The organism is Mastigocoleus testarum BC008, from assembly GCF_001456025.1.
In the GTDB taxonomy this organism is placed as follows: domain Bacteria; phylum Cyanobacteriota; class Cyanobacteriia; order Cyanobacteriales; family Nostocaceae; genus Mastigocoleus; species Mastigocoleus testarum.
On record NZ_LMTZ01000164.1, the window covers coordinates 1 to 50,035 of the forward strand.

Annotated in this window: 33 protein-coding genes and 2 pseudogenes; 14 read left to right on the forward strand and 21 right to left on the reverse strand. The window is 35.9% G+C overall.

The features are described from left to right. Positions 1-234: 234 nt before the first annotated feature. A complete protein-coding gene (gene dapB, locus BC008_RS44055) occupies positions 235-1,065 on the forward strand; it encodes a 4-hydroxy-tetrahydrodipicolinate reductase (protein ID WP_027845977.1) in 831 nt (276 codons plus the stop codon). 18 nt (positions 1,066-1,083) lie between these two features. Then, positions 1,084-1,767, forward strand: a pseudogene (locus BC008_RS44060) (phosphate ABC transporter permease); the annotation flags it as partial. Between the two features lie 629 nt (positions 1,768-2,396). Here BC008_RS44060 and BC008_RS44065 read toward each other — a convergent pair. The 4 genes from BC008_RS44065 to BC008_RS44080 all read right to left on the reverse strand — a co-directional run bounded on the left by BC008_RS44065 (position 2,397) and on the right by BC008_RS44080 (position 5,274). Then, positions 2,397-3,014, reverse strand: a complete 618-nt coding sequence (locus BC008_RS44065) for a precorrin-8X methylmutase (RefSeq protein WP_027845978.1) — start codon at positions 3,012-3,014, stop codon at positions 2,397-2,399. A 274-nt stretch (positions 3,015-3,288) separates the two neighbouring features. Beyond that, positions 3,289-4,110, reverse strand: a complete 822-nt coding sequence (locus tag BC008_RS44070) for a TPM domain-containing protein (protein ID WP_027845979.1) — start codon at positions 4,108-4,110, stop codon at positions 3,289-3,291. Between the two features lie 247 nt (positions 4,111-4,357). After that, positions 4,358-4,879: a DUF948 domain-containing protein gene (locus BC008_RS44075; RefSeq protein WP_027845980.1), complete on the reverse strand. Its 522-nt coding sequence runs from the start codon at positions 4,877-4,879 to the stop codon at positions 4,358-4,360. Between the two features lie 14 nt (positions 4,880-4,893). Next, positions 4,894-5,274, reverse strand: a complete 381-nt coding sequence (locus tag BC008_RS44080; protein WP_027845981.1) for a YtxH domain-containing protein — start codon at positions 5,272-5,274, stop codon at positions 4,894-4,896. Between the two features lie 372 nt (positions 5,275-5,646). On the opposite strand from BC008_RS44080, the gene argS reads away from it, so the two are divergent. Then, positions 5,647-7,404, forward strand: coding sequence for an arginine--tRNA ligase (gene argS / locus BC008_RS44085; protein ID WP_027845982.1), 1,758 nt, complete (start codon positions 5,647-5,649; stop codon positions 7,402-7,404). Positions 7,405-8,177: 773 nt separating this feature from the next. On the opposite strand, the gene dusB is transcribed toward argS, so the two are convergent. After that, positions 8,178-9,233, reverse strand: coding sequence for a tRNA dihydrouridine synthase DusB (dusB, locus tag BC008_RS44090; RefSeq protein ID WP_027847076.1), 1,056 nt, complete (start codon positions 9,231-9,233; stop codon positions 8,178-8,180). Between dusB and BC008_RS51020 the strand changes: the two genes are divergently transcribed. Together BC008_RS51020 and BC008_RS44095 are read left to right on the forward strand one after the other, a co-directional pair. Beyond that, positions 9,163-9,327 carry a hypothetical protein gene (locus BC008_RS51020; RefSeq protein WP_201026228.1) on the forward strand — a complete coding sequence of 55 codons (165 nt, stop codon included), beginning with the start codon at positions 9,163-9,165 and terminating at the stop codon, positions 9,325-9,327. The genes dusB and BC008_RS51020 overlap by 71 nt on opposite strands. Positions 9,328-9,466: 139 nt before the next feature. After that, complete coding sequence (locus BC008_RS44095) at positions 9,467-9,721, forward strand: hypothetical protein (RefSeq protein WP_027843168.1); 255 nt, start codon at positions 9,467-9,469, stop codon at positions 9,719-9,721. A gap of 250 nt (positions 9,722-9,971) precedes the next feature. On the opposite strand, the gene BC008_RS44100 is transcribed toward BC008_RS44095, so the two are convergent. Both BC008_RS44100 and BC008_RS44105 read right to left on the reverse strand, forming a co-directional pair. Next, positions 9,972-10,886, reverse strand: coding sequence for a hypothetical protein (locus tag BC008_RS44100; protein ID WP_027843169.1), 915 nt, complete (start codon positions 10,884-10,886; stop codon positions 9,972-9,974). 826 nt (positions 10,887-11,712) lie between these two features. Continuing rightward, entirely contained in the window at positions 11,713-12,657 is a 945-nt protein-coding gene (locus BC008_RS44105; RefSeq protein WP_027843170.1) for an isopenicillin N synthase family dioxygenase, read from the reverse strand. 664 nt (positions 12,658-13,321) lie between these two features. Here BC008_RS44105 and BC008_RS44110 point away from each other — a divergent pair. Next, positions 13,322-14,830 carry an AAA-like domain-containing protein gene (locus BC008_RS44110; protein ID WP_235596011.1) on the forward strand — a complete coding sequence of 503 codons (1,509 nt, stop codon included), beginning with the start codon at positions 13,322-13,324 and terminating at the stop codon, positions 14,828-14,830. Between the two features lie 232 nt (positions 14,831-15,062). Here the strand turns inward: BC008_RS44110 and BC008_RS44115 are convergent, their stop codons facing one another. The 4 genes from BC008_RS44115 to BC008_RS44130 all read right to left on the reverse strand — a co-directional run bounded on the left by BC008_RS44115 (position 15,063) and on the right by BC008_RS44130 (position 21,883). After that, complete coding sequence (locus BC008_RS44115; RefSeq protein ID WP_027843171.1) at positions 15,063-16,565, reverse strand: AAA family ATPase; 1,503 nt, start codon at positions 16,563-16,565, stop codon at positions 15,063-15,065. Positions 16,566-17,230: 665 nt separating this feature from the next. After that, positions 17,231-18,733, reverse strand: coding sequence for an HlyD family efflux transporter periplasmic adaptor subunit (locus BC008_RS44120; protein ID WP_027843172.1), 1,503 nt, complete (start codon positions 18,731-18,733; stop codon positions 17,231-17,233). Positions 18,734-18,783: 50 nt separating this feature from the next. Next, on the reverse strand, positions 18,784-20,982 hold the full coding sequence (locus BC008_RS44125) for a peptidase domain-containing ABC transporter (RefSeq protein WP_027843173.1): 2,199 nt from the start codon (positions 20,980-20,982) through the stop codon (positions 18,784-18,786). A gap of 514 nt (positions 20,983-21,496) precedes the next feature. Beyond that, complete coding sequence (locus BC008_RS44130) at positions 21,497-21,883, reverse strand: hypothetical protein (protein ID WP_027843174.1); 387 nt, start codon at positions 21,881-21,883, stop codon at positions 21,497-21,499. 1,180 nt (positions 21,884-23,063) lie between these two features. Here BC008_RS44130 and BC008_RS44135 point away from each other — a divergent pair. The 6 genes from BC008_RS44135 to BC008_RS44155 all read left to right on the forward strand — a co-directional run bounded on the left by BC008_RS44135 (position 23,064) and on the right by BC008_RS44155 (position 32,167). Further along, positions 23,064-25,394 (forward strand): CHASE2 domain-containing protein, encoded by a 2,331-nt coding sequence (locus BC008_RS44135; RefSeq protein WP_027843175.1) that lies wholly within the window; start codon positions 23,064-23,066, stop codon positions 25,392-25,394. 162 nt (positions 25,395-25,556) lie between these two features. Next, on the forward strand, positions 25,557-25,709 hold the full coding sequence (locus BC008_RS50140) for a hypothetical protein (protein WP_161938218.1): 153 nt from the start codon (positions 25,557-25,559) through the stop codon (positions 25,707-25,709). 558 nt (positions 25,710-26,267) lie between these two features. After that, complete coding sequence (locus BC008_RS44140) at positions 26,268-26,873, forward strand: helix-turn-helix domain-containing protein (RefSeq protein WP_036265314.1); 606 nt, start codon at positions 26,268-26,270, stop codon at positions 26,871-26,873. 4 nt (positions 26,874-26,877) lie between these two features. After that, positions 26,878-29,613 carry a peptidase domain-containing ABC transporter gene (locus BC008_RS44145; RefSeq protein WP_027843176.1) on the forward strand — a complete coding sequence of 912 codons (2,736 nt, stop codon included), beginning with the start codon at positions 26,878-26,880 and terminating at the stop codon, positions 29,611-29,613. Between the two features lie 128 nt (positions 29,614-29,741). Next, on the forward strand, positions 29,742-31,286 hold the full coding sequence (locus BC008_RS44150; RefSeq protein ID WP_027843177.1) for an HlyD family efflux transporter periplasmic adaptor subunit: 1,545 nt from the start codon (positions 29,742-29,744) through the stop codon (positions 31,284-31,286). A gap of 98 nt (positions 31,287-31,384) precedes the next feature. Then, positions 31,385-32,167, forward strand: coding sequence for a peptidylprolyl isomerase (locus BC008_RS44155; protein WP_058184646.1), 783 nt, complete (start codon positions 31,385-31,387; stop codon positions 32,165-32,167). A 40-nt stretch (positions 32,168-32,207) separates the two neighbouring features. Here BC008_RS44155 and BC008_RS44160 read toward each other — a convergent pair whose 3' ends face one another. From BC008_RS44160 to BC008_RS44175, 7 genes are all read right to left on the reverse strand, one after another. Next, entirely contained in the window at positions 32,208-33,266 is a 1,059-nt protein-coding gene (locus tag BC008_RS44160) for a T3SS effector HopA1 family protein (protein ID WP_027843178.1), read from the reverse strand. 35 nt (positions 33,267-33,301) lie between these two features. Further along, positions 33,302-34,411 (reverse strand): phosphotransferase family protein, encoded by a 1,110-nt coding sequence (locus BC008_RS44165; protein ID WP_058184603.1) that lies wholly within the window; start codon positions 34,409-34,411, stop codon positions 33,302-33,304. A 225-nt stretch (positions 34,412-34,636) separates the two neighbouring features. Next, on the reverse strand, positions 34,637-34,810 hold the full coding sequence (locus BC008_RS51025) for a hypothetical protein (RefSeq protein WP_201026226.1): 174 nt from the start codon (positions 34,808-34,810) through the stop codon (positions 34,637-34,639). A 145-nt stretch (positions 34,811-34,955) separates the two neighbouring features. Then, entirely contained in the window at positions 34,956-35,129 is a 174-nt protein-coding gene (locus BC008_RS51030) for a hypothetical protein (protein WP_201026226.1), read from the reverse strand. 145 nt (positions 35,130-35,274) lie between these two features. After that, entirely contained in the window at positions 35,275-35,448 is a 174-nt protein-coding gene (locus BC008_RS51035; protein ID WP_201026226.1) for a hypothetical protein, read from the reverse strand. 412 nt (positions 35,449-35,860) lie between these two features. Next, positions 35,861-37,009, reverse strand: a complete 1,149-nt coding sequence (locus BC008_RS44170) for a T3SS effector HopA1 family protein (RefSeq protein WP_027845719.1) — start codon at positions 37,007-37,009, stop codon at positions 35,861-35,863. 23 nt (positions 37,010-37,032) lie between these two features. Then, on the reverse strand, positions 37,033-38,193 hold the full coding sequence (locus tag BC008_RS44175) for a phosphotransferase family protein (RefSeq protein ID WP_027845720.1): 1,161 nt from the start codon (positions 38,191-38,193) through the stop codon (positions 37,033-37,035). Positions 38,194-39,240: 1,047 nt separating this feature from the next. Between BC008_RS44175 and BC008_RS44180 the strand changes: the two genes are divergently transcribed. Then, a complete protein-coding gene (locus tag BC008_RS44180) occupies positions 39,241-40,650 on the forward strand; it encodes a serine/threonine-protein kinase (RefSeq protein WP_027845721.1) in 1,410 nt (469 codons plus the stop codon). A 218-nt stretch (positions 40,651-40,868) separates the two neighbouring features. Continuing rightward, on the forward strand, positions 40,869-41,675 hold the full coding sequence (locus BC008_RS44185; protein ID WP_036267494.1) for a DUF928 domain-containing protein: 807 nt from the start codon (positions 40,869-40,871) through the stop codon (positions 41,673-41,675). Positions 41,676-41,808: 133 nt separating this feature from the next. On the opposite strand, the gene BC008_RS44190 is transcribed toward BC008_RS44185, so the two are convergent. The 3 genes and pseudogenes from BC008_RS44190 to BC008_RS50145 form a co-directional block, all read right to left on the reverse strand. Continuing rightward, positions 41,809-44,526 carry a CHAT domain-containing protein gene (locus BC008_RS44190; protein ID WP_027845722.1) on the reverse strand — a complete coding sequence of 906 codons (2,718 nt, stop codon included), beginning with the start codon at positions 44,524-44,526 and terminating at the stop codon, positions 41,809-41,811. Between the two features lie 20 nt (positions 44,527-44,546). Next, on the reverse strand, positions 44,547-47,318 hold the full coding sequence (locus BC008_RS44195; protein WP_058184814.1) for a two-partner secretion domain-containing protein: 2,772 nt from the start codon (positions 47,316-47,318) through the stop codon (positions 44,547-44,549). A 163-nt stretch (positions 47,319-47,481) separates the two neighbouring features. After that, positions 47,482-50,035 (reverse strand): annotated as a pseudogene (locus tag BC008_RS50145) (S-layer family protein); the annotation flags it as partial.

The window sequence follows — 50,035 nt, forward strand, 5'->3', positions numbered from 1 at the left end:
TCTGACTTCTGACTTCTGACTCCTGCTCGCTGTAAGCGCGGTCTGTCCTGACTTCTGACTCCTGACTTCTGACTTCTGACTCCTGACTTCTGACTTCTGACTCCTGACTCCTGACTTCTGACTCCTGACTTCTGACTCCTGACTTCTGACTTCTGTCTTCTGACAATTCTGCTATATATATTTGTCAATAGGTCTAAAATGCCTAATGGTAAGCGAAAAAGTTGACTAATAATTATGACAAGTAAAACTCCGATTCCTGTTGTTGTGATTGGTGCTGCAGGCAAAATGGGTCTTGAGGTGGTTAAAGCTGTAGCACAAGCCGAAGATATGAATTTGGTTGGTGCGATTGATAGGAACCCCGAACATCAAGATAAAGATATTGGAGAACTAGCAGGCTTGAGCGAACCTTTAGAAGTACCTGTTACCAATCAAATGGAATCGATGCTGGCTTTTGCATGCCAAGAAAAGGAGCCAGGTGTAATGGTAGACTTTACTCATCCTGATTCGGTTTATGATAATGTTCGCAGCGCGATCGCCTATGGTATTCGTCCTGTTATTGGTACAACTGGCTTAAGCACAACACAAATTCAAGAATTAGCAGATTTTGCGGAAAAAGCCAGTACTGGATGTCTGATTATTCCTAATTTTTCCATTGGCATGGTTCTACTGCAACAAGCTGCTGTTGCCGCTTCCCAGTATTTTGACCATGTAGAAATAATTGAATTGCATCATAATCAGAAAGCAGATGCTCCCAGTGGTACAGCAATTGAAACAGCCCAAAAGTTAGGGGAAATGGGTAAAACTTTTAATCCTGCAATTGTTGAAGAAACGGAAAAGCTAACTGGTGCAAGGGGAAGTCAAGCCGAGGAAGGCATTAGAATTCATAGCGTACGCTTACCAGGACTCATTGCCCATCAAGAAGTAATTTTTGGTGCTCCTGGTCAAATTTATACTTTACGTCATGACACCAGCGATCGAGCTTGCTATATGCCGGGAGTATTACTAGCAATTCGTAAGGTGCTTCAGCTAAAGTCGTTAGTATATGGATTAGAAAAGATACTTTAGAATCAGTACTTAGCCAAAATGTTAGTCCCCCTGACTCGCGAAAAATTCCATCAACTCATACCTCTAATTGCTACTGGTCCCCAGTATAAATATTACTGGGGTAAATTTCCTGATTTTTTGCAGCGATTATTAATATCAGTTGTTGCTGCTGCCATAGTTTTATTACTTAAAGTAGTTTTACAGCTTGACTTTGGACCAATTGTATTTTTTCTGGGTTTAGTGGGCGCACTGTATTGGTTGTGGGGACCAGTTTTGTGGGCTAGTCTACAGAATTCTAAATGCCGACGGTATAAATATGTCGGCTTTTTTCGAGGTCGGGTGTTGGATTATTGGATAACCGAACAGTTAATTGGCACGCAAGAAACTGTTAATAATAGGGGCGATTTAGTAATTGTTGAAAATCGAGAAAAAACAATTAACTTGGAAATTGGTGACCAAAGCGGCTTTATTGCGGAATTCAGTGCTCCGTTACGCGTTACTCATAAAATTATTAATACTGGTCAAATTGCGGAAATGTTAGTTTTTTCCAATCGCCCCGATCTGAGCCGGATTGATGAAATTAGCGATGTTTATATACCCAGTCGCGAAATTTGGGTGAGTGACTATCCGTGGATCAGGAGAGATTTTTTTACTGGAGTTAGTCGTCGTATTGGTAAAGAAGGAAGAAGAAATAACAGAAGACCGAATTATAAATATTCAGATGACAGATATTCAGAAGACAGATATTCAGAAGACAGATATTCTGATGAAAGGTATTCTGATGAAAGGTATCCTGATGAAAGATATCCTGACGATAGGTATTTAGACGATAGATATTCTTCTAATGATAGATACTTAGAAGATCGCTACCCTGATGAGAGAAATTCAGATGACCGCTACTCAGATGACAAATACAGAGAACCTCGCCGTCGTCGCCCAGCTAGGGATTATGATGATGATTGGTAATTGGTAATTGGTAATTGGTAATTGGTAATCGGTAATTGGTAATTAATTATTTGTTTTTTATATTTTTTTGGTCCATTCCCCAATCTCCCCAGTCGCCAGAGGCATGACTATAGCTGCGCTACCTACGGAGGAGCCGTCACCTGCGGATCTGCCGACGCCGTGAGACGCGCCAGAGGCGTTAGTACGCATCCTACGGATGAACAGCTTGCTGCGTCAAAACACCGCAGATGCCCCTCAAGCTCTATGCCGCTATGAGCGCGCTTACACGTTAGCATTAGCGAAAGCGAAACGTGACGTTAGTCAGAGGCTTTGCCGACGCCGTAGACTCTAGCGGTGCGTTAGCACGGGCGGCGGGCGGCACACAGTGCTATCCCAAGCCCTCTCCATCACCCATTTTTCCCATAAGCTTGCCAAGCTAAATCTACAAGTCCATCAACGATTGCTGCAGCAACAACAGCATTACCTTTGTCACTTTCAAGAGTAATGTGAGGAATCACAGAATTTTTCAAACTTTCTTTTGCTGCTGCTAAATTCAAAAATCCAGCAGGAGTAGCAATCACCAAAGCAGGTTTAATTTCTTCCGCTTCAATTAAATCAATAATGGTGTTGAGGGCTGTTTGAGCTTGACCGATAACAAAAATTCCTTCTAAATGTCGTTTGGCTAAGTTTTCCATTCCCCAAGCTGCAACAGTTTTAGATTTTTGAGGTCTGGTAAAGGTTTCCACACCACAATAAACCGGATTAGCAAAGGTTTCTTGAATCGTCTGGGAAATTCCTACCCGTACCATTGGAGAATCTACAACAATTGCAGTACGTGCGGCTAAAGCTGCAGCTCCTGCGTGCAAAGCATGTTCGGAAAAGCGAATTAAAGATTTATACTCAAAGTCAGCTGTGGCGTAAATCACTCTTCGCACAATCTCATATTCTGCAGGGGAAAAAACATGAGCGCCGATTTCGCGGTCAATTATTGTCAAACTTTGAGCATCACTTGAATGCCATTCCATCGCCTATATGTACCAATTACTCATTTTGATTGAAATTCAATCATATCCGCAGGATTCCAAAAGCCCACCATATTTTTAAGTTTTCTAGTTAAATTTTTTAGCTCAATCCGATTGAATTTGATGTAGAGACGTAGCATGCTACGTCTTCGTTAAAATCTCCTAATTTTAATAATGTAATGTACAGGGCTTTTCGTTAATTAATAACCCTTATACCTGTTCCCTGATTTATATTTGATTTTGATCGGAAACGATTGTAATTGTCTCCTGTTTTCTATTAATTATTTTCCGTACCAGGAGATTGGTTGAAAATCGGAGATAAGTAAGCAACTAAAACGCCAATAAGAAAACCAGAAATATTACGAACTACTGGTAACCAGTCATTTGTTCGGGTAACCACCGGACCAATACCGAAAGCAACAAATAATATCCCCCACAAAGGAGAAAATATCAAAGCCCATTGCCAAGCAAAAACTTGTCCTTCTTTACGGGGTTGAGCAGCAAAACCACATATAACTCCACCAATTACCGAGCTAATCAATGTTAATATCCACTGTTCTCTTGGTAGCCCCGGTACTACATTACAACCCCCTTGACTCAAACAATTCTCAACTGTTCTTACAGCTGTGAGAACTGCTTGGTCTTCCCCTTCTTCACGGACAAAGTATAAATTTCCAAAGCGGGTTTGTAATTCAATCCAAAAAGTACGTGGTAATAATTCATATACTGCATCGCCAACGCTAAAACTTAAAATGTTACCACCACGTGCATCAGAAACAAAAAGAATACTTCTATCATCCAAACCCCAAAAATTAATTACTGCCCTACCAGGAGTACGATCGTATTGGGTTAATACCCGTAATTTCCAACCCGTATCGGCTTCAAATTTTTCTAATTCTTGGACTAAATTATTTTCTTGAACGCTATTAAGAGTTTTTGCTAAGTCTACGACTGGAGTGGGATTATCGGGTAATAATTCGGGATTATCATAGGCATATGCACCCTCTGACTGGGTAATCCATACCGAAGCGGCTATAAATATTACTGCTACAAATTTGAAAGTTTGCTGAAAAATTCGCTGCCAAAAACAGTGCTGCATGATTTTTTATACAGATGCCAATACTAGAAGTAAAGAAGGTTTTTTTATGAAAATACGAAAAAAGTAATTCTTCTTTACAGTTTGTTACTTGAATCTAATTTATTTTACCCGAGTACAGTATCGCCTTTGTTCCTTAATTTATTTTGTCAGATAGAGGAACAAAGGCGATGAATACTGATATTCGGTTTTACAGACAGGCTTAAAATCTAGATTAATTTTAATCTAATTGCACAATTGTCAGGAAACCTTAACGTGAAACATCCTTATGATTGTCTTTAATACGGTATGTCTGATCTGTTTCACGGTTATCTTGCCTAATTGTTTCTCTTTCGCGTTCGCGCTCGCGTAACTTGAGCATATGGAGTGATGATGGTGGCATACGTTCGCTCATTCGTCGAGGAGATCTGTAGCGTGTAAAACTTTTAAATGCAGTTTTGACACCAACGAAAAAGCTACGAGTGCTAATTTGAACCGTTTGAGCTTGTTTCCTGGCACCATCAATACTTCGATCTACTTGTCGGATAATACGATCTGCACTCTTGACACCTTCACTGACATCGTCAGCTAAATCATTGATTTCCAAGTTAGTCATGCGAATCGCATCGAGAGTCGGTGGTAGTTCTCTGGAAAGAGTGTCGAATAGTTTTTCTGCGCTTCTAGCTGCTCGTGCAAGTTCTTGCAACGCTGGCATAGCCGCAACCAAAACAGCTATCAAACTGGTAGCGACTAAAATAAGGGATAGTGCGAGCCAAAATAAAGGTTCAATCACGCTTATATTATTTATCAGCTATCCATCCTGTGTCCAAGTGAATTTGTTTCCTCTCCAACTGTAGAAGAAGAAACGGTCTGTTTCTCTAAAATATCTTGTTCTGTCAATATTTGACTTTCTCGTTGGCTAGCATCAATACCAGCTGCAATCGCAAGGCGTAATCTATCCAAAGTATCATCCCAGTTAGAACGAGCGTTGTGGGAAAATTTATCTGCCTGAAGCTGCACGCTAGTAGATAGATCTTCTGCTATTTCCGGTAAGGCATTGGCAGATTTTTTCAATAGTTTGCGTGTTTCCCGTCCCGTACGGGGAGCAGTTAGTAATCCAGCCAAGGTACCAATAGCAGTTCCCAGCATTAAACCGCCAATAAATACTCCAGAACGGTTTTTTGACATATTACATCGACCTCCTTCCACCCATTTTATTAGGGTTATCCAGCTTTATAAGAACCACGAAATATTACGTACCATTATAAACGTGAAAATTTAACTGCTCTCATCTTTTCTTGGTAATTGGTCATCGGTAATTGGTCATCGGTAATTATTAATAGCACTGCGTGCCGCCGCAAGCGGCATATGGTAATTGGTCATTGCTTGGGCTTATTAAACTTGAGTGTTATTCCACCACCTTCCTTGTATTTGGGTGTGTTACTGAAAAATAAGTAACGTGTGGATGTGATGTTTTCAAGATAAAATAATCGAGCCTTTTATCATGAAGTATATTCAAAGTTTCCTTATACTGTCTCCTGAAGCGATAATTTTTTATATATGAACGCTACACAAGAACAACTTAAAATTAAATTTCAACAGGCTTTAGCTGCGGCTTTTGGTGAGGATTATGCCGAAGCCGATCCAATCTTAGTTCCTGCATCAAATCCTAAGTTTGGTGACTATCAAGCCAATATATCTTTACCATTAGCAAAAAAGTTAAAGCAACAGCCAAGGGCGATCGCACAACAAATAGTCGAAAATTTAGATGTGTTGGATATTTGTGAACCCCCAGAGATTGCTGGACCGGGTTTTATTAATATTAGATTGAAAACGGTATACCTGGAAGCTCAATTACACTCGATTCAAACTGACCGCAGATTGGGAGTACCAGAAACAAACAATCCTCAACGGGTGGTTGTCGATTTTTCTAGCCCCAATATTGCAAAAGAAATGCATGTTGGGCACTTACGTTCGACAATTATTGGAGACTCCATCGCCCGAATTTTGGAATTTAGGGGACATGATGTCCTACGGTTAAATCATGTTGGTGATTGGGGTACCCAGTTTGGGATGCTAATTACCTATCTGCGGGAAGCTTATCCTGATGCTTTGACAACTGCAAATGCTTTAGATATTGGCGACTTGGTTACTTTTTATAAAAAAGCTAAACAACGGTTTGATGAAGATGAAGTATTTCAAGAAACAGCACGTCAAGAAGTTGTCAGATTGCAAGCAGGTGCAGAAGATACCATCCATGCTTGGAAATTATTATGCGAGCAGTCCCGACGAGAGTTTCAAATTATTTACGATCTATTAGATATAAATATCAAAGAAAGGGGTGAATCTTTTTATAATCCCTTCCTCGCTGGAGTTATCACAGACCTAGCCGAATCGGGTTTACTGGTGGAAGACCAAGGAGCAAAGGTTGTTTTCTTGGAAGGTTTTACCAATAGAGAAGGTCAACCTTTACCTTTAATTGTTCAAAAAACTAATGGCGGTTACAACTACGCGACGACAGATTTAGCAGCTTTACGCTATCGAATTGAAGAAGATAAAGCTACCCGTTTAATTTATGTTACAGACTCTGGACAAGCAAATCATTTTGCTGGAGTCTTTCAAGTTGCACGTCGTGCTGGTTGGATTCCCAAAGAAGTAGAACTAGTCCATGTTCCTTTTGGTTTGGTATTGGGTGAAGATGGCAAAAAATTCAAAACTCGTTCCGGCGATACTGTAAGATTACGGGATTTATTAGATGAAGCTGTTGTTCGTTTTCGCAATACTTTAGAAGAGAAAATTAAGGAAGAAGGTAGGCAAGAAACAGAAGAATTTAAAGCAAATGTCGCCGGTGTTGCAGGTATAAGTGCAGTAAAATACGCTGACCTCAGTCAAAACCGCACCAGCAATTATATTTTCAGTTACGATAAAATGCTTTCCGATAAAGGTAATACAGCACCTTACATGCTTTATGCCTATGCCAGAATTAAAAGTATTGGTCGTAAAGGTAACATTGATTTTGAAAAATTGGGAAGCGAACAGAAAATTCAGTTACGAGAAGAAGCAGAATTAGCTTTAGCCAAGCATGTTTTGCAATTAAGTGAAGCGATCGCGGATGTAGAAAAAGATTTATTTCCCAATCGTTTGTGTGAATATCTATATCAACTTAGCGATAAATTCAATAAGTTTTATGAACAGTGCCCGGTATTAAAAGTTGAAGAACCACAGAGAACGTCACGTTTAGCTTTGTGTGACTTGACAGCGAGGACATTGTATTTGGGTTTGTCTTTGTTGGGTATTCGGGTCGTAGACAGAATGTAGCGCTAATTATCTCCAATAATATGACTGCGATTCTACGTGCAGCACAAGAATGCTTATGGTACAAAACAAAAAATCCTAAGCCAAAAGCCCAGTCATAAGACCGGGCTTTGATTTTGGGATATATTCCCGATGGCTATTTATAGAGGTCATTTATAATTGTTTTGTTCTGAATATGACTACAAACTGGTTCAGAACGATTTCGGAAAATTACTTCTAACATTTCTAATTTGCCCAAATCAAAAGCCCAGTCACAAGACCGGGCTTTGATTTTGGGGTATATCCCCATGGTTACTTATAGAAGTCATTTATAATCGTTTTGTTCTGAATATGACTACAAACTGGTTCAGATAGATTTCGGAAAATTACTTCTAACATTTCTAATTTTCTCAAATCAAAAGCCCAGTCATAAGACCAGGCTTTGATTTTGGGGTATATCCCCATGGTTACTTATAGGAGTCATTTATAATCGTTTTGTTCTGAATATGACTACAAACTGGTTCAGATCGATTTCGGAAAATTACTTCTAACATTTCTAATTTTCTCAAATTAAAAGCCCAGTCATAAGACTAGGCTTTAATTTTGGGGTATATCCCCATGGTTACTTATAGGAGTCATTTATAGTCGTTTTGTTCTGAACATAACTACCAACTCCTTTGGAATGATTTCGGAAAATTAGGTTTATTTCTTATAAATAATTTTCTCAGCTTTATTCTCAATCTCCAAAATCCTGAATCACCGGGTATTTTCAGAACCTCATGTAATAAAATACAATTTCACACCACGACACATTCAGCTTGCATTTCTGCTCCAGATTCCTCATAACGTGCTAAATCTTCGATCGCTTGATCAATAAGATCTAAACCTTGCTGTACAGTTTCAACTACACTTAGTTTTCCACGCAAATCCGCAGCATTGAGAAAACCTTTTGCATACCAAGTCATATGTTTGCGCGCCTGACGTACGCCGCGATCGCCTTTATATTCGTACAAAGCTTGTAAATGTTCTCGAGCACATTCAAGGCGTTGAATTGGTGTAGGTGGTGCTAATTTTTCGCCAGTTTTGAGAAAATAATCAATTTCACCTACCAAAAAGGGATAACCTAAGGTTCCACGAGAACACATCACCCCGTCAGCACCAGTTTCCTCCAAACATTTTACTGCTGCTTCCACAGAAAAAATATCGCCGTTACCAATTACTGGAATCTCAAGTATTTCCTTAACACGAGCAATCCATTCCCAACGAGCATTCCCGTTATAACCTTGGGAGCGGGTACGTCCATGTACCGTAATCATTTTTGCTCCTGCATCTTGCATCCGTTTGGCAAAATCGAGAATATTTATTTCTTTATCATTCCAACCAATACGGGTTTTAACTGTTACTGGAACTTCTACAGCCTTAACTACTTCCCGTACAATAGCTTCAGCGACTTCTGGCTGTCTAAGCAGAGAAGAACCACCACCATTCTTAGTGATTTTGTTAACCGGGCAACCCATATTAATATCAACTGTATCGGCACCCTCATCAACTGCTTTCACTGCTGCTTCCGCCAAAAAATCTGGACGACAATCAAACAGTTGGATACTAATTGGTCTTTCTCCTGGATCCACCTCCATAATTTTGGGTAATTCTTTAACGTAATGTAAGCCCGTAGCGTTCACCATTTCGGTGTACATCATGGATTGTGGCGCATAGCGACGTACCAAACGGCGAAACACCAAATCAGTTACACCTGATAAAGGCGATTGCAAAACTCGACTTTTGACTTCAAATGAGTCAATTTTTAAAGGTTGGGAAAGTCTAGCTTTTAATTCGGGAGATAGGGCTAACATACGAAGAATGAAAATTAGAATTCAGGAGTCAGGAGTCAGGAGTCAGGAGTCAGGAGTCAGGAGTCAGGAGTCAGGAGTCAGGAGTCAGGAGTAATAAGTAATAAGTAATAAGTAATAAGTAATAAGTAATAAGTAAGGAGTAAGAATAAAGTTGGGAGGTGTGACTTTTATATTTTAGAAGTTCCTACGGATTAGTAAAGTCTAATCTTAAAACTAAAATTGAACGGATTCAGATGACTGTCCGCGTGAGTCAGGCTATTAGCCAAGCAGGAGCTTGGATTACTGACTTTCATTTGTACTCGGATATCTTGATTTACATCAACTCTGAGATACAAACTACTAATTTGGATAGATTTGCTGAAACTCTTCAAGGAAAAGGCTTGAATTTGAGTCAAAATAGCATAGGTCAGCTCATTCTCGCTGGTGATAAAACACTGAAAGAGAAGAAGCTAATAGGGACATTGCAAATTATATTTTTACATGACTAACCCGATCTGCCCTCAGAAATACCTGCGGCTCCGGGATAATAGCCATACTCATTACTGATTGATGTCTTTTTTGAAATTTGCTTTGAGCAGACATTTTATTCCTTGAAGTTTTTTTAATTTTCCTCCCAGGAAACTTTATCCGCATCTAAAAACAAATTTTCACTTATTGAATTAGTTTTGAAGACAGAAACACTCGCGTATATCTCTGTCTCTTAATGGTTTATACAAGAGCAGAAACTTCGATGCTTAACTATGAAGAAGACTTATTCTGAGCTTTCTTTCTTGCTCTCATCGCCACAACAAGTAATCCTGCAAATAAAACAGATCCTAAAACGTTTTCTGGTTCAGGAACTTCGACATTAGATTTTGTATTTTTGAAAGCTAATAAAGTAATATTGCTATCTTTCTTGAACGATCTGCTCACAGAACCTTCCACAGAAGAACTTTTATATGCTTCGCTTCCATTTCCACCATCAATTGGACCAAAACTAGAAAGACCAGAATTGCTATTAAAAGTAATATTGCCACTACTGGTATTATTAATAAAATTATTTTGACCTGTAGCGTCAATGCTTGCTGCCAACATAAATGAATCTAGTACATTATTCTGACCAATCTGGGTTGGATCGAATTGCGGTGAGTTGAGGAAGTTTAACCGTTGATCTGCAGAGGTACCGGTTGTATCCAAGAGATAGAAGGAAATATCTCCAGCAGCGCTAGCATACTCAACTCCTGGTTGATCTACAGAAGCATTTAAATCTAAGAAAGCAGTAAAGTTAAAAGATAAAGTGTCGTTACGACTGACGTCAAAATTAGCAAAGTATCTCGGTGATGTTGTCGCTGAAGCTGTATAACTAGGACCATTACCAAATACCAAACTTTCCGCGACATTAGATACATTTAAAGGAGAAGGTTCGGCAATGGTACTAGAAAAGTTATCAAAGTCTGCTACACTATCATCCGTTCTGGATTCAGCGAAACCATCAGCATCATTTACAGCTTCCAGTGCTGATGTTTCTTGTTGACTGAAATCTGTAAAAAATAGTTCCCCATAGGAACCAGCTAAAGTTGCGGCTAAACCAGGAGCACTTGCTAGCACCCAAGTAGTCACGAATGGGGTTACTCGTAAAGCAATTCTTTTGACTAAGACTGAATATGACTTCATCTAAAACCTCTGTGATGATGTTACCAATAACTTGGTTAAGTAGTTTTTATTTAAAAGGACTTATGTAAGACCTTTCCCTGGATAAGTTTGAAGAGAATAAAATCTTTCCACTTAAACATTTATCTACAATATTTAGGAAATATAGAAAATATTCAGATTAAAAGAGGTTAATATTCTACTCCAGCTTTTTTAAGTCTTTAATTTGATTTAGTAGTCGATATTAAGCCACTATAAATTTTTCATAAACTTACAAACTCATTTAAATAAATTTTCTTTATTAACTACAAAGAACAAATTTCCTGATTGAAGTATTCACAAAATGAAAAATTCTACATGTAGTTTTGTCCTAAATACTAGTAAGAAAACAATTGCCGTTAATTATAAGATTTCACTGGTAATAGAAATAAATTGAGAAAAACTTCAAAAATATTCTCCTCACAAAAATATATTTTTATACTAGCTTAAGCCATCAAAAAGCTATAAAATAGCTTGTTTGCGAACATCCGAAAAGAAATGCATCAGTTATTCAGAGTCGATTACACATAACTTTATTAAGCACCCTAGAGGAGGAAAATAACAGTGAATTTATTTATCTCCTTGGTTAAATATCTACCTCAGTCAAAATACTAAAACATTAACATTAAAGTATGTATGAATTTTTGATGAATTTATTGAAGTTAATGCTTTATTTACCAGACTGAATTAATATGTATCAAGTAATTTGTTGAAAATCAAATAAATATTTTGTTTTGCAAACATAAGTCAATAAATAATATTGAATGCTAATTTTGTATAGATTTATTCTTAAAACGGAGCAGAAGCGCAGTTAATATGTTGCTCGCAAACGACTTAACAGGTAATCTCCAGCAAGAATGGGGGGATATATGGGAGGATGCTCTTTTTTACAGCTTTCCAAACAAGTAACTGTTGTATCGTCGTTGGGATGACAGAAAAAAGCCAAAGAGTACCGTGATTGCGTTACTCTGTTGTCGTCAGGGATTATGACTCGATGCTTTGTGGAGCAAAATACATGATTTGTCCAACGTTGGATTAAATCTCCTGTATTGACTATAACTGTATTGGGGATGCTTGGAGCACAAATCCATTTACCGAAATCACCATTAGAACCAGAAGAACTAGTTTTGACTTCCAAACCACCAAGGGAATCTTGAAACAATAAGGTAATGCTTCCATAGTCTGAATGTTCGCCAGCACGTATTTGTCCAATTTGTGGTTTTTGTTCCAAGGGTGGATAGTGCAGAAGTCTGAGGGTATGCTTGCGATTACTATGGTTGTCAACAAAAAAGTTTTCCGGCAATTCTAGGGCTAATGCTAAAGCTTGCAGAACTTTGTTTGCAAGTTGGTTACAAGCTTCATAGAAATTAAGAATGTAACCATTGTGGATTGGAGTATTTTGTGATTCGGGAATAGAAGATTCATTTACCCGATTCCTGCTCTCAACAAGGTTAAAAGCTTCTTTTAGATCTCCGGGTCTATTTGGGTTAAGGCGCTCTCGTTCAATACCAACATAACCTTGATTACTAAACTCATCACTCCAAGCAAATTGTTGCTTAGTTTTTAAGGGTAAATCAAAAAAACTTTTACTTTGTATAAATACTTTTTCAATCAAGTCCTCACTCATACCATGATTTTGCAAATAAATAAAGCCAACTTGACTACAAGCATCATGAATTTCCTTAACTACCATTTGTTTAGCTTGTTTATTTCCATGGCTGAAGAGAAAAAAATCAATAACTGGTATTTCATCTATAGGTAATTTAACTGACATGATGATATAATAAGTATATTTGATGTTACATTATCATCATTTACCTTTCTTCGCTCCCCCATATAAATGTGCCAAAAAGCAAACTCTACCTCATAAATTTTGGGGTAGAGTTTGCTTTTTAAATTCACGGAATAATTGAACTCTAAATATTGCTAATAATTAAAAATATTAACTTTATTGTTAACTAGTCCAACCCGCTATCCAGAGCCGTAGGCGTCGGCGCAGCCTCTCCCCAACCTTGAGAGGATGGGGAATTGTGCTAATTGACGTTAACGGTTCATGTAGTTACATTTGTTAGCTAAATATGAAATTCCTGTTGCTATATTTTCTACATCTTCCCGATATCTTCCCTTTTCTGTCCTAGCATTAAATTTGTTTTAACAGCAGAATTACTATATTCAAGTATTTAGTTGCAAGATTATTGAGGAATAAGCCTGTACGGCAGTGTAGATTAAGTTCTCCGACTTCAAGTAGCGCGACATACATCATAAAATTTTATATATGACTTATTCCTAAACTCGCGGCGTATGAGTTGGACTTGCTCCCAGCATTTACTCAGGAGCAACTTAGGAGAAATTAAGAAGTAATTTAATTTTTTGAGATCTAGCAAATGTTTTGATTGTATTATTCGTAATAATTTTTAATTATGATTAATTTCAATTTAGAAGAAGCAATTAAAATTGCGAATCAATCTGTATACTTAAAATTCAACCGTAACTTAACAGATGTTGAAACTATGATCCTCAAAGGAGCATGGTTGAGAGAAGAATATGATGTTATAGCTGCAAAGAATCAGTACGCTACTAGTTATATCAGTCAAGATGTTGCCCCGAAGCTGTGGAAAATTTTGACAGAATCATTGGGTGAGCGGGTTCGGAAAAGTAATTTTAAAGAAGCACTGAAACGACGTTGGGAATATTTATCCCATGACCAATATATGTCTGCAAGTTCAAATTATTTAGGGATTAATAGTAGTAATAAAAACTCCGGAAAAACAAGTATAAACGAAAAAAAAATTAACTCTAGATTGTGTCAAACAGAAGTTAAAGATAAATATTTAAACATTGAAAATGAGGACGATAAACTTATCCCTGATATTTATGTAGAACGTCCTCCAATTGAATTAATTTGTCATCAAACAATACAGCAACCAGGTTCTCTGATTAGGGTTAAGGCTCCTAGTCTAATGGGGAAAACTTATCTTGTTGGTAAAGTTCTTTCTGAAATTGCACAATGTGACTATCGCACTGTTAATTTAAGCTTCGAGTTAGCTGATAGTAGTACTCATTTTACGAACTTAAATAAATTTTTACGCTGGTTTTGTATCAACATCAGCCGTGAATTAGGATTACCCACTAATCTAGATGAATATTGGGACGAGGAAGGTATGGGAGCAAAAGTTAGTTGCACTACCTACTTTGAAGAATATCTTTTAGACCTGGCAAATTCTCCCTTAGTTATATGTTTGGATGATGTGGATTTACTCTTCCCTTATCCCCAGATATATGAAGATTTTTTTGGTTTGCTACGCTCTTGGTATGAAAAAGCAAGAAGTCGTAAACTTTGGAAAAAATTAAGACTAATCATCGTTCACGCCACAGATGTTTATATCCGACTCAATATTAATCAATCTCCGTTTAATGTTGGGTTACCAATTGAATTATCAGAATTCACTCATGAACAAGTACTAGAATTGGTTCACCAACATCAGTTACAAATAGATAACAACACTATTGAATTATTGATGAAACTTGTGGGAGGTCACCCTTACTTATTAGAACAAGCTTTTGTTTATCTCAAAATACATCCAAAAATGGCGGTTGATAAGTTGTTGAGGGAAGCAACTACAGATGCAGGTATTTACAGTCATCATTTACTAGAACACTGGTTAAATCTCCAACAACATCCTGAATTAGCTGAAGCTTTTAAAAGAGCAATCACATCCGTTAGTCCAATACAAATAGAACCTGTATTAGCTTATAAATTGCAAAGTATGGGATTGATAAAAATTTTGGGTAATACAGTTGAACCTCGTTGCAATTTGTATCGGAAATATTTTATAGACCGTTTATGTCATAGCCATAATTGGGAATTATCGGAATCTAATTTGATTTCTAATTCTAGTCATTTACAATATGTTTTTAAGGCTTCTTAATTTGAGGTTTTTTGTGAATATATCCAGCTAAATCAAGATGACATAAATTTATTATTTTTCATCTTTTACTCGGTAATTATTTGATTTAGGATATTCCCTTCAGTTTATTTAAATTGTAGGGAATTTCTAGTATCAATTTTTAATATAAATTTTTAGTATCAATTCATTGTAAAATAATTTACGGTAACGTACCGCTTTGCAAACAGAAGTTACAGCGTTACGCGCAAGTCAATTAATCCCTATCCATAAAACCAATTAAATCTTCTGCTCTAATCAGAGATATGGAAGAATCATTTATTTCTTTAAAATCATATAAAATAATACGATTTGCTTGTTGCTCAACGCTGTACTCAAATACTTTTCGAACATAACGACCGTTATCAAACATTTTTCCTTGCTTTGCATAAGCGTTTTCAAAGATTTCTGAAAGTGCAGACTTTGCTGATTCTTCCAGGGTATAGTCACGATCGCGGCAAAATTGCTGGAAAATTAAAATTAATTCCTTTGGTGTGAAACGCTCGAAGTAAAAAAAGCGACTAAAACGAGAACTAAGACCGGGACTCGATTTAAAAAGGAACTCCATTTCTTCAGTATAGCCTGCCATAATTACAGCTAATCGATCACGACGATCTTCCATTCGTTTGAGTAGTATTTGAACTACTTCATGACCGTAATCATTTGAAGACCCACCTTCTGTAATCAGGCTATAAGCTTCATCAATAAAAAGAACTCCATCTAATGCTTGCTGAACTGCATCGTCTACGCGATATGCTGTTTGTCCCAAATACGCACCAACAAGTCCCGCACGATCTACTTCGACTACATGTCCCTTTTCAAGATAGCCCAGTTGTTTGTATAAACGACCAACTAATCTTGCGATGGTAGTTTTTCCTGTTCCAGGTGGACCTAACAAAACAATATGCAGTGAAAGATCTAAATTTTTAAGTCCCCGTTTGCTACGCTCAGATTTCACCTGAAGAAAATTAGCAAATGATAAGAATTGTTGTTTAATCAGATCGTGTCCAACTAATAGATTTAAATCTGCAAATACTTGCTCGAAGCTATCATTTTCGGGCGATACATGTTCAAAAAAAGATGCCTTTAAATTTGTGTTATTTTCGAATTCGTCTGTATTTCGCTTTTCTGCACTATCTTTATCATCAATACCAGAAGTCTTGATTATTAAGCTATGTATCTTAATTGTATTTTCACCACAGACTAGGAATCCGATATTTTTCCCCAGAATTTTCATCGCTATCTGTGTTGAAATTTCTTTTACCAGTACACTATTAATGTAGAACTTAACTATATCTTTTTTCCTACGAATCTCAAGGATATTTAAGCTGTTACCTCTGTGGATATTATCATTTTCCTGAAGCTCACTGTATTCTTCCCAATTACCATTTTCACATTTACATATTTGATAATTCCCATTACTAGTAATAAGGAAAGATAAGTGATTTACTGCATCTAATGCTCCCCAAATAAAACCATATTGTTCTTGTTGATAATTTGGATTTTTAAAATTTGGTACTTGCTCAAGGACAACGTGAATATGAAATTCGTCATACTCATAAAAATCTTCATTTAGCTTTTTCCATATTGCCCAGTAACCATAGGAACGTTTATGTTGAAATACGTGACAGTTATGTTCTCTAAATATTTCTACATCTTTGGTATTACACAAAGTCCATCTGTGACGTTCGTCTAAAAAATATTCTTCGAAAATAAACATAATATATTTAATTTATAGAATAAATACAAAAAACATATAAAAAAGAATAAGTAAGTAGGTAAGAAAAAATTAAATTATATAAATAAATATAAAATGTCCGTATTTGGCTCATAGTAGCACTATTACAAACAAGTTATGATTTTTCTTACTAACCTACTTAATTGTGAGGTTAAAAGTTGAAATCTTTCGCGATATTGATTTTAATACCGCTTTTTTCAAATCACTAAGATACATGTATGTTTCCTATTGCCGAAGTTTTGTAGCTCACTTAATTGAGTGAGAACTATAACATAATTTTATTGTACTAATTTTATAAAAATAGTCATTTTGTTGCACATTAAGGATTTTTGATTTTAACTAAGAAAATAGAAAATGGGAAATGGGAATTTGTTTATTTCCATCAATAATCAGATTCATTAAATAAAACTATAAAAACTTTGCCTAACCGTAACTAGTAACAAAATAGGCAAAGTATATTCAACACACACTATTAAAGGTTTATAAATACTTCAGATAAATTCTTGTAACTGATATTTATTTAATATTTTTTAACTTTTCCCTGTGAAGGTTTTATTTGACAAAAACTCAAAAACCGCGCATCTAATGAAAATCTCGCAAATATTACTTAATATGAGATCTTAGCTAAATATTATTCTTCCTCAAAATTATATATCTGTTATTAATCTTGCTTTTCTTAAAAAGAATCGTAGTACAGTCTCTTCTTTGGTTACAATATCAGCTCGACCATTCATTCCCAACTGAATATAGCATTTTTTTTGGGTATGACCCAAAACGAGTTTTTCTGGTTCGACAGTGACTTCATAGAAAGAAGCTCTAGAATTTGCTTTTGGGGTACTGTTTTCAGTCAATGGACTATTGTTTCTTTGAGGGGAAATTGCATCAGGAGAAATTGCTGTGACTTTACCATTAAGGGTTCCGTAATCTGGGTAAGGACAAGCTCCAACGCGCATTTGCACTTTTTGACCAACTTTGATTTTACCTTTATCCTCAGAGTCTATGGATGTTTTAATGATTCTGGGAGCATTAATAGGAACAATTCGGACAACTTCTTCACCAGTACGTACGGTTTGACCGGAGTTTCTCAAGTTTAATTTGGAGATAATACCATCCTCAGTTGACGTAATAGTGGTTTGTTTTAAGTCATTTTCTACTTGTTTGAGTTCTCTTAAGTCGCGTTCTAATTGTTTTTGGGTTTCAACGTGTTGTTTGAGTAGAGCTTGACGTTCTTTTTCTAGGGTAGCTTTATTTGCTTCCCCAGAAGCTTTCTCTTGAGCAATGCGTTCAGTTGCAACTGCGACTTGTGCATTACTTGGGTTGAGAACTGCTTGAGCGCGTTCTCGTCGAGCGATCGCACCCCTAACTGCTTGTTTTAGACGCTCAATAGTTTGTTTTTGAGCTTCTACTAATGCTTGTTGTCTTATGACTGCTTGTTCTTGTTGCTTAACAGCGAGTTGTGCTTCTTCCATTTGGTCTTTAGATAATGCTCCTTCTTTCGCTACACTTGCGTAGCGATTGCGCTTTGATTTTGCTGCTCCCAACGCAGCTTCTGTAGACCGGAAATTAGCTTGTGTTGATGTTAAGCGAGCTTCACTTTCTTGTAATTCTTTTTGGGCGATTTTGACATTAGCATGGGCTTCTTTTAATTCAGAAACAGTAGTAATTTTTTTATCTAGGAAAGTACGATTGTGTCCTCTTAATTCTGCTTGAGCAGAAGCAATAGTACGTTGTATGCGCTCAGTTTCGGCTTTAATTTGAGTATTAAAAGCATTAATTTGGGCGTTGATTTGAATCAGCTGTAATTTGGCTTGCTGAATATTGGTTTGTAGTTTGCTTTTTTTTGTTTGGAGACGGGAATCATCAATCCTAGCGATCGCCGCACCTTTTGTAACTGTTTGATTTACTTTGACGTAAATTTGCATTATTTGTCCTTCTGTTGCTGCTTGGACGATTCTCAACTCACCAGCAGGACGGACAACTGCTTGTCCTTGTACCGTTACCTTATATTTAGTTACAGCAGCGATTGGAACAGCTAGACCCAGTACAAACAGAATAAATAATCCGCCAAAAGTAGTCCAACGACTGATAGGTGGGAGAAATTCATCTGTTCGTGCTGGAGGTAAAAACTTTGGTTGAAAATTGGTAAGCATGGAATTGGGGATTGAGAATTAGTGATTTACTTGAGGAATTACTAAAGTGACTAATGACCGATCGCGAAAGAAGACTTGAAACCATTACTATTTCGAGGAGGAAGAAAATCATCAAGAAAATCTAAATGTTCTCCAGGAAGATGATTTAGTTCTTCCGGTGTACCCTGGATATTCAAACGTCCTTCATCCAAAAGAACAATCGAATTAGCACGTTGAATAACTTTCGGACGGTGGCTAATCATGATTGTGGTTTTACCTTGACGATAGTGAAGTAATCTATCCAATACTTGTGTTTCGCTAACGGGGTCAAGCGCACCTGTAGATTCGTCTAAAATTAGTATTGGTGGGTTAGTTGCGATCGCTCTTGCAATAGCTAATCTCTGTTTTTGTCCGCCAGAAAGGTTGGCTCCAAACTCTCCTAAAACAGTTTGATATTTATCAGGTAGTTTACTAATAAATTCATCTGCACCAGCAATCTGACAAGCTGTTACTATATCTTCAAAACTAATATAGGGATAACTAAAATTAAAATTATCAATAATTGAACGACTCCAGAAGTGAGCTTCTTGAGGAACTAATACTACTTGTTGTCGCAGACATTCTAAAGATAAATCTTGCTGATTGTATATACCATAACGGATGTTACCCGACTGAACTTTATATAAGCCAGCAATTAGTTTCGCAAGGGTGCTTTTACCGCAACCGGATTTACCAATTAAAGCAGTTACTTGACCTCCAGGAATATTTACAGAAAAATCTGACAATAAATTGACTCTACCGGAGTGGTGAAAGTTGAGATTGTTACAGATAATGTCTTCATTTTCTGAAATTTCAGCCCAAGGCTTTTTGAAATCATTCTCATCTTCTGGAGTTGCATCAATGACTTCTGTTAGGCGTTGAATTACTATCTGAGCAGTGACAAACTCATCGAGCAATTCGATACACGAACTGAGAAAGCCAAGAAAATTACTGCTCATGCCCTGAAATGCCAGTAATTGACCGATACTTAAAGTATTATTAATGACTAAATAACTACCCAACCAAAGTAAAGCAATACTATTGAAAGTTGAAAATAAGCCCGTAATCGTGTTGCTATATAACCCTAACTTCATGGTCTTCCAACTGATATTAGCCAGACGACCATAATTTCCCTGATACTCCTGCCAAGCCTGGGGTGTAGCATGTGTAGTTTTTAATACCTGAACCCCACGAAATGTCTCCACTAGAAAACCTTGGTTTTCTGTACCTTCAACAATCATCTTGCGAGTTTTTTGTCGCATTGCAGGTAGGAAAAGCAGATTAATACATGCAACAACAATAAAAGCAAGAATAGAAGCTAGAGTCAGAGTCCAGGTGTAGAAGAGCATAAAGCCCAAAGACACCACAGCAATAAAAAATTGACTGGGTAAACCAAGAACAATTCCGGAAACAAGTTCGTTAACTGCATTAACATCAGCAATACGACTAACAACTTCTCCACTGCGTCGCCCTTCAAAATAGGAAAGAGGTAAGTGTAGAAGCTTTCGTCCATAGTCTAAAATTAAGCCTAATTGTAATCTTTGACCAAAATGACCAATTAAGTGAGATTGAACTAAAGAAATCGCACTTTGAATCAGGCTCATTACAACCACCCCTATTGCTACAGTAGTTAGCATTTGGGTATCTCCCCGCACTAAAACATCATCTGTGAGTAGTTGCATCATTAAGGGAGAAGCGAGAGATAGCAATCCTATGGCAAAGTTAATAGCAATTGCTTGTAGCAGAAGAAAACGATACGGCCAAACACGTTGGATGTAACGTCCTATACCACCTATTTTGTCGGATTCTTGTTGGTAAAAACGGCTATCATCTGGTGTCAGCAAAAGCATTACGCCGTTACCCCAAGATGTCATTAATTCTTGGCGATTGAGATAACGGATACCAACACCTGGATCGGCAACTACATATTTTTTACCCTTTTTACCGTACAATACTGCCCAATGGTAACCTTTCCAATGAATAATAGCTGGTAAAGGTGCTTGGTGTAATTGATCAAGTACTTGAGGATTAGCTTTTACTTGACGGGTATTAAAGCCTAATGCTTCTGCACCACGACTTAATCCCAATAGAGTAGTTCCTCGAGAACCTGTACCTACTGCTTCTCGAGTACGCTTAAGAGTAAAGGTACGCCCGTAGTGTTTTGCAATAGTTGCAAGACAAGCAGCACCACAGTCTTCTTCCGAGTGTTGTTGGACAATATGGTATTTCATTTTTTAAAGGGAGTCATTTTATCAAATACTTTTCTCTACTCAGAAATAATTTATGGTTATAAAATTTAAACTTAAGATCTAGATTTAAAACTAAGATTTAAAATTAAGATTTGAAATTAAGATTTAAAATTCAAACTTAAACTTAAAGACAAAGCTGATTCCCAAATAATTGTTTCTTGTGAAATCAGCTTTGAGATAGAAAGTTCCTAACACGAGCGATGGTTTAAAATTTGAGGATGGCGAGCGCAATCCTGCTATTTGTCCAAAGGAGTAAAGCCAAGCCGCATTCAAAGATAAGTTTTATTTTTACCTTGTTTAGTTTTTGAACAAGAAAATAGGAAACTGGGTACTATTTTTATCTTTGAATGCAACTTTTTATCGTTCGGACTATACAAGCTCAGAGGTTCCAAACAACAAATCTACTTGTAATATCTTTCAATCTACAATTTATAAGCTTTATAGAGATTGATATTATATCGTTAAGCAGAATTACTGTTTATTTGGAATTCATTTCTTAGGTCCATGCACCGATATCATAGAGTTCAATGTCGTATTTATAAGCAGTACGGGTATTAAGTCGGAACGCATACTTACGTCCGTTTTGTAAATTGTATTGCTTCAATTGAACACCTGGTTTACCAGCATCATAGTCAAATTTAATTAGTCCACCACGATCAGTAACCCAGAATGAATTAGTACTTGGGTATTTTGTTCTTTTACCATCAACGGTATAAGGAATTTTGTAGCGACCAGTTTGGTTGTAAACTTTGAATACTTCGTATTTACCGCCACCATTCTCAAACCGACCACCACTGATTGTTTCAGCTGATTTTTCGTTTAAATCTGCAAACAATTCTTGGTTAATAGAAGTAATTTCTGTGTTAGTTTTAAGGTTGGACATATTTTTTCTCCTTTATTTAGATTAACTCATTTTATAGAGTTTTATTTGTGTTTGAGAAAGCTTGTTTTTTGCTTTCTGTAATTATTATCTCTAACTAAATAAATCAATAATTCAGTTAATTTGAGTAACATTAAACTGAGTTTTAATTGTGATAATTCAGATTTATTAAGGTAAGGAATTTCTATTTCATATTGGAGGCTCAATACAAAGGATACAAATAGAAAAAGGAGTAGTGACGTAAATTCACTACTCTTTAGGAGAATATATGCATGAGGATCGGGAATTCAAACTTTAGTTAAATTTAAATTTTTCATTGCCAGGATTTACCTGTGGACAAAATAATTACATTAATTACAATATAATATTAGTGCATATAGGATTCCCATAATGAAATGATGTTCTCAAATAATTTGTGGTTGATAAAGATTACGGAATACCTAATTACACATCGTAGATTATATTTGCTAAAATATGATCAATTTATGTCTTGTATCTTAAATTATTTATGATAAGAATCATATTATAATTAGTTTTTATTCAGGTTAGGTTTAGCTTCATTTTTTTATTCTTAGATTTTACAGTTGAAAAAAATATCTTACTAATGAATTAGGTTATATAGGTCAGCCAATAAAGCTTTATTTAGTTTATATAAATAGTATGTTTGATATTTTTCCTAAATAGTTGAGTCGAATTGAGTAACATCAAACTGAATATCCATGGGTAAATTTTAGCTAAACTCAGGTAAATTGAGTTTAAGTAATAAAATTTTATATTGACTTGAATTTAGTTTAATTTATAAATAAAAGCTTATGTAAAGCAATATAATTTTCTTTGTTCGCATTACTTTAATATATTTTATAGAATATTCGCGAGATTTGATTTTTCGAGAAATATTTGAAAACTAGTATTTGTATAAACCTTGATCAATCAAGGTTCTATAACCTAAAAACAATATACTTTTGAGGTAAATAATGATTTGCCCAAAGACTAATAATGTATTTATTCCATTAATAAATTTCCGCATAAAAATAATTGTATTTATAAAATTGATTTTGAATAAGTTTTTGCAAAATAACTGATCGAATGGTATATCAAAAAAATAAGAGCGATCTAAGTAAACAAAGAAAAATAATATTCAAAGATTCCCTCAAAGAAAAAATAATACTGTAGAAAATTAATTATGAACCTTCCACTCAACTCCCACTATCACTACCAAGCTGGGGGAAGTTTACCTCCTGATGCTTCTAGTTATGTTGTTCGTGAAGCAGACTGCGAACTTTATAATGCTTTATTAGCGGGAGAATACTGTTATGTCCTCAATTCTCGACAGATGGGAAAATCCAGTTTGCGGATAAGGACAATGAACAAGCTGGAAACTCAAGATATTGCTTGTGTCGAAATTGAGTTGAGTGGAATTGGATCCCAAGAAATAACGCCGCAACAATGGTATGGTGGTATTATTCAAGAATTAATTAGTGGTTTTGAGTTAAAAATATCTCGACGTAATTGGTTGCGCGAACAGGAGGATTTATCTCCGATACAGCGTTTGGGAGAATTTATTGATACAGTATTATTAGCACAAATTAGTAAAAATATAGTTATTTTCATTGATGAGATAGACAGTGTTCTTAGCTTAAGTTTTGCCACGGATGAATTTTTTGCACTGATTCGCAACTGTTATGATCGAAGGGCAAGTAGACCAAAATATAGAAGACTGACATTTGCATTGTTAGGTGTCGCAACTCCTGCAGATTTAATTCAAAATGAGAAGTCTACTCCTTTTAATATTGGTCGAGCGATTGAGCTTCGGGGTTTTAATTTACGCGAAAGCCACGCTCTACTTCAGGGATTAACTCAAAGAGTTAATAATCCTAACGCAGTATTAGAAGAAGTACTCTATTGGTCAGGAGGACAACCATTTCTAACTCAGAAAATATGTTCGCTGATTTCTCAAGACTCAGAAATTCACACACCTAAATCCATCGACCAATTAGTACAAAAGCGAATAATTGAAAATTGGGAAGCTCAGGATCAACCAGAACATCTTAGAACAGTTCGCGATCGCATTCTTAGAAATGCCCGTTGCACTCAAACATTATTACAAATATATCAAACAATACTTCGTAAGGGAAAAATCAAAGCTGAAAATAGTCGCGAACATTTAGAATTGCGCCTTTCTGGATTGGTAAGCCAACAGGGAAGTCATTTAGTTGTTAAAAATCGAATTTATGCAACGGTATTTAATAGCTATTGGGTTGAGCAATATTTAGATACATCAGAGCTTGCGACAGAGTCTGCGATCGCTCCAATCTCCATTTGGAGTCCCATTTTAGTCAGCACGCTGACAGCTATCCTGATTATAGGAATTCGTTCCCTTGGTTTATTGCAAACATGGGAATTAGTCGCTTTCGATAGTTTGATGCAACAGCGACCAAAAGAAGAACAAGATCGAAGAATTCTATTAGTAACTATTACAGAAGATGATGTTCGATCCCAAGCAGTTGCAGAACGAGGAGCGTCATCTCTATCAAATCGTTCCTTGGACAGATTAATCAAAAAATTGCAGGAGAATCAAGCCAGAGTTATTGGTTTGGACATCTATAGAGAAATACCTGTAGAAATAAAATATCAAGACTTAATTACAACTATGCAAAAGAGCGATCGCTTCTTTGCAATTTGTCTGTATGGTCAAGCCGATGGAAAATCAGGTATTCGAGCTCCTCAAGAAGTTCCTCCCCGAAGTCAGGGATTTAATAATGTACTCTTTGACAAAGATAGAGTTATTCGCCGTCATTTGTTAGCTGTAAGCAATGATGCATTTCCCTGCGAAAATCAGTATGCGTTTAATTGGCACTTAGCAACCCGTTATTTAGAGGATAAGGGAATTCAAACCGAATTTACTCAGGATAATTATTTAAAGTTAAGAAATATTGTATTTAGGACCGTAAAGCATAATAGTGGTGGTTATCATAATATTGATGCTGATAGTCATCAGATTTTACTTAATTACCGTGCAAATGATGAAATAGCACCGAAGATTTCTCTGCAAGAGATTCTTAGCGAACGATTTAATGCAGAGTTAGTTAAAAATCGGATTATCCTAATTGGTACGACCGCTCCAAGCTTTAAAGATCATCTTTGGCGTACTCCCTACAGTAACAATCCTGGATCAGTAGAAACAATGTCTGGAGTGGAAATTCAAGCTCATATGGTTAGTCAAATCCTCAGTGCAGTTTTAGATAACCGACCTTTGATTTGGACTTTACCTGAATTTGGTGAAATCATCTGGATTAGTTTTTTTTCTTGTACGGGAAGTCTCCTTACTTGGAGTCTGCGTTCATCTCACCTTAAAACTATAGTTGCAACGGGTGCTAGTTTGGGTGTTTTATACGGTATTTGTTGGAGTGCGCTAGTCGTAAGTGCAGCCTGGTTACCTTTAATACCCAGTTTTTTTGCATTTGTTGGTAGTACGGGAAGTTTGATGATTTATGTTAATAATTACAACCGATGAAATCGTGTTTGCCTAATTACTTTTCATTAAATGCGGAAGGAGAAGAGAGAATGGTGCAGAGGGAGAAAGGGTTTCCGGTTTTTCGCACAGGTATGGAAATCATATTATGTTACACCTCCGGATAATCGGTTACGATAAAAGTTGAGGGTGCAAGGATGAGCGATGCCGAAACGAATTAGCATAGCAAAGGTGGATGAACCAATTGCAATATACAGCAAAGCGGCACAAAGTGCTATCGGTCATTTGAAAAACTTGATGATTTGGAAGAAGTCTTATTTTATCGGTGCTAATCTTTACTTCAACAGCAAGATTTGATTCAAGGTTTAACAAGTTTTTATTGGTGAACTCAAATCGGCGTTTAATCGTAAGTCATTAACCGGACATGATATCATAACGAATTTACCGAATATGATATGAGACTTAATCGTACAAAGATACAAAGCAGTCTAATTATTTAGTATATATAGGGTTAACATATATAGGAATCCGGTTTTATCCATATTACCTACAGTTTTTCGTATTATACGAATCATTATTATAAATTAACCTCAATTGAACTCAATTATTCAGAATTAGATTAATTTTTACAATCCTCAATTAACCTCAATCATTGAGGTTAAAATTTCAATATAATTAAATTTATTGAGTAAATCATACAGAAATATTGACATATAATTTTTGGATTTTCTACTTTCCTACATATTGTCATACTGAAATTTTATAAATTAATTTTGTCTTAATACTAATCATGCTTAATCTCTTTAATTTCCTCTCTTTAAGGAAGAAAAGTATTTTGCATTATGACAATATTCGCTAAGGAATAGTAGTAAAAAGCTCTATTTTAGTAGTAAAAAACTCTATTTTTTTACAAATATGTTGCATGAAACACACAAGATAAATTCACAAGAGTCAAGTATTAACACTAAAAAGATATTAACATCATTCCAACGCAAATTACTACAAAAAAGTTTGCAAGATGAGTTGTCCGATCAGTACCGCCAGCGAATTCAGATTATGCTTTTAGCTGATGAGGGAAAGACTCAAGCACAAATTTGTCGTGTTTTGGGGTGTTGTCCAGCGACAGTGCGACATTGGATGCATATAGCTCGTACAGGAATGGCACATCAATGGCAAGATTGTCCCATTGGCCGTCCTAAAGCCGTTAATGAAGAATACTTGGAACGTTTAAAGGAACTATTGAGTGATAGTCCTCGTGATTATGGTTATTCCTTTCGCCGATGGACAATAAACTGGCTGAAAAAACATATGACGAAAGAATTTGGGATTGAAATCAGTGATCGCCATCTCAAACGAATACTCAAACAGATGGGATTATCTACTAAACCGAAACCAGTAAAGATTCAAGAAACTAGCGTTCAAGGGAAAGAAGGTCAAAGTATCTTAATTCACGATCTGAAATCCGCTAATGGTTCCGATTCTAATGGTTTTTGGTTATTCAATCCCAGCAACATGGAATGATATTATGGTTCGAGATATATCTAATCTATTGATTTCCCCTCAGAATTTTACCAATACTCTAGGGCATCGTCTTTCAGAACCAGAATTATCATCCTGCCTCAAACAAATAAAATGCCTAGAGCCTCCTGTTGGTAAGTTTTGGCAGAAAGTTGATGCTGAGGCAGGGGTCTATATTGTAATTTCTGGAAAGGTCAGACTAATTAATAGTGCAGGCAAGTTAATTACCAACCTAGAAGCCGGAGCCTCATTTGGAGAGTGTACTTTCTTTCCAGAAGAATCCTTTGAGTCTTACTCAGCTAGAGCTTCACTAAAAACAAAGCTCTGTTATCTTACTCCTGAACTGTTATTTCCCCTGATTAGCAAATATCCTCAAATTCGTGAGCATTTTTATCGTCAGGCACAAGTCCAAGATTCGCAGATGATTCCGGCAGAAAATTTTTTGGGAGAAGGGGGGATAAAAAGAGTAGGTAAATCGGGTAAAAATAAAGAAATCCCTATATTAGAAGAGTTAAAGCCAGGAAAAAAGCTTAACAAAGTCTACTTTCCTAGACCCACTCAAAAAGTTGGTCATTTTTGGCAGCGAGTTATCCGGCGCTATCCGTTTTTTGCCCAACAGAGTTATTCTGACTGTGGTGCTGCCTGTCTGGTGATGGTAGCTCGCTATTGGGGAAAAAGATTTAGTGCTAACCGGTTGCGAGATATTTCCAATGCTGATCGTAACGGAGCTTCATTGCGGGGACTATCAGCTGCAGCCGAAAGTATTGGTTTTTCTACTCGACCTGTAAAAGCTAGTCTGGATCGACTGGCACAACAAAATCTTCCTGCTATTATCCACTGGGAAGGAAAACATTTTATTGTTGTTTATGAAATCACTCATAAGCATGTGGTAATTGCTGATCCTGCCATTGGTCAGAAAACTCTTAGCTGCAAAGAATTCAAAGCAAATTGGACTGGTTATGCACTCTTACTACAACCTACAGTACTGCTAAAGGATGCTAAGGAGAATATAAATTCCTTCTGGCAATTTTTTGAGTTGGTAAAACCTCATGCTTTAGTACTACTAGAAATCTTTATTGCTTCTGTGCTGATTCAAGTATTTGGTCTAATTACACCTATATTTACGCAGATAATTTTAGACCGAGTGGTAGTACAAAGCAGCGCCCTAACCCTGACAGCAGTCGGGTTAGGCTTGTTGATGTTTAGCCTGTTCCGGGTTGCTATTACAGGTTTGCGGCAATATTTACTTGACCACACGGCAAATAAGGTAGACTTAGCGTTAATTGTTGGCTTTATTCGCCATACTTTGCAATTGCCTTTGAGTTTTTTTGAATCTCGTTATGTTGGTGATCTTACCTCTCGTATCCAGGAAAACCGTAAGATTCAGCAATTTTTGACTGGTGAGGCTTTATCGATTCTGCTAGATTTATTGACAGTTTTTATCTATGTGGGATTGATGTTTTGGTACAGTTGGAAGATGGCACTACTAATGTTAGTAATTGTACCGCCCTTTTTCCTGTTGGCATGGATTTCTACACCTTTTTTAAAACGAATTTCTCGGGAAGTCTTTAGTGCAATTGCAGCTGAGAGCAGTTACCTCATTGAAGCTCTTTCTGGTATTCGTACTATCAAGTCTACAGCAGTTGAACAGACTGTGCGTTGGCATTGGGAAGAACTATTAAATAAAGAGGTTAAAACTAACTTTTCTGGGGAAGTTATTGGCAATCGACTGCAGATTTTTAGCAACACTATCGAGTCACTAGCTACTGTTTCAATGCTCTGGTTTGGAGCATGGTTAGTAATTCAAAATCAGCTCACGATTGGGCAATTAGTAGCTTTTAATATGTTGTTGGGTAATGTTATTAACCCTTTTCAAAGACTGACGGTGTTGTGGAATGAGTTACAGGAAGTGGTGATTGCAATAGAGCGCATTAATGATGTGCTGGACTACGAGCCAGAAGAAGATTTGCAGCATCAAGCGCGGCAATCATTACCTGACTTGCATGGTCACATTTGCTTTGATAATGTTACCTTCCGTTATCATCCAGAAAGTGATATTAACGTTCTGGAAAATCTTAGTTTTGAGGTTAAAGCAGGACAAATGGTAGCGCTAGTGGGGCGTAGTGGTTCAGGTAAAACTACTATTTCCAAGCTCATGTTGGGGTTATATACCTCAACAGATGGGAAAGTGTTAGTTGACGGACAAGATATCACCAACCTTTCGTTAGCCTCATTGCGGCAGCAAATTGGTGTAGTGGATCAAGATACATTTCTCTTTGGAGGAACAATTCGAGAAAATATTGGTCTTGCTTATCCTTCTGCTACTTTAGAAGAAATTATCGCGGCGGCACGACTAGCAGGTGCACATGAATTTATTCAAAAACTGCCCATGGGGTATGAAACCCAAATAGGGGAGGGAGGCGGTACGTTGTCTGGGGGACAGCGCCAGCGTCTAGCCATTGCTCGTGCTTTATTAGGAAATCCCCGCCTATTAATTTTAGATGAAGCAACCTCCCACCTCGATGCAGAATCGGAGCAAATTATTCAGAAGAATCTCAATACCATTCTCCAAAACCGCACTACTCTAGTTATTGCTCATCGTCTTTCTACTGTACGCAAGGCTGACCTAATTTTAGTCTTAGATAGGGGTGTGTTGATTGAAAGCGGTACTCACGAAGAATTAATGGTGAAGAGAGGACATTATTTCTATCTCAATCAACAGCAGTTAGATGTTGCAGAATGAACTAGCTTGTAATTATGCTACCTCTACAGAAAGACGCTTTGGATCTATAGCGCAACTACAAACCTGGGTTAACCTAGGGTGATTCTTTCGTATCATCTAGTCAACAATCCAAAACTCAAAACACTACTATGTCTGAAAATCATACGTTGAATGGACATGCTCCTACTGAAACGATCCCAGATGAGCGTCATTATGACAACTTAATTACTCAACAATATATTTCTAAATCTAACAATAATAAATCACCTCAAAGTCATGACTGGTCTTATGCCACCAAAGAGCTTTTAGATAGTTTGCCACAGGTTTGGACAAGGGGATTACTCTATTTTGTGGTGGTGTTTATAGGTATTGCTTTACCTTGGGCAATGTTTTCTCAGGTTGACGAAACAGGGACAGCAAAGGGACGACTAGAACCAAAAGGGAAAACAGTTAGACTTGATGCCCCTGTTGAAGGAACTGTAGCAGCAATTAAGGTAAAGGAAGGTGAATCTGTAAAAGCTGGGCAGAAGTTATTAGAACTGAAATCAGAGTTAGTTAGTGCTGAACTTCAGCAACAAAGACAGAAATTAGAAGGTCAAGAAAATCGTCTACACCAGCAAAATTTGTTGAAAAACCAGTTGATACTCGCACTGCGTACCCAGCAGCAACAAAGTCAAGCTCAACAGCTAGAAAAACAGGCGCAAGTAGAGCAAGCACAGCAGAATCTTGAAACTCTTAGATCCGCCTACAGTTTACAAAAAGAAGAATTATTTGCACAAATAGAGCAGGTACGACAGGCTATTGAATCTAGTAAAGTTGCTTATGATTTAGAACAAATTCGTTTAAAAACTGCCCAAGAAAAAATTCCTCGTTACAAAAAAGCTTATGAAGAGGGTGCGTTATCCCAAGAGCGCTTCTTAGAAACYCAACAGTTAGCAAAAGAAGCTCAAAAAAATATGATGAAAGCTGCATCAGAAACAAGAAAAGCTCGGTCTCGTTTGAGAGAAAAACAAAGTAGTTATGAAAATAAGATTCATAAAGCATCTTCGGATATTAAACAAGCTCAACTCCGTTGGCAAGAACAAAAACGTAGTTATAAAAGTTTGGTTCATTCTGGGAAATTAGCTGTACTTAAAAGTGAGGAACAGTTAAAGAATTTAGATGGAGAAATAACGACCCTTGAAGCAGAAGTTGCCCAAACAAAAAGTCAGATTCAATCTTTGGAATTTAAGTTAAGCCAAAGGGTGTTAAAAGCACCTATAGATGGCATTGTATTTCAGTTACCAATTAAAGGTGAAGGCAGCGTAGTACAACCAGGAAAAATGATAATGGAAATAGCACCACAAGGAACATCATTAGTACTTCGAGCACAGATGGCGACCACTGAAAGTGGTTATTTAGAAAAAGGAATGCCTGTGAAAATTAAGCTAGATGCTTATCCATTTCAGGATTATGGAGTTCTAAAAGGGAAATTAATTAATATTTCTCCTACTACCTCAGAATTAGACACACCTAAAGGCAAGGTAGCAGTTTATAATTTGGAAATTTTCCCAAATCAAAACTGTATTGCCACAACTGACAAGTGTATTCCTTTACGTCCTGGGGATACAGTAACTGCTGAGGTAATTGTGCGGCAACGTCGGATTATTGATTACGTTATCGATCCATTTAAAAAGTTGCAGCAGGGAGGTTAGAATCCCCGGGGCATGATTCTAGTTATCAATATTTACTAATCGCTGTTCACTAATATTTTTTAATCAGTAATTACCACTAAATAAATAGGATTAATATGATACCACAATCTATTACTATTACTAACGAAGATATTCTACGCTGTGTTAAGCTATACTGCGAAATTCCTACGTTAAACAAAAAAATTATCACCCGTAAAGTTATTGAGAATACAGCAAATGAGGTTGGTGTCAAAGTAGATACTGAGGAACTTCAGCAAGCAGCAGATAAATTTCGATTTATGAATAAACTTAATAGTGCTGAAGATACTTGGACATGGCTGAAAAAACATAACCTTTCTCTAGAAGATTTTGAAGAATTTATTCGCATCGATTTACTTAGTAATAAATTATTACAGCATTTATTTTTAGATAAGATTGAACCCTATTTTTTTGAATATCAATTAGATTATGTGGGAGTAGTTATGTATGAGGTTGTATTGGAGGATGAAGAATTGGCGATAGAACTTTTCTATGCGATCAAAGAAGGTGAAATGAGTTTCTATGATATTGCTCACCAATATATACAGGATACTGAATTACGTCGAAAATGCGGATATCGGGGGATAGTACACCGCAAAGATATGAAGCCAGAAATTTCTGCTGCTGTTTTTGCTGCTAAATCGCCTCAGTTTCTTAAACCAGTTGTCACTTCTGACGGAGTACACTTGATTTTAATAGAAGAAATTATTCAACCACAATTGGATGAAACGCTGCGCCAGAAAATTAGTTCAGATTTATTTTCTGAATGGATCAACGAAGAAAGTGCAAAATTTGAGATTATCAATGACTTGGAAGACCATTGCTTAACCAATAACACTGAAACCTACCTACTTAGTAAATAGTTAGATTTAGTATTTTGATATTTATTTCCACACCATTGGCTTAATCTAATGGTGTGTAGATATCTTCAGAGTTTGGATTAAGGTAGGGATGCTCTAAACTAATCCCTAAGCCCTCGAAGTGTTGAATAATATATTTAACCCGATCTTCTAGAGATTCATGACCATTCTGATAAGCTTCCACCAATGCATTAGCAACAATCTGGCAGCGATTTATACCAAACTCTTCTCTAAAATAAAACTCGTATTCAGGTTCAGGATTTTCTGCTAAAGCTAACCCTGGTGCTAGCATTTTTGTGAATATGGGAATTTTAGTATTAAAGTCGGATGCGTTTTCTTCATAAACATTCTGTAGAACTGGTCGAACCACTGGATAGCTATCCCGATCTATTCGGAGACATCCTGAGTCGTATTGCCCATAGTTTGAGGGATTGTGCAAGACTTTAAAGCAGAAAGGAATCTGAAGATAATTAAATTTTTGCGTCAAATTTCTCATAACTGCAGCTGCACCTTCACTATTGAAGTTGAAGTAGATAAATGCAGGTGAATTTTCATAAAAACTAGCTACATCTCCAAATGCCATATAATATTTATGTAAAATTCTACCTGGTGGCGTATAGACTGAAAACATGTCACCAACTGTCGTAGATTGTTTTTCTAAACGAAGATAGCTATCTGATTGGATATAGAAGATAATACCTTTCTTTTCTACTGCAATCTTACCATCTGTTTCCTGTCTGAGGAGCGAGAAACCTGGGTTCCACCAACCTTTACCTTGATTATTGTGGTGTAATTGTTCATAAAATTCCCAATCTACTTCAGCAATAGTATTCTCTGATTCAATTTCGGAATATTTATGTGTGCTAACTGCTTTTCTTTTTTTTACTAATAACATTTCTCCACTGAAGTAAATATCAAATATTAAAGTACAGAGGAGCGATGCAAGGTGATCATATTGAAATTTTCGAGACAGTGTTTTGAAGATTGCGACAATATCTGTAGATTTTTTGTCTCGTTGATAATTAATATGACTACATGATAAATCAGAATAATTAATTTGAATTTTTTTGGCAATTTCTTGGATTATTTGTATTGTTTGCATAACAAAATATCATTTACTATTTGCTAATTTATTGGCTAAATATTTTTTAATTGTTCAACCAATTCTAACTGCGTTATTCCAAAAACAGATTGAAATGATTCTTCAGGTCTACACAGGAGTCTTTTTGCCAATTGAAGTATGCACACACAGCGATCATCAAAACTTTTGAAAGACTGGAGTTTTGATATGATTTCGTATATCAGGGCAAGACCAGTAAAGCGGATAATTTGAGACAAGAAATTCAGATTTGTTTCCAGGATTTTCGGGAAGATACTAATATATGCTCTAGTTAAAGCAAGAATTGAAGGTTGAATAACTTCTAGAGGTACTGTCGCTAACTGGAGGGATTGATTCAATTCAATAGCAGGATGAATAATGAAGCTATTCAGCCACAATAGCAAATAACTGGCAACAATTTTACCTAAGTCAAAGGCGGGATCGCCCCAACTACAATTCTCCCAATTAATTATTCTCAAGCTCTTCTCATTATGTACCTCAGCTTGAGATAACAATTCTTCCCAATGTATAGGAATTAGAATATTGTCTAATTGAGAATTATTGTGTGTCAGACAATAGTGCTGACGATTGGCTACTAACTCTGTAATTGCTGTTCTTAAGTTTGCAAAGCGTTGATAAAGAGCCATAAATGGAAAGCCTGGTGGAGGTAAATCCCGGATTGAAGCCTCAAAGTTAAGTTTATCTAGTAGGTGACTAGGATAAGGAAACTGATACCTTAGCTTGCCCTCAATAACTTCATTCATAAAATCACAGCAATTACGAGAAGCAAAAGTTTCACTATGTAGAGTTCCTAAACTAATACCAACTAATTTGGCTATTGCTATTGGGAAAAAATTATTTTTTTGGTAATAATTTGCTAAACTCATATAGTTTGAACATTTATACACCAAAATCGAATTTTGTAGATCGACATGGAGTATTTCTAGATTCAATGAAGAAGTGAATTCTAAATTTGAAGAAGAATTCAAAAAGCTATGAATCTTCAACTCTCGCTTTATCCGATTAGCAATGTCATTATTTAGATGATAATACTCTTGCTTAATAATTAGCTGGCTACCACTTGGTAAATCAATAATTATAAAAATAAAATTATTATTCGGTTTGGGATGAATTTGACACAATCCCATATCCTGTTCCTTGCATATATTAGAGTTAATTAAGTACTGTAATACATTATTAGAGCTTAATTTTATTATCATTATTAAGATTGATTTCTAGGATTTATTCATGATGATAAATGGGACTAATAACAATATTTAAGTATTAAAATCCCATTCTCCGTTCAATTTTTAACAAGGATAATTTATAAAATTAATGAATTATTAGATTTCCTTGTTACGATGTTTAAGCAATTACTTAGTTTTTGCGCAAGTCCTTGCACCCGTACAGGTATATGCATGAGTGTTAGTCCTACCACCTATTACGTTATTAAGCTCGTTACCGCTCAATTCATTCATAAAACTTTCAGAATCGCCAAACAATTCAATTCCAGCAGGTTGAATTTCTTTTACTTTGATATTAGCCATGTTATTTTTTCTCCAATTGATGTGTAATGAATGGGATGAATAGTATAATTAAAATATTAAAATCCCATTCTCAATTCAATTTTTAACAAGGATAATTTATAAAATTAATGAATTATTAGATTTCCTTGTTACGATGTTTAAGCAATTACTTAGTTTTTGCGCAAGTCCTTGCACCCGTACAGGTATATGCATGAGTGTTAGTCCTACCACCTATTACGTTATTAAGCTCGTTACCGCTCAATTCATTCATAAAACTTTCAGAATCGCCAAACAATTCAATTCCAGCAGGTTGAATTTCTTTTACTTTGATATTAGCCATGTTATTTTTTCTCCAATTGATGTGTAATGAATGGGATGAATAGTATAATTAAAATATTAAAATCCCATTCTCAATTCAATTTTTAACAAGGATAATTTATAAAATTAATGAATTATTAGATTTCCTTGTTACGATGTTTAAGCAATTACTTAGTTTTTGCGCAAGTCCTTGCACCCGTACAGGTATATGCATGAGTGTTAGTCCTACCACCTATTACGTTATTAAGCTCGTTACCGCTCAATTCATTCATAAAACTTTCAGAATCGCCAAACAATTCAATTCCAGCAGGTTGAATTTCTTTTACTTTGATATTAGCCATGTTATTTTTTCTCCAAGTTATGTGTGTTTTGAATAGAATTAATTACTAATTTTTAATTCCTGATTTAATCATAATAATTTTTATTGGAGATGTCTATACTTTTGTTAGTAATATAAATGTCAAATTATCAATATTTTTGTCACTATTAAATCCCCTCCAAAAGCTTTTCAATACATAGTTTATTTCCATCTTATTATTAGATAATAAAAAATCAATTAAAAGCATGCCAATGACTTGTATACTTTAAAGTTTAGGGAATAAAGTAAAATAATTATGTCCACATAAAGTCTTGAGTATTAAATCGAAACAAAAATCATAATAAAATAGCCCAAGAATATTATTGGGCTAAAAAACAAAAACTATTAAATCATTTTACGGTTGATTAAATCTCCTGATGCGAACTCTTTTCCCCTTAAACTTTCCTTTCATTTAAGGTCTTACTACTACTGATATCTAAACACTTATAAATATCTTTAGATTTGGCATTGAGATGAACGCACTGCACATCAATCCCTAGGGTAGAAAATTGCTGAAGTATAGTTTTCATTCGCCCCTGTGATGAGTTATCTCCTTGATACCAAGCTTCTAATAACCCATTTGCGATGATTTGACACCGATTAGTGCCAAAACTTTCCTGCTCTGCAAATTGGAAGTTTGGTTCTTCTGCTAATCCCACACCTGGTGCTAGTTGCTTGGTAAATAGAGGAGTTTCTGTCTGAAAATGGAATCGGTGTTCTGCATAAATAGTCTTTAAAACTTCCTCGACAACTTCATAATCACTCTTGTCAAAGTACAGCACCCCCGAATCTTGCCGTTCGTAGTCTTTGGGATTATATAAAACCTTAAAGCTAAAAGGAATTTCAATTTCGTTCAGTCGCCGGGTTAGACTCCCCATTACTACAACTGCACCTTCAGGAGTCAAATTGAAGTAGACTCGCACAAGTACTGAAGAGTCTGAATAGTCGAGTCGATGAAATCCTAGATTGCCAACAGCTCGATAAAAGCCGTTTTGCACCTGATTCTTAGGCATGCGGATAGCGACCAAATTTCCCACCACGGGAGATTTTTCAGATATTGGGAGATGCTTGTTGTGCTCAATATACAACTTCAGCCCTCCCTTAGTCACAACCAAACTACCGTCACTCTCCTCTCTCAAAATAGACCAACCAGGATCGAAGTAGCCTTCTCCAGTATTGTTTTTGTGTAATCGCTGATAAAACTCTACGTCTATTCCCAAGATGGTATTATTTTCTAGGTCTAATGGAGGAGCATTGCGATCTTTTTCTGGTGCGAGGGCAGTTCGCATTGAACCATTGTAGTAAATACCATATAAAAAACTTTGCAGGTTTAGACTCAGATATTTTTGCTGTATATCTTCAGGCAGTTTATGAAAGCGTTCAACAACCTCAGTCGGAATTTCTAATGGTTTGTAATCTGGATGGCGAATAGAGAAGTCGGAGTGGATTTTAACCTTGTTAACAATATCTTGTAAAACTTCTAGTAATTGCTTAGTTACGACATCCGACGGTTGATCATGTGTATAATTAATTACTTGTATCATAACTTTTGTCTCGACTAAATATCTCAAGCAGCAGAAAGACTCAGGTGAATTAGTTCATTAGCAGTAATGCCAAAAATTGTCAGTATGGATTGTTCTGGACGACACAACAATGTCTTGGCAACCTGAAGCATTACTATTCCGCTATTCCCAAAAGATTTTTGGTAATCGATTGTTGCTTCAATCCGTTGAATCAAGGCAAAACCTGCAAATTGTGTCACTCGCCATAAATAATCAGGACGATGTTCTAAAATTTCTGGAAAAGTGTGAAAATAAGCTTTGGCTAGCGCAGCAATGGAAGGCTGAATCTGTTCCAAAGGAGTCATGGCTAAACGCAGAGATTCTTCAATACTCAGAGACTTACTGATAACCAAGCTATTTAGCCAGATTTGCACATAGCTGCTGATAACTGTTCCTAAATCAAAAGCAGGGTCTCCCCAAGTACAGCGCTCCCAATCAATTAGCCTGACAATGCTGTTACTTTCATGCTCCCAATCTTTGTGCAGAAGAATATTATTTAGTTTTAGGTCATTGTGGGTTAGAGAACAGGGAGTAAAAGCATTACCTAATTGAGCGATCGCCTGCCCTAAACTATTGTATCGTTGATAAAGGGCAAAGAATTTCAGACCGTCAGCAGATACCAAACCAAAAATTTCTGGACCTATGCGTTCTAAATTATTAATCCACTGAGGTATTCGGTTACTGCTTAGAGGTTCAGATCCCGTACAAAAGAAATCTTGATACTCTTGGCGATTAAATGTATGACGGTGAATGCTTCCTAGGAGAGTACCAATTGCAGCAGCGACTTCTGTAGGGTAAGTATTTTCCTTAGTGTAGAAATCCATTAAATCTCGATAATCATCTAGATATCTGAAAATAATGATGGAATTTTCTGCGTCAAAATGAAGGATTTCCGATACTAAAGGACGAAGATTACCAAGTTCTGGAAATTCCTGTAAGAATTCTTGAATTCTCCACTCACTCAAAAACTCACCAGCTGTTTTCCCTTCTTGATCGTGTCTCTCTTGTTTTACTAGCAGTTTATAACCATCTGAGAAAGTCAGCAACAAGTTAAAGTTTTTGGCTTCAAGTGGCTCAATCTTACTAAGAGCTTGCTCTGATGGATTGCATAAATCACGAGCAACTAAATAATCAAAAACATTATGAGAGTTTAATCGAAATATCATAATTTATCAAAGTAGAAATATATGTATCAATACAAAATCTTGAAGATGTAATAATGAAAATTTAATAATACAGACAACTACAAACAGTATAAGTAATAGTAATGCTCATAATTTAAATTGATGAATGGCTTTTGTACAGACTATATTAATAGGTAGTGAAATGATATATCCATGATTTAATAATATATGTGCAAGATATTTTTAACTGCAAATCATCGAATTATTAACAGTCAAATATAAAACTTTTATGTCCCAAAACTTTTGACTGGTAAAAGATCAGAGCTAAAGAAACATGTGTAGTACTTATATGAACTAACTGTAGGATAGCTATTGGATATAAATTAGTTAATGGTTTCCAGTAGAGTTATGATTTATCTCTTCAATGATATAAGCAGAATAATTTTAAATTCAAATTACCCGATTATTTATATTTGAAAATAAAACTTTTATGTCCCACAAAATTAGTTAAAACTATAAATATCACGGTATATCTAGTTTATGCTGTTATTTATTAATGGCTATTATATGAAGCAAAATTGAAAATCCTAGAATCTAACACTATTCAAATTACTTTTATTTTAGACATCAACTTTTGGTTACTACTGTTTGGTATTAGTTGTTATTCCAGCAAGCCTTAATCTTGATACTGACACCTTAAATTAGGTCATATGATAAGGTATCCTGAATTAACCTGAATTAATCTGAATTAACCTGAATTCCCTACCTGAAATAATTCTGATAGTTCCTAAATATCCTCAACTACTGAGGATAAAGCTTGAGTACACTTAATTCATCTGTTATTGCGAAAGCAAAAAGAACCTTTACTTTCCAAAAAAAATTATTTGCTTTATCTCCACCTATCTACTGATAATATGTCTGCTTAATTACTTCAGGAATTACGCAAGTAATTTTTTGAAAACAATGTAGGTAGATCAAAATCTTGAATTCTATTTATTGCTGAAAGATGCAAATCTAAAAACCAATAGTGGAAGTAAGACATGCAGGAGACAGGGAGAAAAAATCAAGTATCAGTGGAGTATGATTTTTATGTCTCAAGTTTTACCATTAAAAACAGAAATTCTATCAGGAACCGTCATTGATAATCGCTACATCATCCAATCTCTTTTGGGACAAGGAGGATTGGGAAGAACTTATTTAGCTTTAGATACTCGTCGATTTAATGAAGCTTGTGTTTTAAAAGAGTTTGCACCTACAGGAACGGGATACAATGAATTGGAAAAATGCCGTAGTCTTTTCAAAAGGGAAGCAAAAATCCTTTACCAATTTGAACATATACAAATTCCCCGTTTTCTTGCTTGTTTTGAAGCAGATGATCGATTATTCTTAGTACAAGAATTTGTTAACGGCAAAGCTTATTCCACATTATTACAAGAACGTCAAAAACAAGGAAAAACTTTTACAGAGCAAGAAGTTATTCAGTGGTTAAATAATCTTCTACCTGTTTTACAATACGTTCATAAAAACAATATTATTCATCGAGATATATCTCCTGATAATATCATGTTACCACAGGGTAAAAATTTACCTGTTTTGATTGATTTTGGAGTTGGTAAGCAAATAGCTAATATTAAAAATCTAGAGAGTTATCAACCCACAAATTTTGTCGGAAAGATGTCTCTTGTTGGTAAGTTGGGATATGCACCTCGGGAGCAAATTAGTTTAGGTTTATGTTTCCCTTGCAGTGATATTTATGCATTGGGGGTGACAGCAATTGTTTTACTTACAGGAAAAGATCCATCTTTACTTATGGACAGATACACTTTTGAGTGGAAGTGGCATTTATATACTAATGTTAGTAAAGGTTTTGCTAGTATATTAGAGCGGATGTTGGCTGATGTATATACAAATAGATATCAAACATGTGAACAATTACTTGTGGATTTAGAAAGTTTTGTAGTTACCCTACCTAATTCAGATTTCAAAAAATTGAATAATTGTCAAGCATTAGAAACAAGCTATGATTGTACATATTCTAAAACAAAGGAAGAATTATCTAGACCTGATTTATGTTCTGGAGAAACATTAAAATATTCAAGCGAATTAGCACCAACAATTATTGAAACATTTTCTATATCTCCTTTAACATCTCAAGTTAGAGGTAGAGAAAATTCTAGTTATACTTCTAATTATAATTTTAGAGAAAACAACTCTCAATCTCAAAAATCTAATGTTCCTAAAAAACTACATTCTTCATCCTCTCAACCAAAAAATGTCAATCGCCTAAAACATATTTTGTTAAACCCAAAATTTATTCAATCTTGTCAAGAAAAATTAGCTCATTACATAGGACCGATTTCAAGTTTGATTGTAGAAGATGTATTGCATGAAAATACTAATTTAAAACCATATCAATTTGTAGAAATTATTTCTAGAGAAATACCTGATTTTAAAAGTGCAAATAAATTTATAAGAGATTTAATAACCGTAGTCAATTAATTCAAATTAAATTACTTGAAATATCTTTGTCAACAAAAGATAGGTTTATCGAATAACCGAAATATATTTCTTACGATTTTTTCTACAAAATAATCATATAAAAATCAGTAATATAGATTATCCAATTTGTAGTTATTCCAAAATTATAGAGTGTCAAATTATTCTCTATTGCCAAAGTATGTAAATGCAATAAGAATAATTTGTAGGAGGTGGAATAAATGCAACAAGATACGGAAAATTTTCTATTATTTAAACTTAAGACTACATTCTTTGTAACCATAGTAATAATGACTCTAGTTAGCTGTTCTAGAGAAGTTTTCGCGGAGTCTCACAATTTAGTTCTGAGTAATTCCCAAGAAACAAAAATTCGATTTATTCCTGCACAGAAAAAGCCTCCACCAAAGAGAGGAGGTAATCCTTCTGCACCGGAAGGAACGGGAAGTAGAGGTAAATGCTTTGAGAGTCAAGATCGCCCACCATTAACTATTATGGTAGGTAGTCGCAATTTACAACTAACTATAGATAAGCGTCCTACATTTTGGATGTACACACCCTATGATCGTAAAGAACCACTTTCAGGTGAATTTTCTTTGCAAAATGGAGATAATGAAGTATTCAGAACTAGTTTTAAATTACCAACTAAATCGGGTGTTTTTAGTATCAGCTTACCACCTATAGCCCCAGGATTAGAAATTGGTAGTAAATATCGTTGGTACATTGATATTAATTGTCCGATGACGGAAGTATCAATTGAAGCACCAACTACTGTTTCATTAACTGGAGTTGTGAAAAGGGTTAATCCATCCTCTGAAATGACTATGGATTTAAGTAATGCAAAAACTCCTGTAGAAAAAATTAAAGTTTATGCGAAATATGGTGTTTGGTTTAATACTTTAACGGAGATTGCACAGCAGAGAATCAAAAAATCCCAGGATGCGAATTTAAAGAAAATTTGGATTCAATTGTTAAGTCAACCAGAAGTTGGGTTAGAAGAAATTTCCCAAGAATCGATCATAGAAAACTAAAATTTATCTTTGATAATAGGTAATAGGTAATAGGTAATAGGTAATGGGTAATGAGTAATGTTAGCGGAGCGGGGCGCGACAGCGCACAGTAATGGGTAATGAATGACTGATAACTGATAACTGATAACTGAAATCAAAGCCAATTACCTACTAAAATAAATGGTGCCCAATGATAAGGACGGTTATAATCTGTGTCGGGGTAATTTTTTAAAAAAGCAAGTTGAGCATTTCGTAGAGCTTCTGCTTTAGTAATCTTTGAATTATTAAATTTTTTGTAAAACTGGATCATAAATTCTGCCGTTGAAGCATCATTAACTTGCCAAAGAGTAGCCAAAGTACTTCTAGCACCTGCACGAATAGCAACCCCAGCTAAACCTAAAGCAGCACGTTTATCTCCTGTAGCTGTTTCACAAGCACTAAGTACTAATAATTCTACAGGAGTTTCTGTTTTAAAGTCTTTAAGTTGTAATAGTTGATCCCAATCTTTAATATTAATACGTTTGTTCCAATCTAAAACAAAAGTTTGTTCTGGATTAGAACTAAATTGTCCGTGGGTGGCGATATGAACAACATTGAAAGGAGTTGAATTAATTTGTTTTTGAATTTCTTCTTTGAGAAAATTTTTATTTTCTAACTTGTGACTTTTGCTTACTTGTTTGCTAAGCTCCGATAACTCAAGCTTGACATTTTCTAAAGGTCTTAATTTCTCTTTTTCAAAACTTGGAGCGTTATTTGCTCCAGCAATTAAAGCGTTAATTTTTTCCCTTAATAAAGGTTTTGGTGATAGTAGTTGTAAACCAGGAGTGACAGCAACTGCATATCTTTCTATAAGATATTTTTCTCCATCATGGAGGATAGATATAGGAATATTTTGTAAGGAACCATCAAGGATAAATACTAAAGTCTTGATTTGACTCTTATCCCTATCTCTACCTTTTTCTAATTCTGCCTCAAATGGTTTTATTAACCAGTCGTAGAGTTGTTTGGATGACACTTTTATTTTCCCTGTACTCGTACTCCTTCTCCTGAGTAACTGTTGTAATTTTTTTACAACTTCATCGACTTGAGAAGTAGAAACATTTTGATTTGTAAAGTGAACTAGGTTGTCATTACCTGGTAATTTTACTATTACTTCCAAGCGATTTTGTAAAATAATTGGATAAATAACTGCTGCATTAACATCTAAGTTATCAATATTTACTGCAACAGGTTTAGCACAGGCGTCTCTAAAAAAGTTATCCAATTCTGCTAATTGTAAGTTTTCAATAACATTGCGTGCTTTCATTAAATTATCTTTACTAGGTTGAGGTGAAAGCAATAACAAATCAACTAATTGTCTATATACAGGTTCTACACTATCCCGGAAAGAAAATTGAACTTCCGGACTCATCGCAACCAAATCGCTACGTAATGCATTAAGATGTTCTAAAGCTTGACTATAGTAATTAATTGCCTCAGCCTGATTTTGAGTATTTTGATTTTGAGTATTTTGATTTTGAGTATTTTGATTTCTTAGAATTCTCCCTATTTGCCATTCCCATTGGTATGCAATATCCGCTGCATTAACTCCTTGAGCAATTAGTAAGGCTGATTGAGTACTTGCTATTGCATTTGACCAATCTTTACCATTTTCATATAACTTACCAATAGTACCCAAAGCATAGGACTCTGCCCGTGAATCGTTTAATGATTTGGCTTGAGTAACAGCAGTATTTAAGATTCTAATAATATCTTTATTGTGATATATATTTTTACTTAAATTATTTAATTTAATCAAACTTTCTGCAAAATTTACGCGGGCGTAGATAGATGTTCTACTAGGAGATAATTTACTGATATCTTCAGATATTGATGATACTAAAGATTGAACTTTTTTTAATTGTCCGCTATCGATTAATAAACTTAACTGATTCAATTGTGCTTGAATTTTTGTAATTGGAGACCTTGTAGTTGTAGCTACTTGTTGATATAAATTTAAAGCATATCGATTATATCTTTCAGCATTTTGTTCATCTTTTATATCTTGTGCTCTCCTCCCTAAAGCTAAATTAGTATTTCCCAAGTTTAATAATATTTGACTTTCTTGTTGGGAAAGTTCTTTTGTTGGGCCTAATTTTTTTATTACTCCTAAACATTCTTCTAGAAGCATTTGAGAACGTTCTAAATTACCTCTTTGTCTGAGAATATTACTAATATTATTCAAACCTACTAACTTTAGGCGAGAATCTGCTTGCGCCTGGATTTGTTGTTCTGTTTCAGCTAGAATGTTGTATGCTTGCCGGTAAAGACCTAAGCTTTGTAAAGCTTGAACTTGATTAATTTTGCTCCCAATTATACCTGCTTCATACCCAGATTTTCTATATAAGACTTCTCCATCTTGCCAACTTTTTACAGCTGCTGTAGCGTTACCTTTTGCTAACTGTAAATGTCCTTTAGCATTCAATACTTGAGCCCAAACCTTGTTTATTCTTGTCTCTGGTGGTAAATTTTCTAGTAATGACAAACTAGTCTTGATCGCAGCTTCAGCTTGTTCATAATTACCCAACTTTTGCTCAGATAAGGAAATAAAACTTAATACCTGAGCCTGTTTTACTGAATCGCCATTTAATTGATAAATTTGTGCAGCTTGCTGCAACACTTCAATTGCTGCTGTAAACTGCCCATTATCATAATATCTCTTACCCATTTCTATTGATGATGAGGGTATTACCTTATCTTCAATACGAATGGGTTGTTGTGCAATAGGTGCATATCTCCACCGGGAAGCGATCGCAGGAAACACTGTTAGGATATTAAGACTAAATATTAAGCTTAAAATTGCGATCGATATAAATTTGATCGAACCTTTCATGAACTTACTACTGTTGATTATTAATTGATCCTTAAACGCTGACAATCCTCTTGACGTAACCAAGTACCTTCTTGAGTAACCTTAACTGGTTGAGAAGTTAAAACTACATTACCATTTCCATCCAATACCCAATCTTGAGCTTCCACTATTGGATTAGGTGATTCATATTTGTTCTGTTCAATTGGCTTAGATAACTGATTTTTTGTTTGTATTGGTTTAGTTTTAGGTTTGGGTTTAGATATATTTGTTTCTTGCGTAATACTCCAATCTTCCCAAGTTGAATTGGGAGAAAAAATATTATAAGGAGAAGGAGGTAAACCACCCTTCCCAGTAATGACAAATTCACTCCCTTGACGCGCAGCAATGCAAATATTTCGATTAATTAATCCCGTTGCATCAATCACATCTGTGGGAAATTCTTCCGTTCCCTGTGAAGGTTCAACAATATTATTAATAGATATTTGACCACTTAAGGAAGGGTTTTGTTGGGAAATGGCGGTAATATCACTGCTAGATAAGTTATTAGGATCTAAGTTTGCGGGATTATTTGTGTTTAATAAATTCTCTAACTCTTCTCTACTGCGTGGAGATAAACCAAAAATTCCTTGAGTAGTCACATTAATTTTCCCACCTCTACCACTAAAAGCATTAGCAGTAATGTCGTTATTCTCTTGGGGAGATGCAACAATGAAGGGAGTATCAATATTTATGTTACCGCCATCACCACCAAACTGTTGGTTTCCTGCTGTAGTGGAAATCTTACTATTATTGCGCAGTAACAACAAATCTTTGATTTTTAGAGTAATACTACCACCCGTACTACTACGAGTTTCTGCGGAGATTATGCCCTTGTCTAGAGTAAGAAAATCTGCCCCTAACTGAATATCACCACCAATACCTTCTCCTTGGCTATCAACAGCAACTGTTGCATTATCTCGGATTGTTGTAGTTCCTGAATCAATTATAATGCCGCCACCTCCGCCAATGGAATTCGGAGTTGTGTTCGCAAATATTCCAGTTTGAGAACCAGAAAGGATAATGCTATCTCTCGCTGTGATGGCGATATTGCCTGCTGTAAATTTATTTGTTGTAAAATTGGCAATTTGACTAGAATTAGTAGCTTTAAAAGTGTTTGCAGAAATTATTATAGTCCCCGAATTTCCTAATCCCAAAGTACTAGTAGAAATTGCGGCGTTGTTATCCATCTCAAAAGCATTAGTGTTAATAAATACACTGCCTGCATTAGCAATTGCCCCAGGAGCAACTTGGCTGAATACCCCACTCAAAAAATCTCCTCCGCCATCAAATTTAACCCGACCGGTGGCATTTATTCTGACGCTACCTGCGTTTCCTGATCCAAAAGTACTGGTAGAAATTTGGCCATTTTTGTCAACCTCAAGAACTGGAGTTGTTATAGATATACCACCCCCATTACCTCTTGCTAGGGGATTAACTTGACTGAATGCTCCAGTCAATAAATCTCCTTCTCCACCAAATTTGACAAAATTAGTGGCGTTAATAGTTATATCACCAGCATCACCAGTACCTTTAGTAGTAGAAGTGATTAAAGCACCATTGCTAACTTCCAGAGAAGCAGTGTTGATAATCAAGTTACCCCCTTTACCTGCAGCATCAGTTTGGGTATTCAATGAAGATTTAAAAAAACCTCTAGGGGTAGTACCAGTCAATTTCACAGACTCAGTTGCATTTACAATCAAATTTCCTGCATTTCCAGTGTCTCTAGTTAGTGTTGATATATTTGCCCCTTCTCGCACTATCAATTGTCTGACATCAATGTTGATATCTGCACCTGGCGCATCAGTACCATTATTAGCTCTAATAACAGAGGTTCTACCTATATCTAATTTTGCGGCTCGGAACGAAATGGCAGTATCTTCGTTTGGATTATTAAGCCTATTCTCCTTTACTGCAGCAATGTCTACCAAGCTTCTCGAAATATTAATATTGCCAAAATTTTGAAAATTATCATAATCTAAAATCCAATTTCGATTGATGGGTTTTAAATTGACTTGACCAATTCCAGCAACGCTACCCAATTCAATTTGTCCTTCTGGTGCATTTAAAAAAACACCTTCTATATTTATATTCCCACCAATCAGAGCCAGAGTATTGCCTGGAGATACTCTTAATCCCAAACCTTGTATGCTACTACGCCCACCGCTAATACCATCAACACGAATATCTTGGGAATTTTTCCCAAATTGTAACCCTGTGGGAACATTTATCTTTAATAAAGGTGGAGTCTGTGGATTGGTTGCACTAAATTTAAACTTATCATCAAAGACAAAACTATTTGCAGTACTCCCAACAAAAGAACCTCCTAGATCCAAACTGGAATTTTGACCAAATACGATTCCACCAGGATTAATAAAAAATAAATTAGCTCTACCATCTACACCCAAGGTTCCTAAAATATTAGATACTTTTCCCCCTGTGACTCTGGTTAAAATATTCTCAATACCTGCAGGATTATTAAAATAAACTCTTTGGGATTCTCCAACATTAAATTCGGAAAAACTATGAAATAGGTTTATTCCCCTAGTTGCACCACCATCAATTCTTTCAGCAGGTGAACCTTTAATTTCAACATTGGGAGTAACTTTTGAAGCTTCAGTTCCTAAACTTGCATCTGGGGTAATTTGAGCATTTGCCGAGCCTTGCCAAAATCCATCCAAAAAAAACAGCAAAAACTGAAGTGAAACTATTGCTGATAAACGAATCACTTTGTAAAAGATGGAATAATTCACCACAACCAAAGGTTGTCCCAACATTTTTCTGAATTACAAGATTTAGGACAGGACTAAGATTTTTATTACTATAGTTTTAACCGTCAGTAAACATTCTGTTAGGAATTTTATTCTACAAAATATAGATAGATTTGGATTTTGGGATCTCAAGGAAAAACAATAAGGAAGGGAAATGCGATCGCATATTTTATGATTTCTTCTTTCCTAAACGGAGACAATCTTCTTGATGTAACCAAGTACCTTGTTGAGTAACCTTAACTGGCTTGGAAGTTAGAACTACATTACCATTACCATCCAATACCCAATCTTGAGCTTGTACTATTGGATTAAGTTGTTCATTTTTGTTCTGTTCAATTGGCTTCGATAACTGATTTTTTGTTTGCGTTGGTTTAGTTTTAGGTTTTGGTTTAGATATTTCTCTTTCTTTCGTAACGCTCCAATCTTCCCAAGTCGAATTGGGATCGAAAAGATTATAAGGAGAAGGAGGTAAACCACCCTTTCCAGTAATAAAAAACTGACTTCTTTGACCTGAAGCAATACAAATATTTCGATTAATTAAACTTGCTGCATCAACCACATCTGTAGGTAATTCTTCTGTTCCCCGTGAGGATTCAAAAAGATTATTGATAGATATCTGACCGCTTAAGGAGGGGTTTTGTTGAGAAATAGCGGTAACGTCACTGCTAGGTAAGTTCCCGGGATCTAAATCTGCAGGATTATTCGTGTTTAATAAACTTTGTAACTCTTCTCTGCTCCGTGGAGATAAACCGAAAATTCCTTGAGTCGCTATATTAATATTTCCACCTCTACCACTGAAAGCATTAGCAGTAATATCATTATTTCCTTGGGGAGATGCAACTATAAAGGGAGTATCAATATTTATATTACCACCGTCACCACCAAACTGTTGATTTCCTGCGGTACTTGATATTTGACTACTATTACGTAGTAATAATAAGTCTTTAAGTTTAAGTGTAATATTGCCACCTGTGTTACTGCGAGTCTCAGCAGATATTGTGCCTTTATCTAAAGTGAGTAAACCTGCAACGAGTTGGATATCACCACTAATACCTTCTCCTTGACTATCTACAGAGATTTTAGCACCATCTCGGATGGTTACGTTTTGGGGATCGATGATAATACTTCCGCCTTTGCCGTTAGAGTTGATAGTAGTGTTAGCGAATATACCAGACTCAGTCCCTGATACATTAATTTTCTCTTTAACGTTGAGTGTGATGTCACCTGCGTCAAAATTACTTGATGTGGTGGTGCGAAGTCGTCCATTATTTTTGACTTCCAAGGTTTTAGAATTAACAGTAATACTACCTGCTTTACCCTCTCCTGCAGTACTCGCGTTAAGCACAGCACCATTAGTAACAGAAAGGATGTTGGTGTTGATGTTGATACCACTACCGTGTCCCGTCGCACTTTCTCCCACTGCGCTGAATGCTCCACTGGAAAATCCATCGCTCCCAATACCATCAAAAACGGCGGTATCGCGAGAGTTTATATTCACTCTTCCTGCATCTCCTTGTCCTCTCGTTGCTGCAATCAGTTGAGCACCATCTGTGACGAAAAGCGACCCACTTGTGATATTTATATCTCCCCCTTGACCTTTAGCACCCTGTTCTACATCGCTGAAAATACTACCAGCATTCAAGGAAACCGTATCGCGAGCCTTTATATTTACGTTACCTGCATCTCCCTTTCCCTCTGTATTTGTGCTTAGCAGAGCGCCATTTTTTAAAAAAAGCGATCCCGTGATAATGTTGATATCTGCACCCCGTCCCTCAGATTTTTCCTCCATAATATCGCTGAACGCACCACTTCTTCTTCCACTGGGACCCACTCCATCAAAGGAAACTCTATTTTGGGCATTAATGTTGATATTACCTGCATTTCCTAACCCAAAAATATTGGTAAATATTCCAGCACCATTGGTAAAACTAACCGATTTAGCTGTAATATTTACTTCTCCACTATTACCTTGGGCTCTACGTTGGACATTACTATATATGCCACTGCTAGTAAATAATCTTTCAGGACCACTCACACCATCAAATAAAACTAAATTACGGACATTAATACTGATATTTCCTGCATTTCCCTGTTCAAAAGTGTTGCTGGCTAGAAAAGAACCACCTCTTACAGAAACTGTATTATCAGCAGTAACTATTAAATTACCAGCATTCCCATTACCTCGACGATTACTACTAGCAATGAAAGAGTTATTATCCAGAAAGAGGGAGTGAGTTTTTATATTTATATCACCAGCATCACCAGTACCACCATTGATAGAGTTAGAAATAAAACTTATATTTTTTAGACTTATTATTCCTGTGGTATCGATCTGAATATCTCCCGCTTTACTATCGAAAGAACTTGATTTTGAAGATATTCCAGTTACTATTACACTTCCTTGAGTAAGATTCAAATTACGGGTATTAACGGCAATACTTCCGCCTGCTCCAGCTCGTGCATTTATATCAGTGCGATTGTCCAGGTAGATATCAGTTCGCGCAATATCATCGGGAAAACTTAAACTCAAATTATTACCATCTACACTCAGCCCTACCTTTGCATCACTTCCGACTGCTGCTAATTCCAGTCGTCCCCCTCGAGCGTGTAAACCTGCTCTGAATCTTTCTCCACCACCATTAATCGCAATATCTCCACCCACCAGTAGCAAACTCTTACCATCAGGTACTCGTAAACCAAAAACAGGTCTTCCCAATAAATTC

Excerpts from the sequence above, each read along its gene's own strand:
- BC008_RS44175 (WP_027845720.1), bottom strand. The coding sequence starts at position 38,193 with ATGATATTTCGATTAAACTCTCATAATGTTTTTGATTATTTAGTTGCT.
- BC008_RS44065 (WP_027845978.1), bottom strand. The coding sequence starts at position 3,014 with ATGGAATGGCATTCAAGTGATGCTCAAAGTTTGACAATAATTGACCGC.
- BC008_RS50140 (WP_161938218.1), top strand. The coding sequence starts at position 25,557 with ATGCCGAAACGAATTAGCATAGCAAAGGTGGATGAACCAATTGCAATA.
- BC008_RS44125 (WP_027843173.1), bottom strand. The coding sequence starts at position 20,982 with ATGAAATACCATATTGTCCAACAACACTCGGAAGAAGACTGTGGTGCT.
- BC008_RS44160 (WP_027843178.1), bottom strand. The coding sequence starts at position 33,266 with ATGCAAACAATACAAATAATCCAAGAAATTGCCAAAAAAATTCAAATT.
- BC008_RS44070 (WP_027845979.1), bottom strand. The coding sequence starts at position 4,110 with ATGCAGCACTGTTTTTGGCAGCGAATTTTTCAGCAAACTTTCAAATTT.
- BC008_RS44110 (WP_235596011.1), top strand. The coding sequence starts at position 13,322 with ATGATTAATTTCAATTTAGAAGAAGCAATTAAAATTGCGAATCAATCT.
- BC008_RS44120 (WP_027843172.1), bottom strand. The coding sequence starts at position 18,733 with ATGCTTACCAATTTTCAACCAAAGTTTTTACCTCCAGCACGAACAGAT.
- BC008_RS44145 (WP_027843176.1), top strand. The coding sequence starts at position 26,878 with ATGGTTCGAGATATATCTAATCTATTGATTTCCCCTCAGAATTTTACC.
- BC008_RS51025 (WP_201026226.1), bottom strand. The coding sequence starts at position 34,810 with ATGGCTAATATCAAAGTAAAAGAAATTCAACCTGCTGGAATTGAATTG.
- BC008_RS44080 (WP_027845981.1), bottom strand. The coding sequence starts at position 5,274 with ATGTCAAAAAACCGTTCTGGAGTATTTATTGGCGGTTTAATGCTGGGA.
- BC008_RS44180 (WP_027845721.1), top strand. The coding sequence starts at position 39,241 with ATGTCTCAAGTTTTACCATTAAAAACAGAAATTCTATCAGGAACCGTC.
- BC008_RS44185 (WP_036267494.1), top strand. The coding sequence starts at position 40,869 with ATGCAACAAGATACGGAAAATTTTCTATTATTTAAACTTAAGACTACA.
- BC008_RS44170 (WP_027845719.1), bottom strand. The coding sequence starts at position 37,009 with ATGATACAAGTAATTAATTATACACATGATCAACCGTCGGATGTCGTA.
- dapB (WP_027845977.1), top strand. The coding sequence starts at position 235 with ATGACAAGTAAAACTCCGATTCCTGTTGTTGTGATTGGTGCTGCAGGC.
- BC008_RS44100 (WP_027843169.1), bottom strand. The coding sequence starts at position 10,886 with ATGAAGTCATATTCAGTCTTAGTCAAAAGAATTGCTTTACGAGTAACC.
- BC008_RS44095 (WP_027843168.1), top strand. The coding sequence starts at position 9,467 with ATGACTGTCCGCGTGAGTCAGGCTATTAGCCAAGCAGGAGCTTGGATT.
- BC008_RS44130 (WP_027843174.1), bottom strand. The coding sequence starts at position 21,883 with ATGTCCAACCTTAAAACTAACACAGAAATTACTTCTATTAACCAAGAA.
- dusB (WP_027847076.1), bottom strand. The coding sequence starts at position 9,233 with ATGTTAGCCCTATCTCCCGAATTAAAAGCTAGACTTTCCCAACCTTTA.
- BC008_RS44115 (WP_027843171.1), bottom strand. The coding sequence starts at position 16,565 with ATGTTTATTTTCGAAGAATATTTTTTAGACGAACGTCACAGATGGACT.
- BC008_RS44135 (WP_027843175.1), top strand. The coding sequence starts at position 23,064 with ATGAACCTTCCACTCAACTCCCACTATCACTACCAAGCTGGGGGAAGT.
- BC008_RS44140 (WP_036265314.1), top strand. The coding sequence starts at position 26,268 with ATGTTGCATGAAACACACAAGATAAATTCACAAGAGTCAAGTATTAAC.
- BC008_RS44190 (WP_027845722.1), bottom strand. The coding sequence starts at position 44,526 with ATGAAAGGTTCGATCAAATTTATATCGATCGCAATTTTAAGCTTAATA.
- argS (WP_027845982.1), top strand. The coding sequence starts at position 5,647 with ATGAACGCTACACAAGAACAACTTAAAATTAAATTTCAACAGGCTTTA.
- BC008_RS44165 (WP_058184603.1), bottom strand. The coding sequence starts at position 34,411 with ATGGGATTGTGTCAAATTCATCCCAAACCGAATAATAATTTTATTTTT.
- BC008_RS51030 (WP_201026226.1), bottom strand. The coding sequence starts at position 35,129 with ATGGCTAATATCAAAGTAAAAGAAATTCAACCTGCTGGAATTGAATTG.
- BC008_RS51035 (WP_201026226.1), bottom strand. The coding sequence starts at position 35,448 with ATGGCTAATATCAAAGTAAAAGAAATTCAACCTGCTGGAATTGAATTG.
- BC008_RS44195 (WP_058184814.1), bottom strand. The coding sequence starts at position 47,318 with ATGTTGGGACAACCTTTGGTTGTGGTGAATTATTCCATCTTTTACAAA.